General features: G+C 61.6%; 65 protein-coding genes and 1 tRNA gene (1 of these 66 only partly in view). 51 read left to right on the forward strand and 15 right to left on the reverse strand.

All coding sequences use genetic code 11. The annotated features are described in order from the left end of the window. Positions 1-190 precede the first annotated feature (190 nt). The 30 genes from rpsJ (at position 191) to bfr (ending at position 16,119) form a co-directional block, all read left to right on the forward strand. A complete protein-coding gene (gene rpsJ / locus RYH74_RS20865) occupies positions 191-502 on the forward strand; it encodes a 30S ribosomal protein S10 (RefSeq protein ID WP_003186070.1) in 312 nt (103 codons plus the stop codon). A gap of 80 nt (positions 503-582) precedes the next feature. Continuing rightward, positions 583-1,218 (forward strand): 50S ribosomal protein L3, encoded by a 636-nt coding sequence (gene rplC / locus RYH74_RS20870; protein ID WP_003257089.1) that lies wholly within the window; start codon positions 583-585, stop codon positions 1,216-1,218. 12 nt (positions 1,219-1,230) lie between these two features. Further along, positions 1,231-1,833: a 50S ribosomal protein L4 gene (gene rplD / locus RYH74_RS20875; protein ID WP_008089819.1), complete on the forward strand. Its 603-nt coding sequence runs from the start codon at positions 1,231-1,233 to the stop codon at positions 1,831-1,833. After that, the gene (gene rplW, locus RYH74_RS20880; protein WP_003255484.1) at positions 1,830-2,129 is read left to right on the forward strand and encodes a 50S ribosomal protein L23; all 300 of its coding nucleotides are present in this window, start codon (positions 1,830-1,832) and stop codon (positions 2,127-2,129) included. The genes rplD and rplW overlap by 4 nt, the downstream gene beginning before the upstream one ends. Before the next feature lie 14 nt (positions 2,130-2,143). After that, positions 2,144-2,968 (forward strand): 50S ribosomal protein L2, encoded by an 825-nt coding sequence (gene rplB / locus RYH74_RS20885; protein ID WP_015268750.1) that lies wholly within the window; start codon positions 2,144-2,146, stop codon positions 2,966-2,968. 16 nt (positions 2,969-2,984) lie between these two features. Next, positions 2,985-3,260, forward strand: a complete 276-nt coding sequence (gene rpsS / locus RYH74_RS20890) for a 30S ribosomal protein S19 (RefSeq protein ID WP_003255482.1) — start codon at positions 2,985-2,987, stop codon at positions 3,258-3,260. Between the two features lie 11 nt (positions 3,261-3,271). Next, positions 3,272-3,604, forward strand: coding sequence for a 50S ribosomal protein L22 (rplV, locus tag RYH74_RS20895; protein ID WP_003103908.1), 333 nt, complete (start codon positions 3,272-3,274; stop codon positions 3,602-3,604). A gap of 13 nt (positions 3,605-3,617) precedes the next feature. Next, a complete protein-coding gene (gene rpsC, locus RYH74_RS20900) occupies positions 3,618-4,304 on the forward strand; it encodes a 30S ribosomal protein S3 (RefSeq protein WP_003255481.1) in 687 nt (228 codons plus the stop codon). A gap of 12 nt (positions 4,305-4,316) precedes the next feature. Beyond that, the gene (rplP, locus tag RYH74_RS20905; protein ID WP_003255479.1) at positions 4,317-4,730 is read left to right on the forward strand and encodes a 50S ribosomal protein L16; all 414 of its coding nucleotides are present in this window, start codon (positions 4,317-4,319) and stop codon (positions 4,728-4,730) included. After that, entirely contained in the window at positions 4,730-4,921 is a 192-nt protein-coding gene (rpmC, locus tag RYH74_RS20910; RefSeq protein ID WP_002555481.1) for a 50S ribosomal protein L29, read from the forward strand. The genes rplP and rpmC overlap by 1 nt, the downstream gene beginning before the upstream one ends. A gap of 2 nt (positions 4,922-4,923) precedes the next feature. Further along, entirely contained in the window at positions 4,924-5,190 is a 267-nt protein-coding gene (gene rpsQ, locus RYH74_RS20915) for a 30S ribosomal protein S17 (protein ID WP_003255478.1), read from the forward strand. Positions 5,191-5,213: 23 nt separating this feature from the next. Next, the gene (rplN, locus tag RYH74_RS20920) at positions 5,214-5,582 is read left to right on the forward strand and encodes a 50S ribosomal protein L14 (RefSeq protein ID WP_002555479.1); all 369 of its coding nucleotides are present in this window, start codon (positions 5,214-5,216) and stop codon (positions 5,580-5,582) included. Between the two features lie 11 nt (positions 5,583-5,593). Further along, positions 5,594-5,908 carry a 50S ribosomal protein L24 gene (rplX, locus tag RYH74_RS20925; RefSeq protein WP_016715319.1) on the forward strand — a complete coding sequence of 105 codons (315 nt, stop codon included), beginning with the start codon at positions 5,594-5,596 and terminating at the stop codon, positions 5,906-5,908. Between the two features lie 20 nt (positions 5,909-5,928). Further along, positions 5,929-6,468, forward strand: a complete 540-nt coding sequence (gene rplE, locus RYH74_RS20930; protein ID WP_003257095.1) for a 50S ribosomal protein L5 — start codon at positions 5,929-5,931, stop codon at positions 6,466-6,468. A 13-nt stretch (positions 6,469-6,481) separates the two neighbouring features. After that, a complete protein-coding gene (gene rpsN, locus RYH74_RS20935; protein ID WP_013970638.1) occupies positions 6,482-6,787 on the forward strand; it encodes a 30S ribosomal protein S14 in 306 nt (101 codons plus the stop codon). A gap of 209 nt (positions 6,788-6,996) precedes the next feature. Next, positions 6,997-7,389, forward strand: coding sequence for a 30S ribosomal protein S8 (gene rpsH / locus RYH74_RS20940; RefSeq protein WP_009681971.1), 393 nt, complete (start codon positions 6,997-6,999; stop codon positions 7,387-7,389). 12 nt (positions 7,390-7,401) lie between these two features. After that, positions 7,402-7,935 carry a 50S ribosomal protein L6 gene (gene rplF, locus RYH74_RS20945; RefSeq protein WP_009681972.1) on the forward strand — a complete coding sequence of 178 codons (534 nt, stop codon included), beginning with the start codon at positions 7,402-7,404 and terminating at the stop codon, positions 7,933-7,935. A gap of 10 nt (positions 7,936-7,945) precedes the next feature. Further along, positions 7,946-8,296 carry a 50S ribosomal protein L18 gene (gene rplR, locus RYH74_RS20950; RefSeq protein WP_009397496.1) on the forward strand — a complete coding sequence of 117 codons (351 nt, stop codon included), beginning with the start codon at positions 7,946-7,948 and terminating at the stop codon, positions 8,294-8,296. A 3-nt stretch (positions 8,297-8,299) separates the two neighbouring features. Then, positions 8,300-8,800: a 30S ribosomal protein S5 gene (gene rpsE, locus RYH74_RS20955; RefSeq protein WP_003255465.1), complete on the forward strand. Its 501-nt coding sequence runs from the start codon at positions 8,300-8,302 to the stop codon at positions 8,798-8,800. 2 nt (positions 8,801-8,802) lie between these two features. Then, positions 8,803-8,979 carry a 50S ribosomal protein L30 gene (rpmD, locus tag RYH74_RS20960; RefSeq protein WP_003255463.1) on the forward strand — a complete coding sequence of 59 codons (177 nt, stop codon included), beginning with the start codon at positions 8,803-8,805 and terminating at the stop codon, positions 8,977-8,979. A 3-nt stretch (positions 8,980-8,982) separates the two neighbouring features. Then, a complete protein-coding gene (gene rplO, locus RYH74_RS20965) occupies positions 8,983-9,417 on the forward strand; it encodes a 50S ribosomal protein L15 (protein ID WP_003257107.1) in 435 nt (144 codons plus the stop codon). After that, complete coding sequence (secY, locus tag RYH74_RS20970; RefSeq protein WP_003257108.1) at positions 9,418-10,749, forward strand: preprotein translocase subunit SecY; 1,332 nt, start codon at positions 9,418-9,420, stop codon at positions 10,747-10,749. It abuts the gene before it with no gap. Positions 10,750-10,777: 28 nt separating this feature from the next. Beyond that, the gene (gene rpmJ / locus RYH74_RS20975; protein ID WP_002555468.1) at positions 10,778-10,894 is read left to right on the forward strand and encodes a 50S ribosomal protein L36; all 117 of its coding nucleotides are present in this window, start codon (positions 10,778-10,780) and stop codon (positions 10,892-10,894) included. A gap of 131 nt (positions 10,895-11,025) precedes the next feature. Then, positions 11,026-11,382, forward strand: a complete 357-nt coding sequence (rpsM, locus tag RYH74_RS20980) for a 30S ribosomal protein S13 (protein WP_003257112.1) — start codon at positions 11,026-11,028, stop codon at positions 11,380-11,382. Between the two features lie 18 nt (positions 11,383-11,400). Then, a complete protein-coding gene (rpsK, locus tag RYH74_RS20985) occupies positions 11,401-11,790 on the forward strand; it encodes a 30S ribosomal protein S11 (RefSeq protein WP_003255454.1) in 390 nt (129 codons plus the stop codon). A gap of 15 nt (positions 11,791-11,805) precedes the next feature. After that, positions 11,806-12,426: a 30S ribosomal protein S4 gene (gene rpsD, locus RYH74_RS20990; protein ID WP_003257114.1), complete on the forward strand. Its 621-nt coding sequence runs from the start codon at positions 11,806-11,808 to the stop codon at positions 12,424-12,426. Between the two features lie 22 nt (positions 12,427-12,448). Beyond that, positions 12,449-13,450: a DNA-directed RNA polymerase subunit alpha gene (locus RYH74_RS20995; RefSeq protein WP_003255452.1), complete on the forward strand. Its 1,002-nt coding sequence runs from the start codon at positions 12,449-12,451 to the stop codon at positions 13,448-13,450. A gap of 42 nt (positions 13,451-13,492) precedes the next feature. Further along, complete coding sequence (gene rplQ, locus RYH74_RS21000) at positions 13,493-13,879, forward strand: 50S ribosomal protein L17 (protein WP_003255451.1); 387 nt, start codon at positions 13,493-13,495, stop codon at positions 13,877-13,879. Positions 13,880-14,051: 172 nt separating this feature from the next. Continuing rightward, entirely contained in the window at positions 14,052-15,491 is a 1,440-nt protein-coding gene (locus RYH74_RS21005; protein ID WP_286100932.1) for a catalase, read from the forward strand. Between the two features lie 163 nt (positions 15,492-15,654). Then, on the forward strand, positions 15,655-16,119 hold the full coding sequence (bfr, locus tag RYH74_RS21010; protein WP_286100933.1) for a bacterioferritin: 465 nt from the start codon (positions 15,655-15,657) through the stop codon (positions 16,117-16,119). Between the two features lie 117 nt (positions 16,120-16,236). Here bfr and uvrA read toward each other — a convergent pair whose 3' ends face one another. Further along, a complete protein-coding gene (gene uvrA / locus RYH74_RS21015; protein ID WP_075044431.1) occupies positions 16,237-19,071 on the reverse strand; it encodes an excinuclease ABC subunit UvrA in 2,835 nt (944 codons plus the stop codon). Positions 19,072-19,200: 129 nt separating this feature from the next. On the opposite strand from uvrA, the gene RYH74_RS21020 reads away from it, so the two are divergent. From RYH74_RS21020 to RYH74_RS21030, 3 genes are all read left to right on the forward strand, one after another. Next, positions 19,201-20,595, forward strand: coding sequence for an MFS transporter (locus RYH74_RS21020; protein ID WP_317410068.1), 1,395 nt, complete (start codon positions 19,201-19,203; stop codon positions 20,593-20,595). Between the two features lie 9 nt (positions 20,596-20,604). Then, positions 20,605-21,144: a single-stranded DNA-binding protein gene (locus RYH74_RS21025; protein ID WP_087503317.1), complete on the forward strand. Its 540-nt coding sequence runs from the start codon at positions 20,605-20,607 to the stop codon at positions 21,142-21,144. Between the two features lie 310 nt (positions 21,145-21,454). Continuing rightward, entirely contained in the window at positions 21,455-21,913 is a 459-nt protein-coding gene (locus RYH74_RS21030) for a hypothetical protein (RefSeq protein WP_170929319.1), read from the forward strand. A 232-nt stretch (positions 21,914-22,145) separates the two neighbouring features. Here RYH74_RS21030 and RYH74_RS21035 read toward each other — a convergent pair whose 3' ends face one another. Then, positions 22,146-23,528, reverse strand: a complete 1,383-nt coding sequence (locus tag RYH74_RS21035) for a PLP-dependent aminotransferase family protein (RefSeq protein ID WP_317410069.1) — start codon at positions 23,526-23,528, stop codon at positions 22,146-22,148. A gap of 199 nt (positions 23,529-23,727) precedes the next feature. Here RYH74_RS21035 and RYH74_RS21040 point away from each other — a divergent pair, with 199 nt between their 5' ends. The 9 genes from RYH74_RS21040 (at position 23,728) to RYH74_RS21080 (ending at position 34,766) form a co-directional block, all read left to right on the forward strand. Continuing rightward, a complete protein-coding gene (locus tag RYH74_RS21040; RefSeq protein ID WP_025337496.1) occupies positions 23,728-24,513 on the forward strand; it encodes a sulfite exporter TauE/SafE family protein in 786 nt (261 codons plus the stop codon). 21 nt (positions 24,514-24,534) lie between these two features. After that, positions 24,535-25,296 carry an SDR family NAD(P)-dependent oxidoreductase gene (locus tag RYH74_RS21045; RefSeq protein WP_317410070.1) on the forward strand — a complete coding sequence of 254 codons (762 nt, stop codon included), beginning with the start codon at positions 24,535-24,537 and terminating at the stop codon, positions 25,294-25,296. Positions 25,297-25,562: 266 nt separating this feature from the next. Beyond that, on the forward strand, positions 25,563-28,631 hold the full coding sequence (gene fdnG, locus RYH74_RS21050; RefSeq protein ID WP_317410071.1) for a formate dehydrogenase-N subunit alpha: 3,069 nt from the start codon (positions 25,563-25,565) through the stop codon (positions 28,629-28,631). Continuing rightward, complete coding sequence (gene fdxH, locus RYH74_RS21055) at positions 28,631-29,581, forward strand: formate dehydrogenase subunit beta (RefSeq protein WP_025337500.1); 951 nt, start codon at positions 28,631-28,633, stop codon at positions 29,579-29,581. Before fdnG ends, fdxH begins: the two co-directional genes overlap by 1 nt. Continuing rightward, a complete protein-coding gene (locus RYH74_RS21060; RefSeq protein WP_075044437.1) occupies positions 29,578-30,234 on the forward strand; it encodes a formate dehydrogenase subunit gamma in 657 nt (218 codons plus the stop codon). Before fdxH ends, RYH74_RS21060 begins: the two co-directional genes overlap by 4 nt. A gap of 4 nt (positions 30,235-30,238) precedes the next feature. Next, a complete protein-coding gene (fdhE, locus tag RYH74_RS21065) occupies positions 30,239-31,159 on the forward strand; it encodes a formate dehydrogenase accessory protein FdhE (RefSeq protein WP_317410072.1) in 921 nt (306 codons plus the stop codon). A 158-nt stretch (positions 31,160-31,317) separates the two neighbouring features. Then, positions 31,318-32,745 carry an L-seryl-tRNA(Sec) selenium transferase gene (gene selA, locus RYH74_RS21070; RefSeq protein WP_317410073.1) on the forward strand — a complete coding sequence of 476 codons (1,428 nt, stop codon included), beginning with the start codon at positions 31,318-31,320 and terminating at the stop codon, positions 32,743-32,745. Continuing rightward, complete coding sequence (gene selB / locus RYH74_RS21075) at positions 32,742-34,664, forward strand: selenocysteine-specific translation elongation factor (protein WP_317410074.1); 1,923 nt, start codon at positions 32,742-32,744, stop codon at positions 34,662-34,664. Before selA ends, selB begins: the two co-directional genes overlap by 4 nt. A gap of 6 nt (positions 34,665-34,670) precedes the next feature. After that, positions 34,671-34,766: transfer RNA gene (locus RYH74_RS21080), tRNA-Sec, on the forward strand. Positions 34,767-34,892: 126 nt separating this feature from the next. Here the strand turns inward: RYH74_RS21080 and RYH74_RS21085 are convergent. Together RYH74_RS21085 and RYH74_RS21090 are read right to left on the reverse strand one after the other, a co-directional pair. Beyond that, positions 34,893-35,882 carry an asparaginase gene (locus tag RYH74_RS21085; RefSeq protein ID WP_410903142.1) on the reverse strand — a complete coding sequence of 330 codons (990 nt, stop codon included), beginning with the start codon at positions 35,880-35,882 and terminating at the stop codon, positions 34,893-34,895. A gap of 72 nt (positions 35,883-35,954) precedes the next feature. Beyond that, positions 35,955-37,397 (reverse strand): alanine/glycine:cation symporter family protein, encoded by a 1,443-nt coding sequence (locus RYH74_RS21090; RefSeq protein ID WP_025337506.1) that lies wholly within the window; start codon positions 37,395-37,397, stop codon positions 35,955-35,957. Positions 37,398-37,575: 178 nt separating this feature from the next. Here RYH74_RS21090 and RYH74_RS21095 point away from each other — a divergent pair, with 178 nt between their 5' ends. Continuing rightward, entirely contained in the window at positions 37,576-38,385 is an 810-nt protein-coding gene (locus RYH74_RS21095) for a helix-turn-helix domain-containing protein (protein WP_025337507.1), read from the forward strand. An 8-nt stretch (positions 38,386-38,393) separates the two neighbouring features. Here RYH74_RS21095 and RYH74_RS21100 read toward each other — a convergent pair whose 3' ends face one another. Further along, entirely contained in the window at positions 38,394-39,188 is a 795-nt protein-coding gene (locus RYH74_RS21100; protein WP_137162872.1) for a TSUP family transporter, read from the reverse strand. A gap of 17 nt (positions 39,189-39,205) precedes the next feature. Further along, positions 39,206-40,246, reverse strand: coding sequence for a hypothetical protein (locus RYH74_RS21105; RefSeq protein WP_317410076.1), 1,041 nt, complete (start codon positions 40,244-40,246; stop codon positions 39,206-39,208). 264 nt (positions 40,247-40,510) lie between these two features. Between RYH74_RS21105 and RYH74_RS21110 the strand changes: the two genes are divergently transcribed. Together RYH74_RS21110 and RYH74_RS21115 are read left to right on the forward strand one after the other, a co-directional pair. Further along, positions 40,511-41,395 (forward strand): sugar nucleotide-binding protein, encoded by an 885-nt coding sequence (locus tag RYH74_RS21110; protein WP_038407862.1) that lies wholly within the window; start codon positions 40,511-40,513, stop codon positions 41,393-41,395. Next, the gene (locus RYH74_RS21115) at positions 41,388-42,320 is read left to right on the forward strand and encodes an NAD-dependent epimerase/dehydratase family protein (RefSeq protein ID WP_317410077.1); all 933 of its coding nucleotides are present in this window, start codon (positions 41,388-41,390) and stop codon (positions 42,318-42,320) included. The genes RYH74_RS21110 and RYH74_RS21115 overlap by 8 nt, the downstream gene beginning before the upstream one ends. Positions 42,321-42,531: 211 nt before the next feature. Here RYH74_RS21115 and RYH74_RS21120 read toward each other — a convergent pair whose 3' ends face one another. Continuing rightward, positions 42,532-42,975, reverse strand: coding sequence for a helix-turn-helix domain-containing protein (locus RYH74_RS21120; RefSeq protein WP_317410078.1), 444 nt, complete (start codon positions 42,973-42,975; stop codon positions 42,532-42,534). A 102-nt stretch (positions 42,976-43,077) separates the two neighbouring features. Between RYH74_RS21120 and RYH74_RS21125 the strand changes: the two genes are divergently transcribed. Further along, positions 43,078-44,283 carry an MFS transporter gene (locus RYH74_RS21125; RefSeq protein ID WP_317410079.1) on the forward strand — a complete coding sequence of 402 codons (1,206 nt, stop codon included), beginning with the start codon at positions 43,078-43,080 and terminating at the stop codon, positions 44,281-44,283. Here RYH74_RS21125 and RYH74_RS21130 read toward each other — a convergent pair. The 5 genes from RYH74_RS21130 to RYH74_RS21150 all read right to left on the reverse strand — a co-directional run bounded on the left by RYH74_RS21130 (position 44,271) and on the right by RYH74_RS21150 (position 48,268). After that, on the reverse strand, positions 44,271-44,954 hold the full coding sequence (locus tag RYH74_RS21130; protein WP_025337513.1) for an OmpW/AlkL family protein: 684 nt from the start codon (positions 44,952-44,954) through the stop codon (positions 44,271-44,273). The genes RYH74_RS21125 and RYH74_RS21130 overlap by 13 nt on opposite strands. A gap of 108 nt (positions 44,955-45,062) precedes the next feature. Further along, positions 45,063-45,557, reverse strand: coding sequence for a DUF3299 domain-containing protein (locus RYH74_RS21135; RefSeq protein ID WP_075044449.1), 495 nt, complete (start codon positions 45,555-45,557; stop codon positions 45,063-45,065). A gap of 150 nt (positions 45,558-45,707) precedes the next feature. Further along, entirely contained in the window at positions 45,708-46,973 is a 1,266-nt protein-coding gene (locus tag RYH74_RS21140; protein WP_075044450.1) for an ABC transporter permease, read from the reverse strand. Continuing rightward, positions 46,973-47,683, reverse strand: coding sequence for an ABC transporter ATP-binding protein (locus RYH74_RS21145; RefSeq protein WP_317410080.1), 711 nt, complete (start codon positions 47,681-47,683; stop codon positions 46,973-46,975). The genes RYH74_RS21140 and RYH74_RS21145 overlap by 1 nt, the downstream gene beginning before the upstream one ends. Then, positions 47,684-48,268, reverse strand: coding sequence for a DUF2796 domain-containing protein (locus RYH74_RS21150; RefSeq protein WP_075044452.1), 585 nt, complete (start codon positions 48,266-48,268; stop codon positions 47,684-47,686). A 130-nt stretch (positions 48,269-48,398) separates the two neighbouring features. On the opposite strand from RYH74_RS21150, the gene RYH74_RS21155 reads away from it, so the two are divergent. Further along, positions 48,399-48,743, forward strand: coding sequence for a hypothetical protein (locus RYH74_RS21155; RefSeq protein ID WP_075044453.1), 345 nt, complete (start codon positions 48,399-48,401; stop codon positions 48,741-48,743). A 138-nt stretch (positions 48,744-48,881) separates the two neighbouring features. Here RYH74_RS21155 and trxA read toward each other — a convergent pair whose 3' ends face one another. The 3 genes from trxA to RYH74_RS21170 are packed head-to-tail and all read right to left on the reverse strand — an operon-like array spanning position 48,882 to position 50,910. Next, entirely contained in the window at positions 48,882-49,754 is an 873-nt protein-coding gene (gene trxA / locus RYH74_RS21160) for a thioredoxin (protein ID WP_075044454.1), read from the reverse strand. Between the two features lie 31 nt (positions 49,755-49,785). Continuing rightward, positions 49,786-50,457 (reverse strand): class I SAM-dependent methyltransferase, encoded by a 672-nt coding sequence (locus RYH74_RS21165; RefSeq protein WP_025337520.1) that lies wholly within the window; start codon positions 50,455-50,457, stop codon positions 49,786-49,788. Next, a complete protein-coding gene (locus RYH74_RS21170) occupies positions 50,458-50,910 on the reverse strand; it encodes a YbaY family lipoprotein (RefSeq protein ID WP_025337521.1) in 453 nt (150 codons plus the stop codon). Between the two features lie 106 nt (positions 50,911-51,016). On the opposite strand from RYH74_RS21170, the gene nrdR reads away from it, so the two are divergent. The 4 genes in view from nrdR to ribBA are tightly spaced (at most 42 nt apart) and all read left to right on the forward strand, a layout consistent with a single transcriptional unit that may run on beyond the window. Beyond that, a complete protein-coding gene (gene nrdR, locus RYH74_RS21175; RefSeq protein WP_003255402.1) occupies positions 51,017-51,481 on the forward strand; it encodes a transcriptional regulator NrdR in 465 nt (154 codons plus the stop codon). A 2-nt stretch (positions 51,482-51,483) separates the two neighbouring features. Next, positions 51,484-52,614 (forward strand): bifunctional diaminohydroxyphosphoribosylaminopyrimidine deaminase/5-amino-6-(5-phosphoribosylamino)uracil reductase RibD, encoded by a 1,131-nt coding sequence (gene ribD / locus RYH74_RS21180; RefSeq protein ID WP_317410081.1) that lies wholly within the window; start codon positions 51,484-51,486, stop codon positions 52,612-52,614. A 42-nt stretch (positions 52,615-52,656) separates the two neighbouring features. Then, complete coding sequence (locus tag RYH74_RS21185; RefSeq protein WP_003255399.1) at positions 52,657-53,322, forward strand: riboflavin synthase; 666 nt, start codon at positions 52,657-52,659, stop codon at positions 53,320-53,322. Between the two features lie 18 nt (positions 53,323-53,340). Then, positions 53,341-53,661, forward strand: the 5' end (the start) of a protein-coding gene (gene ribBA, locus RYH74_RS21190; RefSeq protein ID WP_016484697.1) for a bifunctional 3,4-dihydroxy-2-butanone-4-phosphate synthase/GTP cyclohydrolase II. The gene runs 771 nt beyond the window's last position; the window shows 321 of its 1,092 coding nt (coding positions 1-321); it begins with the start codon at positions 53,341-53,343; its stop codon lies beyond the right edge, outside the window.

The raw sequence follows: 53,661 nt of genomic DNA on the forward strand, positions 1-53,661 counted from the left end.
AGGCGGTCGTACCGTCGGCGCCGGCGTCGTAGCCAAAATCATCGAGTAATCACTCGACCGATTGAAAAAACCCCCGCTCAGCGGGGGTTTTTTTTATTGGGTTGACACTAAATTGGGGCGTCTATAGAATCACGCCTCCTTTTAGCGGGCGTAGTGCGTCCGTTGGGAACAGCCTGGAGTCTGAAATCCAATGCAAAATCAGCAAATCCGTATCAGGTTGAAGGCTTTCGACCATCGCCTGATCGACCAATCCACCCAGGAAATCGTGGAAACCGCGAAACGTACTGGTGCACAAGTGCGTGGTCCAATTCCACTGCCTACCCGCAAAGAGCGTTTCACCGTTCTGGTCTCCCCGCACGTCAACAAAGACGCGCGTGACCAGTACGAGATTCGCACTCATAAGCGTGTTCTGGACATCGTCCAGCCAACGGATAAAACCGTTGACGCGCTGATGAAGCTTGATCTGGCGGCAGGTGTGGAAGTACAGATCAGCCTCGGCTAAGACTTCGGTCTGGTCGTGTAACGCTCTGAAATGGGCGGCCATAGCGGGTGAAAGCCCCGTACACTCATGAGGTTTACAACATGACTATTGGTGTAATCGGTCGCAAGTGCGGTATGACCCGCATTTTCACCGAAGAAGGTGTCTCCATTCCGGTCACGGTCATCGAGATCGAGCCGAATCGTGTCACCCAGTTCAAAACTGAAGAAACCGATGGCTACCGTGCAGTGCAAGTCACTGTCGGCGAGCGTCGTGCTTCGCGTGTGACTGCCGCTCAGGCAGGTCACTTCGCCAAGGCCAACGTTGCCGCTGGTCGCGGTGTCTGGGAGTTCCGTCTTGAAGAAGGCGATTTCCAGGCTGGCGATCTGATCAAAGCTGAACTCTTCACTGCAGGCCAGCTGGTAGACGTTACTGGTCAGTCCAAAGGTAAAGGCTTCGCCGGTACCATCAAGCGCTGGAACTTCCGTGGCCAGGACAACACCCACGGTAACTCCGTGTCGCACCGTGTCCCAGGTTCCATCGGCCAGTGCCAGACTCCTGGTCGTGTGTTCAAGGGCAAGAAAATGTCCGGTCACATGGGCGCCGAGCGCGTGACTGTTCAGTCCCTGGAAGTAGTTCGCGTAGACGCTGAGCGCAACCTGCTGCTGGTCAAGGGTGCCGTTCCAGGCGCTACTGGCGGCGACGTGGTTGTACGTCCAGCTGTCAAGGCTCGCGGTTAAGGGGAAACTGACATGCAACTCAATGTAAATGACGCTCAGGCGATCGAAGTTTCCGAACTGACTTTCGGTGGCGAATTCAACGAGACGCTGGTACACCAAGCAGTCGTGGCCTACATGGCCGGCGGCCGTCAGGGCACCAAGCAGCAGAAGACCCGTTCCGACGTGGCTGGTGGCGGTAAGCGCCCATGGCGTCAGAAGGGTACTGGCCGTGCTCGTGCTGGTACCACTCGTGGTCCGATCTGGCGTGGCGGTGGTGTAACCTTCGCAGCTCGCCCTCAAGATCACTCGCAGAAGCTCAACAAGAAGATGTATCGCGCAGCCCTGCGCTCCATCCTCGCTGAGCTGGTGCGTAGCGACCGTCTGGTCGTGGTTCAGGACTTCGCTGTTGAAGCACCGAAAACCAAAGATCTGCTGAACAAGCTGAACGGCATGGGTCTGAACGACGTACTGATCGTTTCCGACGCTGTTGATCAGAACCTGTACCTGGCTGCTCGCAACCTGCCGCACGTCGACGTACGTGACGTACAAGGTTCCGACCCGGTCAGTCTGATCGCATACGAGAAAGTGTTGATCACTGTCTCGGCCGTGAAGAAATTCGAGGAGCTGCTGGGATGAACCAGGAACGCGTATTCAAAGTCCTCCTTGGCCCGCACGTTTCCGAGAAGGCTACCGTTCTGGCTGAGAAAAAAGGCCAGTTCGTATTCAAGGTTGCTACCGATGCAACCAAGCTGGAAATCAAGAAAGCTGTCGAAGGCCTGTTCAACGTAAAAGTTGAAAACGTGTCGACTGTTAACGTTCTGGGTAAAACCAAGCGTACCGCACGTGGTCTGGGCAAGCGCAATGACTGGAAGAAGGCGATCGTCTCCCTTCAGCCAGGCCAAGATCTCGATTTCAGCAGCAGTGCTGAGTAAGGAAGGGGTGCATCATGGCAATCGTTAAATGCAAACCGACTTCCCCTGGCCGCCGTTTCGTGGTCAAGGTGGTCAACCAGGAGCTGCACAAAGGCGCTCCTCACGCACCGCTGATCGAGAAGAAATCGAAGTCTGGTGGTCGTAACAACAATGGCCGCATCACCACTCGTCACGTTGGTGGTGGTCATAAGCAGCATTACCGTCTGGTCGACTTCCGTCGCAACGACAAAGATGGCATCCCAGCCACTGTCGAGCGTATCGAATACGACCCGAACCGTACTGCTCACATCGCCCTGCTGTGCTACGCAGACGGTGAGCGTCGCTACATCATCGCCCCTAAAGGCGTGAGCGCTGGCGACCAGCTGATCGCAGGTGCCCTGGCCCCAATCAAGGCCGGTAACTCCCTGCAGCTGCGCAACATCCCAGTAGGTAGCACCATCCACGGCATCGAACTGAAGCCGGGTAAAGGTGCTCAGATCGCTCGTTCCGCTGGTGCTTCGGCTCAGCTGATCGCTCGTGAAGGCGTCTACGTGACTCTGCGTCTGCGTTCCGGTGAGATGCGTAAAGTACTGGCTGAGTGCCGTGCGACCCTGGGCGAAGTCTCGAACTCCGAGCACAGCCTGCGTTCGCTGGGTAAAGCTGGTGCCAAACGCTGGCGCGGCGTTCGCCCAACCGTTCGTGGTGTTGCCATGAACCCGGTTGACCACCCACATGGTGGTGGTGAAGGTCGTACCTCCGGTGGTCGTCATCCGGTATCGCCATGGGGCTTCCCAACCAAGGGTGCGAAGACCCGTGGTAATAAGCGTACCGACAACATGATCGTCCGTCGTCGCAAGTAACTAGAGGGATACGACAGTGCCACGTTCTCTGAAAAAAGGTCCTTTTATCGATCTTCACCTGCTGAAGAAGGTCGAAGTGGCGGTGGAGAAGAACGATCGCAAGCCAGTTAAAACCTGGTCGCGCCGTTCGATGATCCTGCCACAAATGGTCGGTCTGACCATCGCGGTACACAACGGTCGTCAACATGTCCCAGTTCTGGTGAACGAAGACATGGTCGGCCACAAACTGGGCGAGTTCGCCGGTACCCGCACCTATCGCGGGCACGTGGCTGACAAGAAAGCCAAGCGTTAAGGGGTAAGGAAATGGAAGTAGCCGCTAAGTTGTCGGGCGCTCGCATCTCCGCCCAGAAAGCCCGCTTGGTCGCCGACCAGATCCGCGGGAAGAAGGTGGGCGAAGCGCTCAACCTGTTGGCCTTCAGCAGCAAAAAAGCCGCTGAAATCATGAAGAAAGTCCTCGAGTCGGCCGTTGCCAACGCCGAACACAACGAAGGCGCAGACGTTGATGACCTGAAGGTCTCCACCGTTTTCGTCAACGAAGGGCGTTCGCTGAAGCGCATCATGCCACGTGCCAAAGGCCGTGCTGATCGCATCGTCAAGCGGTCTTGCCATATCACTGTCAAGGTTGCGGACAAGTAACGGAGTCGATCAGATGGGTCAGAAAGTACATCCCACTGGCATTCGCCTGGGAATCGTCAAGGAGCACACCTCCGTCTGGTACGCAGACGGTGCTACTTACGCAGATTACCTGTTGAAGGATCTGAAAACGCGTGAGTACCTCCAGGACAAACTAAAAAGCGCGTCCGTAAGCCGTATCGATATTCATCGTCCGGCTCAAACTGCACGCATCACCATCCACACCGCTCGTCCCGGTATCGTTATCGGTAAGAAAGGTGAAGATGTCGAGAAGCTGCGTCAGGACCTGACCAAGCAGATGGGTGTGCCTGTGCACATCAACATCGAAGAGATCCGCAAGCCGGAACTCGACGCTATGCTGGTTGCGCAGAGCGTAGCTCAGCAGCTGGAACGCCGCGTAATGTTCCGTCGCGCCATGAAGCGCGCCGTACAGAACGCCATGCGTATTGGTGCCAAGGGCATCAAGATCCAGGTGAGCGGTCGTCTCGGCGGTGCTGAGATTGCTCGTACCGAGTGGTATCGCGAAGGTCGTGTGCCTCTGCACACCCTGCGTGCCGATATCGACTACAACACCTACGAAGCTCACACCACTTACGGTGTGATCGGTGTGAAGGTTTGGATCTTCAAAGGCGAAGTTATTGGTGGTCGCCAAGAAGAACTGAAACCACAAGCACCAGCGCCTCGTAAAAAAGCTGCTAAGTAAGGGGTACGCCAAATGTTGCAACCAAAGCGTACAAAATTCCGCAAGCAGATGACTGGCCACAACCGTGGTCTGGCACTGCGCGGTAGCAAAGTCAGCTTCGGCGAATTCGCCCTGAAAGCTGTTGCTCGCGGTCGCCTCACCGCTCGCCAGATCGAGTCCGCACGTCGTGCGCTGACCCGTCACGTAAAACGTGGCGGTAAGATCTGGATCCGTGTGTTCCCGGACAAGCCGATCTCCAAGAAGCCTCTCGAGGTTCGTATGGGTAAAGGTAAGGGTTCCGTGGAATACTGGGTTGCCCAGATTCAGCCAGGCAAAGTCCTGTATGAAATCGAGGGTGTTTCTGAAGAGCTGGCGCGCGAAGCTTTCGCCCTGGCTGCTGCAAAGCTGCCTCTCGCCACCTCCTTTGTTAAGCGGACGGTGATGTGATGAAAGCGAATGAACTTCGTGAAAAATCGGCACAGCAACTGAATGAGCAACTGCTCGGCTTGCTGCGCGACCAGTTCAATCTGCGTATGCAGAAAGCAACTGGCCAGTTGGGGCAGTCGCACCTGCTCTCGCAAGTTAAGCGTGACATCGCTCGCGTGAAAACTGTGCTCAACCAGCAGGCAGGTAAGTGATCATGGCTGAAGCTGAAAAAACCGTCCGTACGCTGACTGGCCGTGTCGTCAGCGACAAAATGGACAAGACCATCACCGTTCTGATCGAGCGTCGCGTAAAGCACCCGATCTACGGTAAATACGTTAAGCGTTCGACTAAGCTGCACGCGCACGACGAAGCCAACCAGTGCAAGATCGGCGACAAGGTTTCCATCCGTGAAACCCGTCCGCTGGCCAAGACCAAGTCCTGGGCACTGGTTGAAGTCCTCGAACGCGCTGTTGAAGTCTAAGGGCTAGGGGTCGGAGAAATTTTATGATTCAGACTCAATCCATGCTCGATGTGGCCGATAACAGCGGCGCTCGTCGCGTCATGTGCATCAAGGTGCTCGGCGGTTCGCACCGCCGTTACGCCGGCATCGGTGACATCATCAAGGTAACCGTCAAGGAAGCAATTCCGCGCGGTAAGGTCAAGAAAGGCCAAGTGATGACCGCTGTTGTCGTGCGCACCCGTCACGGTGTTCGTCGCGCTGACGGTTCCATCATTCGTTTCGACGGCAACGCTGCTGTTCTGCTGAACAACAAGCAAGAGCCGATCGGCACTCGCATCTTCGGGCCAGTGACCCGTGAACTTCGTACTGAGAAGTTCATGAAGATCGTCTCGCTCGCCCCTGAAGTGCTGTAAGGAGATCCGACATGCAAAAGATTCGTCGTGACGACGAGATCATCGTGATCGCCGGCAAAGACAAAGGTAAGCGCGGTAAGGTGCTGAAGGTTCTGGCTGATGACCGTCTGGTCGTTGGTGGTGTGAACCTGGTCAAGCGTCATACCAAGCCTAACCCGATGGCGGGCGTACAGGGCGGTATCGTCGAAAAAGAAGCGCCTCTGCACGCTTCCAACGTTGCCATCTTCAACGGCGAAACCAACAAGGCTGACCGCGTTGGTTTCAAAGTAGAAGACGGTAAAAAAATTCGTGTCTTCAAGTCGACCCAAAAAGCGGTTGATGCTTGAACACTGCTAGGTAGAAGACCATGGCACGACTGAAAGAGATTTACCGGAACGAAATCGCTCCTAAGCTTAAGGAAGAACTTAAGCTGTCGAACGTGATGGAAGTTCCGCGCGTTACCAAGATCACCCTGAACATGGGTCTGGGCGAAGCGATCGGCGACAAGAAAGTCATCGAGCACGCTGTTGCCGACCTGGAAAAGATCACCGGTCAAAAGCCGGTCGTGACTTTCGCTCGTAAATCCATCGCGGGCTTCAAAGTCCGTGAAGGCTGGCCGATCGGTGTCAAGGTGACCCTGCGTCGCGACAAGATGTACGAATTCCTGGACCGCCTGCTGGCGATCTCCCTGCCTCGGGTTCGCGACTTCCGCGGCCTGAATGCCAAGTCCTTCGATGGCCGTGGCAACTACAGCATGGGCGTGAAAGAGCAGATCATCTTCCCGGAAATCGACTACGACAAGATCGATGCTCTGCGCGGTTTGGACATCACCCTGACCACCACTGCTCGTTCGGACGACGAAGGCCGCGCTCTGCTGCGTGCTTTCAAGTTCCCGTTCCGCAACTGATTGGAGTAGGAAAATGGCCAAGAAGAGCATGAAAAACCGCGAGCTGAAGCGTCAGCTCACGGTAGCCAAGTACGCCAAAAAGCGTGCCGAGCTGAAAGCGACCATCGTCAACCTGAACGCCTCTCCTGAAGAGCGTTTCGCTGCCGTTGTCGCCCTGCAGAAGCAGCCACGTGATGCCTCCGCTTCGCGTCTGCGCAACCGTTGCCGCCTGACCGGTCGTCCTCACGGTGTATACCGTAAGTTCGGCCTGGGCCGTAACATGCTGCGTCAAGCTGCAATGCGCGGTGACGTACCAGGTCTGGTCAAGGCCTCCTGGTAATCGCTGCAGGCTGGATCCCGGCGGAAGGGGAGCAATCTTCCGACCGCCGGTGACCTCGCCAACAAACAAGCCCCTATATGGGGCTTGTTTCGTTTCTACCTTGTGTCTAGAATGACCGGCTCACCTGAGCCTGGGTTTTTTGCCCTGTCCGCTCGGGTGGTTGTGATAGCCGCAAGGCTAATAATTCTTGTATCAGGAGCATCTAGCCCATGAGTATGCAGGACCCGTTAGCGGACATGCTAACTCGCATCCGTAATGCCCAGATGGCTGAAAAGTCCGTCGTAAGCATGCCTTCCTCCACCCTGAAGGTCGCGGTTGCCAAAGTTCTGAAAGACGAAGGTTACATCGCCGGCTACCAGGTAACTGGTGAGGCCAAGCCTTCCCTGTCGATCGAACTGAAGTACTTCGAAGGCCGTCCGGTCATCGAGGAACTGAAGCGCTCCAGCCGTCCAGGCCTGCGCCAGTACAAGTCCGTCGCAGAACTGCCGAAAGTACGTGGCGGTCTGGGCGTGTCTATCGTCTCCACCAACAAAGGTGTGATGACTGATCGCGCTGCACGCGCTGCCGGTGTCGGCGGCGAAGTTCTGTGCACAGTGTTCTAAGGGGAGATAGGCATGTCTCGCGTCGCTAAGAACCCCGTTAAGCTGCCAGCAGGCGTCGAAGTCAAATTCGCCGGCCAGCAGCTTTCGGTGAAGGGTGCCAAAGGCACTCTCGAACTGAACGTTCACTCGTCTGTTGAAGTTACCGAAGAGTCTGGCGAGCTGCGTTTCGTCGCTCGCAACGGTGACCAGCAAGCTCGCGCCATGGCCGGTACCACCCGCGCTCTGGTGAACAACATGGTCCAGGGCGTAAGCCAAGGCTTCGAGCGCAAGCTCCAGCTGGTCGGTGTTGGTTACAAGGCACAGGCCAAGGGCACCGTCCTGAACCTGGCCCTGGGCTTCTCGCACCCAGTGGACTACGAACTGCCAGCCGGTATCACCGCTGAAACCCCAAGCCAGACCGACATCCTGATCAAGGGTATCGACAAGCAGCTGGTGGGTCAGGTGGCCGCTGAAATCCGCGACTTCCGTCCGCCAGAGCCTTACAAAGGCAAGGGTGTGCGTTACGCGGACGAAGTAGTCCGTCGTAAAGAAGCCAAGAAGAAGTAGGGCCTAGCAAATGACCGACAAAAAAGTTACTCGACTGCGTCGCGCTCGCAAAGCACGTCTCAAGATGCACGAACTCGAAGTCGTGCGCCTGTGCGTGTTCCGCTCCTCGCAGCACATCTACGCCCAGGTCATTTCGGCCGACGGCAGCAAGGTTCTGGCAAGCGCCTCGACCTTGGACAAAGAACTGCGTGATGGCGCCACTGGCAACATCGACGCGGCCACTAAGGTTGGCAAGCTGGTAGCTGAGCGTGCGAAAGCCGCCGGTGTATCTCAAGTTGCCTTTGACCGTTCCGGCTTCAAGTACCATGGCCGCGTCAAAGCGCTGGCTGATGCTGCTCGTGAAGGCGGGCTGGAGTTCTAAGTTATGGCAAATAACGATCAAAAGCGCGACGAAGGCTACATCGAGAAGCTGGTTCAAGTTAACCGCGTTGCCAAAACCGTAAAAGGCGGCCGTATCTTCACCTTCACCGCGCTGACCGTGGTAGGTGATGGTAAAGGTCGTGTTGGCTTCGGCCGTGGCAAGTCGCGCGAAGTACCTGCCGCGATCCAGAAAGCCATGGAAGCTGCTCGCCGCAACATGATCCAGGTTGACCTGAAGGGCACCACCCTGCAGTACGCCACCAAGGCTGCCCACGGCGCCTCGAAGGTTTACATGCAGCCTGCCTCGGAAGGTACCGGTATCATCGCCGGTGGCGCAATGCGTGCTGTCCTGGAAGTTGCTGGTGTTCAGAACGTTCTGGCCAAGTGCTACGGTTCGACCAACCCAGTGAACGTGGTTTACGCCACCTTCAAGGGTCTGAAAGCCATGCAATCTCCTGAATCCATTGCTGCCAAGCGCGGCAAGAGCGTCGAGGAGATCTTCTGATCATGGCAACCGTAAAAGTAACGCTGATCAAGAGCGTCTCGGGCCGTCTGCCTAACCACAAGCTGTGCGTTAAGGGCCTGGGTCTGCGTCGCATCGGTCACACTGTAGAAGTCCAGGATACTCCCGAAAACCGCGGGATGATCAACAAGGCTTACTACATGCTGAAGGTCGAGGGTTAATCGATGAAACTCAATGATCTGAGTCCAGCGCCGGGTTCCCGTCGCGAGAAGCATCGTCCAGGTCGTGGTATCGGTAGCGGTCTGGGTAAGACCGGCGGCCGTGGCCACAAAGGTCAGACTTCCCGTTCGGGTGGTTCGATCGCTCCTGGCTTCGAAGGCGGTCAACAGCCGCTGCACCGTCGTCTGCCGAAGTTCGGCTTCGTTTCCCTGAAAGCCATGGACCGCGCCGAAGTGCGTCTGTCCGAGCTGGCCAAGGTGGAAGGCGACGTGATCTCCGTGCAATCCCTGAAGGATGCCAACGTGATCGGCCAGAACGTACAGCGCGTGAAAATCATGCTGTCTGGCGAAGTCACTCGCGCAGTCACCATCAAGGGTATCGCAGCCACCAAGGGTGCGCGTGCGGCTATCGAAGCAGCTGGCGGCAAGTTCGAGGAATAAATGGCTAAGCAAGGTGCTCTCTCTTCGCTCGGTAAGGGCGGGATGTCGGAACTCTGGGCTCGTCTGCGCTTTCTGTTCATGGCGATCATCGTCTATCGGATAGGTGCGCATATCCCGGTTCCTGGCATCAATCCAGACCGTCTGGCGGATCTGTTTCGGCAGAATGAGGGGACCATTCTTAGCTTGTTCAACATGTTTTCCGGTGGCGCGCTCGAGCGCATGAGCATCTTTGCACTGGGGATCATGCCGTACATCTCGGCATCGATCATCATGCAGTTGATGACGGCGGTCAGCCCGCAACTGGAGCAGTTGAAGAAGGAAGGTGAAGCTGGCCGTCGCAAGATCAGCCAGTACACCCGCTACGGCACCGTTATCCTGGCACTGGTTCAAGCCATTGGCATGTCCATTGGCCTGGCCAACCAGGGCGTGGCGTTTTCTGTAGGCCTGGGCTTCCATGTCGTCGCCGTCTCCACCTTCGTGGCGGGCGCGATGTTCATGATGTGGCTGGGCGAGCAGATCACCGAGCGCGGTGTGGGCAACGGTATCTCGATGTTGATCTTCGCGGGTATCGTTGCCGGTCTTCCGAGAGCAATCGGGCAGTCTTTCGAGTCTGCACGCACAGGCGATATCAACATTTTCGCCCTGGTCGCTATCGGTTTGCTGGCAGTAGCGATTATCGGCTTCGTGGTGTTCATTGAGCGTGGTCAGCGTCGTATCGCCGTTCACTACGCCAAGCGTCAGCAGGGCCGCAAGGTCTTCGCTGCGCAGACCAGCCACTTGCCGCTGAAGGTGAACATGGCGGGGGTTATCCCGGCCATTTTCGCGAGCAGCATTCTGCTGTTCCCGGCTTCGCTGGGTGCCTGGTTCGGTCAGTCCGAAGGTATGGGCTGGCTGCAGGACATCTCGCAGTCGATCGCTCCTGGTCAGCCGTTGAACATTCTGCTGTTTAGTGCAGGGATCATTTTCTTCTGCTTCTTCTACACAGCGCTGATGTTCAACCCGAAAGACGTAGCGGAAAACCTGAAGAAGTCCGGTGCCTTTATTCCGGGTATCCGTCCTGGTGAGCAGTCGGCACGCTACATTGATGGCGTTCTGACCCGTCTGACCATGTTCGGTGCTCTTTACATGATGGCCGTCTGCCTTCTGCCCCAGTTCCTGGTGGTGGCAGCAAATGTGCCGTTCTACCTTGGCGGGACCTCGTTGCTGATTGTGGTAGTGGTTGTGATGGACTTCATGTCCCAAGTACAATCGCACCTCGTTTCGCACCAGTACGAATCCCTGATGAAGAAAGCCAACCTGAAAGGCTACGGTGGCAGCGGTCTGCTGCGCTGATACGCCCCTAAGGTTCGAGGAGTCGGTAATGAAAGTTCGTGCATCGGTGAAAAAGCTGTGCCGTAACTGCAAGATCATCCGTCGCGAAGGCGTCGTACGAGTGATCTGCAGCGCGGAACCGCGTCACAAACAGCGCCAAGGCTGAGTGTGATCTGCGCTTCAAACCCAGCAGCTAGTGTGCTGCTGGGTTGATTATTCGTTTCTACAGCGATATTATCTCGCGCCCTATTTCTTGGCTTCCGGGGCGTAGGTAGCTGTCAATTGGAGTCCCACTGAATGGCCCGTATTGCAGGCGTCAACATTCCAGATAACAAGCATGCTGTTATCTCGCTGACCTACATCTATGGTGTCGGTCGCACTACTGCACAGAAGATCTGTGCAGACGCTGGTGTAAACCCAGCCGCTAAGATCAAGGATCTGAGCGACGAGCAAATCGAAACCCTGCGTGGCGAAGTCGCGAAGTTCACCACCGAAGGTGACCTGCGTCGTGACATCAACATGAAGATCAAGCGCTTGATGGACCTGGGTTGCTACCGCGGCCTGCGTCATCGTAAAGGTCTGCCGGTTCGCGGTCAGCGCACCAAGACCAACGCACGCACCCGTAAGGGCCCGCGTAAGCCGATCCGCAAGTAATCGCCCAGGAATATAGACATGGCAAAACCTGCTGCTCGTCCTCGTAAGAAAGTCAAAAAGACAGTGGTTGATGGCATCGCCCACATCCATGCCTCTTTCAACAACACCATCGTGACCATCACCGACCGTCAGGGCAACGCTTTGTCCTGGGCGACCTCCGGTGGTTCGGGTTTCCGTGGTTCGCGCAAATCCACCCCGTTCGCAGCCCAGATCGCTGCTGAGCGTGCTGGTCAAGCTGCGCTGGAATACGGTCTGAAGAACCTCGACGTAAACGTCAAGGGTCCAGGTCCAGGTCGTGAGTCCGCCGTTCGTGCACTGAACAGCTGCGGCTACAAGATCGCCAGCATCACCGACGTGACGCCAATCCCGCACAACGGGTGCCGTCCGCCGAAGAAGCGTCGCGTGTAATCAGGAGACAGATAAATGGCACGTTACATTGGTCCAAAATGCAAACTGTCTCGTCGTGAAGGCACTGACCTGTTCCTGAAGAGCGGCGTTCGCGCTCTGGAATCGAAGTGCAACATCGAAGCAGCCCCAGGTATCCACGGCCAGCGCCGTGGCCGTCAGTCCGACTACGGTACCCAGCTGCGCGAGAAGCAAAAAGTTCGTCGTATCTACGGTGTTCTGGAGCGTCAGTTCCGCGGTTACTACCAGGCTGCAGCCTCGAAAAAAGGCGCAACCGGTGAAAACCTGCTGCAACTGCTCGAGTGCCGTCTGGATAACGTCGTCTACCGTATGGGCTTCGGCTCGACTCGTTCCGAGTCCCGTCAGCTGGTTTCGCACAAAGCGATCAGCGTCAACGGTAAGACTGTAAACATTCCATCCTACCAAGTTCGTCCGGGTGACGTGGTCGCGGTTCGCGAGAAGTCGCTGAACCAGCTGCGCATTGTTCAAGCCCTTGAACTGTGCGCCCAGCGTGGCCGCGTTGAGTGGGTTGACGTGGATGCTGCTAAAAAGTCGGGCGTTTTCAAGAACGTTCCTGCTCGCAGCGACCTGTCTGCCGACATCAACGAGAACCTGATTGTCGAGCTCTACTCCAAGTAAGGGCTAGAAAATAGGTGCATCCATGCAGATTTCGGTAAATGAGTTCCTGACTCCCCGCCACATTGATGTGCAGGTAGTCAGTCCGACCCGCGCCAAGATTACGCTCGAGCCTCTCGAGCGTGGTTTCGGCCATACCCTGGGCAACGCGCTGCGCCGCATCCTGTTGTCCTCCATGCCTGGCTGTGCAGTAGTCGAGGCCGAGATCGACGGCGTACTCCACGAGTACTCCGCGATCGAAGGTGTTCAGGAAGACGTCATTGAAATCCTGTTGAACCTGAAAGGCCTGGCTATCAAACTGCACGGTCGTGACGAAGTTACGCTGACCTTGTCGAAAAAGGGTTCGGGGGTGGTTACCGCTGCCGATATTCAGCTGGATCACGATGTCGAGATCGTCAACCCCGATCACGTAATCGCGAACCTGGCGTCGAACGGCGCCCTGAACATGAAGCTCACTGTAGCTCGTGGTCGTGGTTACGAGCCGGCCGACTCCCGTCAAACCGACGAAGACGAAAGCCGTAGCATTGGCCGTCTGCAGTTGGACGCTTCGTTCAGCCCGGTGCGTCGTATCGCCTATGTGGTCGAGAACGCCCGTGTTGAACAGCGTACCAACCTGGACAAGCTGGTCATTGATCTGGAAACCAACGGCACCCTGGATCCTGAAGAGGCTATCCGCCGCGCTGCGACCATCCTGCAACAGCAGCTGGCCGCGTTCGTCGACCTCAAAGGTGACAGCGAGCCTGTCGTAGTCGAGCAGGAAGACGAGATCGATCCGATCCTGCTGCGTCCGGTTGACGACCTGGAACTGACTGTACGTTCGGCCAACTGCCTCAAGGCGGAGAACATCTACTACATCGGCGACCTGATTCAGCGTACCGAAGTAGAGCTGTTGAAGACTCCTAACCTGGGCAAGAAGTCCCTGACTGAAATCAAGGACGTCCTGGCCTCTCGTGGTCTGTCTCTCGGCATGCGCCTCGACAACTGGCCGCCTGCAAGTCTTAAGAAAGACGACAAGGCGACCGCCTGATCGTCGTAATCACCGAACGTAGTGTTTGGTAAGGAATGAATCATGCGTCATCGTAAAAGTGGACGTCACCTGAGCCGTACCAGCTCTCACCGCAAGGCTATGTTCCAGAACATGGCAGTGTCGCTGATCGAGCACGAGCTGATCAAAACCACCCTGCCGAAAGCCAAGGAACTGCGCCGCGTTGCCGAGCCGCTGATCACCCTGGCCAAGGAAGACAGCGTAGCTAACCGCCGTCTGGCCTTCGATCGTACCCGTTCGAAGTCCGCTGTTGGCAAGCTGTTCAACGACCTGGGCAAGCGTTACGCCACCCGTCAGGGCGGCTACCTGCGCATCCTGAAGTGCGGTTTCCGCGCTGGCGACAACGCTCCTATGGCGTACGTCGAGCTGGTTGATCGTCCGGTCGGCGGTGCTGTAGAAGCTGCTGAGTAAGACGTTCTGTCTGCTACAAAGAACCGGGCCTAGTGCCCGGTTTTTTGTTTCAGGATGTATTGTTTATTTCTATTGATACAAGTCATGTAATGCATTTGTTCTTGTAACCTTGCTCGTCAATACTCTCTCCAGAGCCGATTAGCCGGCGCTTGAAGACCGATAAGGAGAGCCCATGAGCAAGATTCTCACCACCGCCAGCGGTGCACCTGTAGCAGACAACCAGAATTCCCGTTCCGCCGGCCCGCGCGGCCCGCTGCTGCTCGACGACTTCCACCTGATCGAGAAGCTCGCCCACTTCAACCGCGAGAACATTCCTGAGCGCCGCGTACACGCAAAAGGCTCGGGCGCCTACGGCACCTTTACCGTCACCCGCGATATCACCGATTACACCAGTGCCAAGTTGTTTGAACAGGTTGGCAAGCAGACCGAAACCTTCCTGCGCTTCTCCACCGTTGGTGGTGAACGTGGCTCCGCTGATACCGAGCGCGACCCCCGTGGTTTTGCCGTCAAGTTCTACACCGAGGAAGGCAACTGGGACATCGTCGGCAACAACACGCCGGTGTTCTTCATCCGCGACCCACTGAAGTTTCCGGACTTTATCCACACCCAGAAGCGTCACCCGCAATCCAACCTGAAGAACGCTCAGATGATGTGGGACTTCTGGTCGCACTCTCCCGAGGCGCTGCATCAGGTCACCATTCTGTTCTCCGATCGCGGCATTCCGGACGGCTACCGCCACATGCACGGTTTCGGTAGCCATACCTACAGCCTGATCAATGCCAAGGGTGAACGCACCTGGGTCAAATGGCACTTCAAGACCCAGCAAGGTATCAAGAACCTCGCACCGGCAGATGCCGCGCGCCTGGCAGGTACTGACCCGGACTACGCCCAGCGCGACCTGTTCGAAGCCATCGAGCGGGGCGATTACCCACGCTGGACCGTATGCGTCCAGGTGATGAGCGAAGCCGAGGCTGCCAGCCGCGACGAAAACCCCTTCGACGTGACCAAGACCTGGTCGCAGAAGGACTACCCGCTGATTGAAGTGGGCGTGCTGGAGCTCAACCGTAACCCGCTCAACTACTTTGCCGAGGTCGAGCAGGCTGCGTTTGGCCCGAGCAACATGGTGCCGGGGGTCGGCCTGTCACCGGACCGCATGCTGCAAGGGCGGGTGTTCGCCTACGCCGACGCGCACCGCTACCGGGTGGGTACCAACCACCAGCAGCTGCCGGTGAATGCACCACGCTGCCCGGTCAACAGCTACCAGCGTGATGGTTCCATGGCCGCTGGCAGTTACGGCAGCGCGCCGAACTATGAGCCCAACAGCTACAGCGATGCACCGAAGCAGTCGCCACGCCACGCCGAGCCTGCACTGGCCCTGAATGGTTCCGCAGACCGTTACGACCACCGCGAAGACACCGACTACTACAGCCACGCCGGCGCGCTGTTCCGCCTGATGAACGATGAGCAGAAAGCCCTGCTGATAAACAACATTGCCGGCACCATGGCAGGCGTCAGCGAAGACGTGATCCAGCGTCAGCTGCAATACTTCTTCAAGGCCGATCCTGCCTATGGCGAAGGGGTTGCCAAGGCCTTGGGCATCAATCTCGCCTAAGTCGAAGTGATAAGAAGAACCGCCCTCATTTGGGCGGTTTTTCAATGAATATCACTACTGTTTAACCGATTTTTTGCTTCTAATTGCGCGGTTTTCAGTGACCGCATGCAAAAGCTGGTTCACACTATGTGGCATAGACGTTTTCACATGGAGAAGCAGGGCGATGCAAGGTCACCCGGACGTAATCAACTACCTCGTTACGCTGCTGAAGGGCGAACTGGCGGCGCGTGACCAGTACTTCATTCACTCGCGTATGTACGAAGACTGGGGCCTGTCCAAGCTCTTCGAGCGCATCAACCACGAAATGGAAGAAGAGACGCAGCACGCAGATGCCCTGATGCGTCGCATCCTCATGCTCGAAGGCACCCCTGACATGCGCGCGGACGACCTGGAAGTGGGCAGCACCGTGCCGGAAATGATCGAGGCGGACCTCAAGCTCGAGTACAAGGTACGCGGCGCGCTGTGCAAAGGCATCGAGCTGTGCGAGCTGCACAAGGACTACATCAGCCGCGACATCCTGCGCGCTCAGTTGGCTGATACCGAAGAAGATCACACCTACTGGCTGGAGAAGCAGCAGGGGCTGATCAAGGCCATTGGCCTCGAGAACTACCTGCAGTCGCAGATGTAAAAGCCTGGGGCTGCTTTGCAGCCCTTTCGCGACACAAGGCCGCTCCCACAGGGAAATGCATTACTCCTGTAGGAGCGGCCTTGTGTCGCGAAAGGGGCGCAAAGCGCCCCCAGGGCCTTACGCCCGATCCCGCTCCAGCAACGGTTTCAGGTAGTGCCCGGTATACGACTGTTTCATCGTACTCAGTTCTTCTGGCGTACCGCAGGCAATGATCTGCCCACCTTTCGAGCCACCCTCCGGCCCCAGATCCACCAGCCAGTCCGCGGTCTTGATCACATCCAGGTTGTGCTCGATCACCACTACGGTATTGCCGTGGTCGCGCAAGCGATGCAGCACGTCCAGCAACTGCTGGATATCGGCAAAGTGCAGGCCCGTGGTCGGCTCATCGAGGATGTACAGGGTCTTGCCGGTGTCACGCTTGGACAGTTCGCGCGATAGCTTGACTCGCTGGGCCTCACCACCCGACAGGGTTGTCGCCGACTGCCCCAGCTTGATGTACGACAGCCCCACATCCATCAACGTCTGCAGCTTGCGCGCCAGCGCCGGCACTGCGTCGAAGAACTCGCGGGCATCCTCGATGGTCATCTCCAGCACCTCGTGGATGTTCTTGCCCTTGTACTTGATCTCCAGGGTTTCGCGGTTGTAGCGCTTGCTCTTGCACACGTCGCACGGCACGTAGATGTCCGGCAGGAAGTGCATCTCCACCTTGATCAGGCCATCGCCCTGGCAGGCCTCGCAACGGCCCCCCTTGACGTTGAACGAGAAGCGCCCCGGACCATAGCCGCGCGAACGCGATTCCGGCACACCGGAGAACAGCTCGCGGATCGGCGTGAAGATGCCGGTGTAGGTCGCCGGGTTAGAGCGAGGGGTGCGGCCGATCGGGCTCTGGTCGATATCCACCACCTTGTCCAGGTGCTGCAGGCCATCCATGCTGGCATGCGGCGCCGCTTCCAGGCTGCTTGCGCCATTCAGGGCGGTGGCGGCCAGTGGGAACAGGGTGTTGTTGATCAGCGTCGACTTGCCCGAGCCGGACACCCCGGTCACGCAGGTCAGCAGGCCGATCGGGACTTCCAGGTCGACGTTTTGCAGGTTGTTGCCACGCGCGCCCTTGAGCTTGAGTTGCAGCTTCTTGTTGCGCGGCGTGCGCTTGGCCGGCACGACAATCTTCTTGCGCCCGGACAGGTACTTGCCGGTCAGCGAGTCGGGGTGGGCCATGACCTCCTGCGGCGAGCCCTCGGCGACGATCTGCCCACCGTGCACGCCGGCCCCCGGGCCGATGTCCACCACGTAGTCGGCCAGGCGGATGGCGTCCTCGTCGTGTTCCACCACGATCACCGTGTTGCCCAGGTCGCGCAGGTGGTTGAGGGTGGCCAGCAGGCGGTCATTGTCACGCTGATGAAGGCCGATGGACGGCTCATCGAGGATGTACATCACCCCCACCAGGCCAGCGCCGATCTGGCTGGCCAGGCGGATACGCTGCGCTTCGCCACCGGACAGGGTATCGGCGCTGCGGTCCAGGGTGAGATAGTCGAGACCGACGTTGACCAGGAACTGCAGGCGCTCGCAGATTTCCTTGAGGATCTTCGCCGCAATCTCGCCGCGGCGACCGGTCAGGGTCAGCTCGCCGAAATAGTTGCTGGCTTCACCGATCGGCAGATTGGTCACCGCCGGCAGGGTTTTTTCGCCCACCCACACGTGCCGTGCCTCACGGCGCAGGCGGGTGCCGCGGCAATCCGGGCAGGGCTGGGTGCCGAGGAACTTGGCCAGTTCTTCGCGCACGGTGGCCGACTCGGTCTCGCGGTAGCGGCGCTCCAGGTTCGGCACGATGCCTTCGAACGGGTGCGAGCGCTTGACGATGTCGCCACGGTCGTTGAGGTACTTGAAGTCGACGCTCTGCTTGCCGCTGCCCTGAAGGATCACCTTCTGGTGCTCGGCCGAAAGCTGGCCGAATGGTTCCTCCAGGCTGAAGCCGTAATGCGCGGCCAGCGAGCCGAGCATCTGGAAGTAGTACACGTTGCGCCGGTCCCAGCCGCGGATCGCGCCTTCGGCCAAGGTGAGCTCGGCATTGACCAGGCGCTTGGTGTCGAAGAACTGCTTCACCCCAAGGCCATCGCAGGTCGGGCAGGCGCCGGCGGGGTTGTTGAAGGAGAACAGCTTCGGCTCCAGCTCGCTGATGGCGTGACCACAGACTGGGCAGGCGAAACGCGCGGAGAAGATCGTCTCTTCGCCTTGTTCGTCATCCATCGGTGCCACCAGGGCGATGCCGTCGGCCAGCTTGAGCGCGGTCTCGAACGACTCGGCCAGGCGCTGTTGCAGGTCGGCGCGGACCTTGAAACGGTCCACCACCACATCGATGCTGTGTTTTTTCTGCTTGTCCAGCTTGGGCAGTTCGTCGAGTTCGTAGAGCTTGCCATTGACCCGGGCGCGCACAAAGCCCTGGGCGCGCAGTTCGTCGAACACTGCCAGGTGCTCGCCCTTTCGCTCGCGCACCACCGGCGCCAGCAGCATCAGCTTGCTGCCTTCCGGGCGCTCCAGCACCAGGTCGACCATCTGGCTGATCGTTTGCGCCTCCAGCGGGATATCGTGATCCGGGCAGCGTGGGGTGCCGACGCGGGCGTACAGCAGGCGCAGATAGTCGTAGATTTCGGTGATGGTGCCGACCGTGGAGCGGGGGTTGTGCGAGGTCGACTTCTGCTCGATGGAAATGGCTGGCGACAGGCCTTCGATGGTATCGACGTCGGGCTTTTCCATCATCGACAGGAACTGCCGGGCGTAGGCCGACAGCGATTCCACATAGCGGCGCTGGCCTTCGGCGTACAGGGTGTCGAACGCCAGGGACGACTTGCCGGAACCGGACAGGCCGGTGATCACGATCAGCTTGTCCCGGGGCAGGGTCAGGTCGATGTTCTTCAGGTTGTGGGTACGTGCCCCACGAATCAGGATCTTGTCCACTGCGGCCTCGCTCGGCGGGCATAAACAAGGAAGTATACGGCGCGCTGCCAGTACGCGGCAAAGCGTCGCGTAGATGCCGTCAAGCTGTCGGACTGATAGAATCGCCGCCGGTTCACACGAGATTAATCCATGCACGACACCCACAACGAACGCATGAGTGGCAGCGAAACCCGCGCCGCTGGCGGCCTGGCCCTGGTCTTTGCCTTTCGTATGCTGGGCATGTTCATGGTCTTGCCGGTGCTGGCCACCTACGGGATGGACCTGGCCGGTGCCACGCCTGCGCTGATCGGTCTGGCCATTGGTGCCTATGGCCTGACGCAGGCCGTATTGCAGATCCCGTTCGGGATGATTTCCGATCGTATCGGCCGCCGGCCGGTGATTTACCTGGGGTTGGTCATCTTTGCCCTGGGTAGTGTATTGGCGGCCCAGGCCGACTCCATCTGGGGAGTGATCGCCGGGCGTATCCTGCAGGGCGCCGGGGCGATTTCCGCTGCGGTCATGGCGCTGCTGTCCGACCTCACGCGCGAGCAGCACCGGACCAAGGCCATGGCCATGATCGGCATGAGCATCGGCCTGTCGTTTGCTGTCGCCATGGTCGTTGGCCCATTGCTGACTCGTGCCTTTGGCTTGTCAGGATTGTTCCTCGCCACGTCAGGACTTGCCCTGGTCGGCATCCTGCTGATCGCCTTTGTGGTGCCCAATACTCACAGCATCCTGCAGCACCGTGAGTCGGGTGTGGCGCGCCAGGCCATCGGCCCGACCCTGCGTCATCCGGACCTTCTGCGCCTGGATGTGGGCATCTTCATTCTCCACGCCATCCTCATGGCCAGCTTCGTCGCATTGCCACTGGCCTTTGTCGAGCGCGGCGGCCTGCCGAAGGAGCAGCACTGGTGGGTGTACCTGACCGCGTTGTTCATCTCATTTTTTGCAATGGTCCCGTTCATCATCTATGGCGAAAAAAAGCGCAAGATGAAACGCGTGCTGGCCGGGGCGGTCAGTGTGTTGCTGCTGGTGGAGGTGTTCTTCTGGCAGTGGGCTGACGGTTTGCGCGGACTGGTGATCGGCACCGTGGTATTCTTTACTGCATTCAACTTGCTGGAGGCATCGCTGCCTTCACTGGTGAGCAAGGTGTCGCCTGCAGGTGGCAAGGGGACGGCAATGGGGGTCTACTCCACCAGCCAGTTCCTCGGCGCTGCCCTGGGAGGAATCCTCGGTGGCTGGTTGTTCCAGCACGGCGGGCTGAACATGGTGTTCCTCGGTTGTGCGGTACTGTGTGCCATCTGGTTGGTCGTCGCCTTGCGCATGAACGAGCCGCCCTATGTGACCAGCCTGCGCATGCCGCTGACGCCAGAGGCAGTCCGGGAAGCCGGCCTGACCGAGCGCCTGATGGCTGTGCCAGGTGTGACCGACGCCGTCGTGGTGGCGGAAGAAGCCGCCATCTATATCAAACTGGATACGAAAATTTTGGACCGTACGACCCTCGAGCGCCTGGTGAACCCGGCCTCTTCGGCGTGCGAAGCCTAGGAGAACGTTATGGCCCGTGGGGTTAACAAAGTCATTCTGGTCGGCACCTGTGGCCAGGATCCCGAAGTCCGCTACCTGCCCAACGGTAACGCCGTGACCAACCTGAGCCTGGCTACCAGCGAGCAGTGGACCGACAAGCAGTCGGGCCAGAAGGTCGAGCGTACCGAGTGGCACCGTGTGTCGCTGTTCGGCAAGGTTGCCGAAATCGCCGGCGAATACCTGCGCAAGGGTTCGCAGTGCTACATCGAAGGCAAGCTGCAGACCCGCGAGTGGGAAAAAGACGGCATCAAGCGCTACACCACCGAGATCATCGTCGACATCAACGGCACCATGCAGCTGCTCGGCGGTCGTCCGCAGGGCCAGCAGCAGGGCGGTGACCCGTACAACCAAGGTGGCGGCAACTATGGTGGCGGCCAGCAGCAGTACAACCAGGCCCCACGCCAGCAGGCCCCGCGCCCGCAACAGGCTCCTCAGCGCCCGGCACCGCAGCAGCCAGCCCCGCAGCCGGCGGCTGACTTCGACAGCTTCGATGACGATATTCCGTTCTGATCCAAGCCGTTAAGCCGCTGGCAAAAAACTAAAAACCCAAGGCAGATGTCTTGGGTTTTTTTATGAGCAAACAGTGGTAGTGCTGTGCGGGCTTTCCTCTAAAAAGAAAGCGGCGAGGATAGGGCGCCAGCTTCGCGATATCGCGGGAATCTCGGCAGCCCATTGAGTAGGAAAAATGCCATAAGATATTGCCAATTTTATATGGTTATAGGAAACGCTGATCGTAAATGTCAGAGACTTCTGAAGTTCTAGTGGGGCGCACTTTTTCCTATCCTGATCGCTTAGTATTCACTTTTTAAAGGAGTGGATCATGAAAAGTGCTGAGAAGGAATGCCTGTTAGGTCAAATAAACCTGAAATCAGACGCGCGAAACTACGATGTCTCTGGTTTTTCCGAGATGTATGCAGCTCATCTTGAGGGGCCTGCTGGGGACGCTGCGTTTTACGGTCGAGTACTAATAGGCATTGGTTTCGCAATTTCCGCACTGGGCCTTGGCATCTTCCTGTTTGGTCCTGAGGTTATTTATTATGACCGGTTTTCAGGCCCCACTCTGATTCAACACATACAAGCGAACTCCGGCCTCGTTGCAATGGCCGGCGGGTTGATAATGGCGTGGGGCGGGAAGCGGCGGGATGACGGCATTGTTTATCGGGAGGATTTTCTCCTGTCCCATTACAAGTTTGTAACGGAAGATGGGCAAGATGTTAGCGGTCAGGTTTCTGTCCGATACCTGGAAGGAGATAATTTCAGTGTATTCATCGACTTGTAGTCGAGCGAGTATGTTCGAGCCTTGTTAGAGTCATATTCGTCATTGATTCAAGTTATGCCTCTTACTTGACAGTCTGCCCTCAGATCTTTTGGCTGGTGCAGTTCTACTGTACCGGTTTGGTTGACGGCTACAAATCAAGCCATGTGACACCGAGTGCCGTTTGGAGTGGCCTCGCGTCGCGAAACGGGCGCATAGTGCCCCAATGGCACGACTACACCAATACCAGTCCAGTTCAATAAAACAACCGCGGCTCCGGCGAGTCCAGCAAGCTGACCAGCTTGGTCAGGGCAAAGCCCAGTTCCTGGCGGCTGGGGGCCATCAGGGCGATGCGCACGCCGCAGTTGGCGTGGCTGCGTTCTGGCAGGAACTGGCTGCCACTGACTACCGTGACGCCGTTGTTACGCGCCAGGTTGGCGAATTCGTCGCTGGTCCACGGCTCCGGCAACTCCAGCCAGATGTGGAAGCTGTTGGGCTGGCTGCGGATCTTGTACTTGTCAAGGATCTCCCGGGCCATTTGCTGGCGCGCGGCCGCCTCTTCCTGTTGTTCTCGCACCAACTGGTCGGCCATGCCGCTGTTGATCAGGTTGCTGGCCAGTTGTGCCATCAACGGCGATGGCATCCAGACGCTGCTGCGTACCATCGACGATAGCCGCGAGAGGGTTTGCGGTGGGGCGTAGAGGTAACCGATACGCAGCGCGGGCAGCACACTTTTGGACAGGCTGGTGAGATACACCGAACGTTCTGGCGCATACGCCGCCAGTGGCTGGTAATCCGGTGCGGGTTCAAGGAAGCCGTAGATATCGTCATCGACGATGAACAGGTCGAACTCGCGGGCGATCTCTGCGATGGCCTGGCGCCGTGCGTGGGGCATGATCGAGTTGGTGGGGTTCTGGTGGGTGGTGACACACACCAACAGGGAAGGGCGATGCTCCAGGCAGGCCGCGCGCAATGCCTCGGGAATAAGGCCATGCTCGTCCATGGCCACGCCACGCAGGCGTCGGCCCATGCTGTGGGCCAGGGAGATGATGCCTGGGTAGCAGAACGATTCGCACAGCACCACATCGTCGCTCTTCGACAGGCTGCTGATGGCCACCAATAGTCCATGCTGGGCGCCAGAGGTCAGTACAACCTGTTGCCAGCGGGCATCAGGCAGCCAGCGCCGAATCCAGGCTGCACCTGCTTGTTTGTGGGAGGTGTGACCACCTTCTGTCACATAGTCGAGTACCTGTCCCAGGTCCGCAGAGGTGGCCAGCTCGCTGATCGCCGCACCCAGCCACTCACTCATGTGGGCGTCGTTGGGTTTGATGATCGAGAGATCGATCTGGCTGCTTTCGCCAGTAACTGGTGTGGGCACCGACGGGGCGGATAACCGCTGTCGCAACTGCCTGACAAATGTGCCACGGCCTACCTCTCCAACCACCAGGCCGCGCTTGGCGGCTTCGTCGTAGGCTCTTCCAACGGTGCCGGGGGTTACATTCAGTGCCTCGGCAAGGTCTTTGAGGGTGGGCAAGCGATCGCCTGCTGCAAGCCGACCACTTTCGATGTCCTGTTCAAGGGCATTAGCGATCATTAGGTAAACCGGCTGGGTTTGATCGCCGTATTGAGGGACCCACATGGAAATGGCACCAGATTCTGCAAGTGCGCGCAGCCTAGCATGAAAGCCAAGATACGGGTAATGATGGTAATCCTCGCTATTGAATCGATTTAATTTATGATTGAATCGATTCAATTGTTTTAATTACAATCACCGCGCTGATTGGGGCAAGCGCAATCGCGTTGTGCTTGGCATGACACTCCACTGGATGGACTTTGCTATGGAAATTCTGGGCGCATTCTGGGCGGAACACTGGTTGCTGGCGATCCTCATGCTCGGGGCGATTGCCTTCGTTGCCGGCTTCGTCGATAGCATTGCCGGTGGCGGCGGGCTGTTCCTGGTACCGGGCTTTCTGCTGGTTGGCATGCCACCCCAGGTTGCCCTCGGCCAGGAAAAACTCGTCAGTACCCTCGGCACGCTGGCGGCCATCCGCAACTTCCTGGCCAACAGCAAGATGGTCTGGAAGGTGGCGCTGGTCGGCGTGCCATTCTCGCTGCTCGGTGCCTACCTGGGGGCGCACCTGATCGTGTCGATCTCCCAGGAAACAGTGGGCAAGATCATCCTGGCGCTGATCCCCTTCGGCATCCTCATCTTCCTCACCCCCAAGGACCGCCCGGTCGAGGAGCGCGAACTGTCATCGCGCATGCTGTTCACCGTGGTCCCGCTGACCTGCCTGGCCATCGGTTTCTATGACGGCTTCTTCGGCCCCGGTACCGGCAGCATGTTCATCATCGCTTTCCATTACCTGCTGCGCATGGACCTGGTCTCCAGCTCGGCCAACTCAAAAACCTTCAACTTCGCGTCCAACATCGGCGCCCTGGTGGCCTTCGTCATTGCCGGCAAGGTCGTCTACCTGCTGGCGTTGCCACTGGTGGCCTGCAACATCCTCGGTAACCACCTGGGCAGCGCACTGGCCTTGCGCAAGGGCAACGAAGTGGTGCGCAAGGCGCTGGTGTTCTCGATGCTCTGCCTGTTCACCAGCCTGGGCGTGAAGTACCTGGCCTGACCCTTCCATAGGAGACAACTGATGAAAACCGCATTCGTAACCGGCGCCTCCTCGGGCTTTGGCCGCGCCATTTGCCGTGCCTTGATCGGCAAAGGCTACCGCGTGATCGGTGGCGCCCGGCGCATGGACAAGCTGCAAGCGCTGGAGGCCGAGCTGGGCGTCAATTTCATTCCGCTGGCGCTGGACGTCACCGACCCGGTGTCGCTCGAGGCGGCGGTCGAGCAGATTCGTGATGCTTCGCTGCAGATCGACCTGCTGGTCAACAATGCCGGGCTGGCGCTGGGCGTGGACCGTGCCCAGGCCAGCAGTGCGGAAAACTGGCAGCGGATGATCGACACCAACATCACCGGCCTGGCCATGGTCACCCACAAGATCCTGCCGCAGATGGTGGAAGCCGACAGCGGCATGATCATCAACATCGGCTCGATCGCCGGCACCTACCCCTACCCGGGCGGTAATGTGTATGGCGCCAGCAAGGCCTTTGTCCGCCAGTTCAGCCTCAACCTGCGCGCCGACCTGGCGGGCACCCGCGTGCGAGTGAGCAACATCGAGCCAGGGCTGTGCTCGGGGACCGATTTCTCGGTGGTGCGCCTGAACGGTGACCTGGATGCCGTGCAGGCGCTGTATCGGGATGTGGAGGCCATCCTGCCCGAGGACATCGCGGCCACGGTGGCCTGGATTGCCGAGCAGCCGGCGCATGTGAACATCAATACCATCGAGATCATGCCGGTGGCCCAGAGCAGTGCGGCGCTGAACGTGGTGCGCAACCTGCCGCTTTGCTGATCGGCTGGTGGTGGATGGCACCGGCGTTACCGGTGTTCGCGGGCACGCCCGCTCCCACAGGAATAGCGCCCTGCTTCGGGCATGTGCAGTACCTGTGGGTTTACCCGCGAATCTGGCAACACAGCGCCTTCAGCTGACCCATGTCATCGCACCTTCTCGATTCTTGGCTAGTCTTAACTGTTGGCGGCCATCAATTGGCCGCCACCGTGACTACCAAGAGGCGCCGGCCATGTTCCGTGCGTCCACCACCTGATCAGGAGTGCACGATGGACCTGAACCGTCGGCAGTTCTTCAAGGTCGCCGCCGTCGGCCTTGGAGGCTCGAGCCTTGCGGCGTTGGGCATGGCCCCGACACCAGCATTCGCCGAGCAGGTGCGTCACTTCAAGCTGGCGCATACCAAAGAAACCCGTAACACCTGCCCCTACTGCTCGGTCGGCTGCGGCCTGATCATGTACAGCCAGGGCGATGCGGGCAAGAACGTCAAACAGAACATCATCCATATCGAAGGTGACGCCGACCACCCGGTCAACCGCGGCACCCTCTGCCCGAAAGGCGCTGGCCTGCTGGACTTCATCCACAGCCCGAGCCGCCTGCAGTACCCCGAGGTACGCAAGCCTGGCAGCAAGGAGTGGGTGCGGGTCAGCTGGGACGAGGCGCTCGATCGCGTCGCCGACCTGATGAAGCAGGACCGCGACGCCAACTTCATCGAAAAGAACGCCCAGGGGCAAACGGTCAACCGCTGGCTCACCACCGGTTTTCTCGCTGCTTCCGCCGCCTCCAGCGAGGCTGGCTACCTGACCCACAAGGTCGTCCGCGCAACAGGCATGCTGGGGTTCGATAACCAAGCTCGTGTCTGACATGGCCCGACGGTGGCAAGTCTTGCCCCGACGTACGGCCGTGGCGCCATGACCAACCACTGGTCCGATATCGCCAACGCGAATCTGGTCCTGGTGATGGGTGGCAACGCAGCAGAAGCGCATCCGTGCGGCTTCAAGTGGGTGACCGAGGCCAAGGCGCACAACAAGGCGCGGCTGATCGTGGTCGACCCGCGGTTTACCCGTACCGCTTCGGTGGCGGATTACTACGCACCGATCCGTACCGGTACCGACATCGCCTTCATGGGCGGGCTGATCAATTACCTGCTGAGCAACGACAAGATCCAGCACGAGTACGTGCGCAACTACACCGACGTGTCGTTCATCGTCAAAGAGAACTATGGCTTCGAGGATGGCCTGTTCAGCGGTTACGACGAGGCCAAGCGCGTGTATGCCGACAAGTCCGGCTGGGGTTACGAGCTGGGTGAGGACGGTTTTGCCAAGGTCGACCCGACCCTGCAGCACCCGCGCTGCGTGTTCCAGCTGATGAAGCAGCACTACAGCCGCTATACCCCGGAACTGGCGAGCATGACCTGTGGCATGCCGCAGGACGCCATGTTGAAGATCTGGGAAGAGATCGCTACCTGCTCGGTACCGGGCAAGACCATGACGATCCTCTATGCGCTTGGCTGGACGCAGCACTCGATCGGCGCACAGATCATCCGCAGTGCGGCCATGGTGCAATTGCTGCTGGGTAACGTCGGCATGCCGGGTGGCGGGGTCAACGCCTTGCGCGGGCACTCCAACATCCAGGGCCTGACCGACCTCGGCCTGCTTTCCAACTCGTTGCCGGGCTACCTGACCCTGGCCGGTGATGCCGAGCAGGACTATGCCGCCTATATCGACAAGCGTGCCTCCAAGCCGCTGCGCCCAGGGCAACTGTCGTACTGGCAGAACTACGGCAAGTTCCACGTCAGCCTGATGAAAGCTTGGTACGGCGCCAATGCCACCGCAGAGAACAACTGGGGCTACGACTGGCTGCCCAAGCTCGATGTGCCGGCCTACGACGTGCTGCGCATGTTCGAGATGATGGGCCAGGGCAAGGTCAACGGCTACATGTGCCAGGGCTTCAACCCGATTGCCGCGCTGCCGGACAAGAACCGCGTCACCGCGGCCCTGGGCAAGCTCAAGTGGCTGGTGATCATGGACCCGCTGGCCACCGAGACCTCGGAGTTCTGGCGCAACGCCGGGCCGTTCAATGATGTGGACACGGCCAGCATCCAGACCGAAGTGATCCGCCTGCCCACCACCTGCTTCGCCGAGGAAGACGGCTCGCTGGTCAACAGCAGCCGCTGGCTGCAGTGGCACTGGAAGGGCGCCGACGGCCCGGGCGAGACCCGCACCGACGTTCACATCATGAGCGAGCTGTTCCTGCGCCTGCGCCAACGCTACCAGGCCGAGGGCGGCGCCTACCCTGATGCGCTGATGAACATCAACTGGCCATACAAGGTCCCTGAAGAGCCATCCCCGGAGGAACTGGCCAAGGAAATGAACGGCTGGGCGGTGGCCGACGTCACCGACCCGACTGGCGCAGTGCTCAAGGCCGGCCAGCAACTCGCGGGCTTTGGCCAGCTCAAGGACGACGGCAGCACCGCGTCCGGCTGCTGGATCTTTGCCGGCAGCTGGACCGAGCAGGGTAACCAGATGGCTCGCCGTGACAACAGCGACCCGTACGGCATGCACCAGGTGCAGAACTGGGCCTGGGCCTGGCCGGCCAACCGCCGCATCCTCTACAACCGTGCCTCCAGCGACCCGCAAGGCAAGCCGTGGGACCCGGAGAAAAAGCGCCTGGTGTGGTGGAACGGCAAGGCCTGGACCGGCACCGACGTGCCCGACTTCAAGGTCGACTCGCCGCCCGAGGCGGGGATGAACCCGTTCATCATGAACCCCGAAGGCGTGGCGCGGTTCTTCGCCATCGACAAGATGGCCGAAGGCCCGTTCCCCGAGCACTACGAGCCGTTCGAGACGCCGATTGGCATCAACCCGCTGCACCCGCAGAACAAGAAGGCCACCAGCAACCCGGCCGGGCGGGTCTTCGACTCGGTGTGGGACAGCCTCGGCAAGCACGACGAGTTCCCGTACGCGGCGACCACGTACCGGCTGACCGAGCACTTCCACTTCTGGAGCAAGCATTGCCGGCTTAACGCCATTGCCCAGCCCGAGCAGTTCGTCGAAATCGGCGAGGTGCTGGCCAGCGAGAAAGGTATCAAGGCCGGTGACCGGGTGCGGGTGTCGAGCAAGCGCGGGCACATCGAGGCGGTGGCAGTGGTGACCAAGCGGATTCGCCCGCTCAAGGTCAACAACCAGACCGTGCACCAGATCGGTATCCCGCTGCACTGGGGCTTCACCGGGGCTACGCGGCATGGCTACCTGACCAACACCCTGGTGCCTTTCCTGGGTGACGGCAATACCCAGACGCCAGAGTCCAAGTCGTTCCTCGTCAAAGTGGAGAAACTCTGATGGCCAGCCAAGACATCATCGCCCGCTCGGCCACCACCACCGTACCGCCTTCGGTACGCCAGCAGCAGGAAGTCGCCAAGCTGATCGACACCACCAAGTGCATCGGCTGCAAGGCCTGCCAGGTGGCGTGTTCGGAGTGGAACGAACTGCGTGACGAGGTCGGCCACAACCACGGCACCTACGACAACCCCCAGGACCTCACCGCCGAGACCTGGACCCTGATGCGCTTCACCGAGCACGAGCGCGACGACGGCAACCTGGAGTGGCTGATTCGCAAGGACGGCTGCATGCACTGCGCCGAGCCAGGTTGCCTGAAGGCCTGCCCGAGCCCGGGGGCGATCATCAAGCACGCCAACGGCATCGTCGACTTCAACCAGGACCACTGCATTGGTTGTGGCTACTGCATCACCGGTTGCCCGTTCAACATCCCGCGCATCTCGCAGAAGGACCACAAGGCGTACAAGTGCACCCTGTGTTCCGACCGCGTGACCGTGGGCCTGGAGCCGGCCTGCGTGAAAACCTGCCCGACCGGGGCCATCGTGTTCGGCACCAAGGATGAGATGAAGGTGCATGCCGCCGAGCGCATCGTCGACCTCAAGTCGCGGGGTTACGACAAGGCCGGGCTGTACGACCCGGACGGCGTCGGTGGCACCCATGTGATGTACGTGCTGCACCATGCCGACACGCCGAAGCTGTACGCCGGCCTGCCGGACCAGCCGGTGATCAGCCCGCTGGTGGGGCTGTGGAAGGGCTTCACCAAGCCGCTGGCGCTGCTGGCCATGGGCGCGGCGGTGCTGGCCGGGTTCTTCCACTATGTGCGGGTCGGGCCACAGCGGGTGGAGGAGGACGAACACCCGGCACCTGCGGATGAAAGCGTGCACCAGGTGGACCCGTCGGTCCATGTCTATGATCCGACCAAGCCCGGTGGGCAAGGGGAGCAGCGACCATGAACGACAACAAACCCATCCTGCGCTACAACGCCAACGAGCGCAGCAACCACTGGGTCGTCGCGATCCTGTTCGTCCTGGCTGGTCTGTCGGGGCTGGCGCTGTTCCATCCGGCGCTGTTCTGGCTCAGCAACCTGTTCGGCGGTGGGCCGTGGACACGCATCCTGCACCCCTTCATCGGGGTGGCGATGTTCGTGTTCTTCCTCGGCCTGGTGCTGCGTTTCTGGCGGGCCAACTTCATCACTGCCAACGATCGCCTGTGGCTGCGCCGCGTGGACCGGGTGATGCTCAACAAGGAGGAGGGTGTGCCACCGATCGGCAAGTACAACGCCGGGCAGAAGCTGTTGTTCTGGACCCTGCTGGTGTGCATGCTGGTTCTGCTGGTCAGCGGCGTGGTGATCTGGCGCGCATACTTCAGCCATTTGTTCGGCATCGAGGTCATTCGGCTGTCCGCTCTGCTCCACGCCCTGGCGGCGTTCGTGCTGATCCTCAGCATCATCGTGCACATCTACGCCGGCATCTGGATCAAGGGCTCGATCGGCGCCATGCTGCATGGCTGGGTCAGCCGCGCCTGGGCGCGCAAGCACCATGAGTTGTGGTACCGCGAAGTGACCGGTGACAAGACGCCGGGCAATCACGGACGAAAAGAAGGATGAGCGCTTGAGCACGATACTCGAACCCGGGCAGATCGAAGCGTCGGCAGTGATGCCGCCGTTTCTGCACCTGCCCCCTGCCAACCTGTTCGAACTGCGCGCTGCGCGCCTGGAGCAGCTGGCCGAGGGCAATGCCCTTGGCGAATACCTGAAGCTGGTGGCTCGTTTGTGCCGTATCCAGCAGCAGCTTGTGGATAACCCGCCCGCTGGCATGCCGGTGGCCGAGGAGCGTCAGCGCCTGTGCATAAGTCATGGTTTGCCGCCACTGGCGGCGGACAGCCTGGTGCGTGAAGGGCCGTGGCTGGTCTGGTTGCAGACTTTGCTTGAGCACCTCGACGCGGACACCAGCGGTCCGTTGGGGGAGGCGCTGCAAGCCCTGCGCAGCAGTGACGACCATCAACGCAAGGGTTGGGGCATCGCCTTGCTCGCCGGCCAGTACGATGCCGTGCCCGCGGCGCTGGTGCCGTTCATCGGGGCGGCTTTGCAGGCGGCCTGGTCCAGCTGGTTGCTGGCGCTGCCCGCGCCAGAGCTCAAGCCCGCCGGCAGCCTGGCCCAGTGCCCGGCCTGCGGTTCGCCGGCGATGGCCGGGGTGGTGCGCAACCGCGGCAAGCACAATGGCCTGCGCTACCTGGCTTGTTCGCTGTGTGCCTGCGAATGGCATGTGGTGCGGGTCAAATGCGTGTACTGCGAGTCGAGCAAGGACCTGCGCTATACCAGCCTTGACGATGACCGCCATGCGCCGGGCAAGGCGCCGCTACGGGCGGAGTGCTGCCCGGAGTGCGAGAGCTACCTGAAGCAGAACTACCTGGAAAACGATGCGGCGGCCGAGCCGCTGGCCGATGACCTGGCCAGCCTGGCACTGGACATTCGCCTGGACGAGGAGGGCTTCCATCGGTTGGCACCGAACCTGATGCTCGCACCCGGGTAATGGAGAGTGTCTACACTGTAAGACCGAGTCGCCTTCTTCGCGGGTAAACCCGCTCCCACAGGGCCCGCGCAGCTTTTGAGGCTTGCACGGCCCTTGTAGGAGCGGTTTACCCGCGAAGAGGCCAGTACAGACAACGGATCAGTCCAAGGTAGTACCGCATGTCCTCCAGCCTAGCCAGCGACACCCCACGCCTGCCCTCCATCGACACCCTTTTGCGCCACTCGGCCTGCCTCCCGCTGATCGACCGCCACGGCCGCGACGCGGTCCTGGCCACCCTGCGGCAACTGCTCGACGATTTGCGCGACCCCGCCCGCACCGGCCAACTCAGTGCCGCCGAACTGGCCGCTGAAGTCCTGCTGGGCCGCACTGGCGAACGTTTGGCCACCCAGCAACGCAGCCAGGTCCGCCGTGTTTTCAACCTCACCGGCACCGTGTTGCACACCAACCTCGGCCGCGCCTTGTTGCCAGAGGAGGCCATCGAGGCCATGCAGACCGCCGCCCGCTACCCGCTCAACCTGGAATTCGACCTGGCCACCGGCAAGCGCGGCGACCGTGACGACCTGATCGAAGGCCTGATCCGCGAGCTGACCGGCGCCGAAGCCGTCACGGTGGTCAACAACAACGCCGCCGCCGTGCTGCTGGCGCTCAACAGCCTGGGCGCGCGCAAGGAGGGGATCATCTCCCGCGGTGAACTGATCGAGATCGGCGGTGCCTTCCGCATCCCCGACATCATGGCTCGCGCCGGCGTGAAGCTGCACGAAGTCGGCACCACCAACCGCACCCACGCCCGTGACTACGAGGCCGCCATCAGCCCACGTACCGGCCTGCTGATGCGGGTGCATTGCAGCAACTACAGCATTCAGGGCTTCACTACCCAGGTGCCCACCGCCGAGCTGGCGCGCATCGCCCACCAACATGACTTGCCGTTGCTTGAAGACCTTGGCAGCGGCAGCCTGCTTGACCTTACCCGCTGGGGCCTGCCCGCCGAGCCGACCGTGCGCCAGGCCCTGGCTGACGGCGCCGATATCGTCACCTTCAGCGGCGACAAACTGCTGGGCGGGCCGCAAGCCGGAATCATCGTCGGGCGCAAGGAGCTGATCGCCAGGATCAAGAAGAACCCGCTCAAGCGCGCGCTGCGGGTCGACAAGATCACCCTGGCCGCACTCGAAGCGGTGCTGGCGCTGTACCGCAACCCCGACCGCCTGGCCGAGCGCCTGCCCAGTCTGCGCCTGCTGACCCGCAGCCAGGCCGAAATCCAGACCCAGGCCGAGCGCCTGGCGCCAGAGCTCAAGGCCCGCCTCGGCGAACAATGGGCGGTCAGCGTGGAACCGGCGTTGGGCATGATTGGCAGTGGCAGCCAACCGGTGGCCCGCCTGCCGAGCGCGGCGTTGTGCCTGCGCCCGCAGGTGTCGAAGAAGCTGCGCGGGCGCAGCCTGCATGTGCTGGAGCGGGCCTTGCGTGACTTGCCGGTGCCGGTGCTCGGCCGTATCGCCGATGACGCATTGTGGCTGGACCTGCGCCAGCTGGATGACGAAGCCCAGTGGCTGGCGCAGTTGCCCGTCCTGCAATTGGGGCCGGTACAGTGATCGTTGGTACCGCCGGCCACATCGACCACGGCAAGACCGCATTGCTCCAGGCCCTGACCGGCCAGGCCGGTGACCATCGCCAGGAGGAGCGCGCCCGTGGCATGACCATCGACCTTGGCTACCGCTATGCGGCGTTGACCGAGGGGGCAGCGCTGACCGGCTTCATCGATGTACCGGGCCATGAGCGCTTTATCCACAACATGCTGGCCGGCGCCCACGGCATCGACCTGGTGCTGTTGGTGGTGGCGGCCGACGACGGGGTGATGCCACAAACCCGAGAGCACCTGGCGATCATCGAGCTGCTGGGCATCCCTCAGGCCCTGGTGGCGATCAGCAAATGTGACCGGGTTGAGCCGGCCCGCCTGGTCGAAGTGCAGGCACAGGTCAGCGAGCTTCTGGCGCCGGGCCCGTATGCTGGTGCACGGCAGTTTCCGTTGTCGAGTGTGACCGGCGAAGGTATCGATGCCCTGCGCCAGGCGTTGCTGGCCGCGCAACAGCGCGTGCGCCAGCGCAGCGTGCGTGGCGGTTTCCGTCTGGCCGTCGACCGCGCCTTCGCCGTTACCGGTGCGGGTGTTGTGGTCACGGGCACGGCGCTGGCTGGGCGGGTCAGTGCTGGCGACACCTTGTTGCTGGGCAAGGCCGGCAAACCGGTGCGGGTGCGTGGCCTGCATGCGCAGAACCAGGCCGCGCTGGTGGCCGAGGCGGGCCAGCGGGTGGCACTGAACATCGCTGCCGAACGGCTGGCGGTGGAGCAGGTGCGCCGGGGTGACTGGCTGGTGCCCGAGTGGCTGCATGCGCCCAGCGTGCGTGTGGATATCGAGCTGAACCTGTTGCCGGGCGAGACCCGTACCTTCGAACATTTCAGCGCTGTGCACGTGCACCTCGGTACCCAGGACGTAACCGCCCGGGTGGCCTTGCTCGAAGGTGAAACCCTGGCGGCGGGCCAGCGCATGTTCGCCCAGTTGCTGCTCAACGCGCCGCTGCAGGCGGTACACGGCGACCGTCTGGTACTGCGCGACCAGCGTGCCCAGCGCACCCTGGGGGGCGGCAAGGTGCTCGACCCGTTCGCGCCAAGCCGTCAGCGTCGCAGCGATGAGCGCCTGCGCCAATTGCAGGTGCTGCGTGATGCCGAGGACCTGGAGCAGGCCTTGCCGGCACTGCTCGCCAGCGCACCAGGGGGTATCGACCCACAGCGTCTGGAGCGGCAGTTCAATCGCCTGCGCGAAACCTGGCAGTTGCCGGAAGACGTGCTGGTGGTGGCCACGCGGCAGGGCCAACTGCTGTTTGCCAGTGCCCGGTGGCGGGCGCTCAAGCGCCAGGTGCTGGAGCAGCTGGCGCGGTTCCATGAACAGGAGCCCGACCAGCTCGGCCCGGACCGCGACCGCCTGCGCCGCTTTGCTGCCTTGCCGCTGGAGCGGCCCGCTTTTGTCAGCCTGCTGGATGAGTTGCTCGAGGACGGCGCCATTGCCAGCAGCGGGCCTTGGTTGCATCTGCCCGATCACAAGGTGCAGCTGAGCGAAGCCGACAGTGCGCTATGGGCAAATCTGCAACCGAAGCTGCTGGCGGGGCAATATGATCCGCCTTGGGTCAGGACGCTGGCGAGCGAGGAAAATTGTGCCGAAGCCGATGTGCGCCTGTTGCTGCGCAAGCTGGCCCGGCTGGGCCTGGTGCACCAGGTGGTACGCGACCTGTTCTACCCCGAGGCGACGCTACAGCGCATGGCAGAGCTGCTGCTGGGGCAGGCCAGTGAAACGCCGATAGTGCAGGTTGCCGCGTTTCGCGATATGTTGGGCATCGGTCGCAAGCGCAGTGTGCAGATTCTGGAGTACTTCGACCGCATCGGCCTGACCCGGAGGGTGGCCGATCAGCGTCACATTCGCGCCGACAGCGCCCTGGCCCAGCAGCAGGCCAGGCACTGAGTTCAAGGAAGGCAATCGCGCCCGGTGGCGCGGCCGGGCTTCAAACCCGGTTGGGGACGGCAGCCGTTCCCGGGCAGGTTCGACTCCCGCTGCCTTCCGCCATTTTCTTTTGCCTGTCAGGGCCCTATCGCCGGCAAGCCAGCTCCCACAGGTACTCCACAGGCCTCAGGCCTTGTGTTATCCCTGTGGGAGCTGGCTTGCCGGCGATAGGGCCAGACCAGGCAATACTCAGGCCCGTTCCCCACACAGGTCCAGGGCAAACCACCGCTCCGCCGTGTCGACATCCAGCCCGGCCCCCAGCAACGCAACCATCTTGGCCAGCGCCGCCTCCCGGGTCATGCCACCGCCACTGACCAGCCCGGCCCCGCGCAAGCGGTTACCCGCCGCATAGGTATCGAACACCACCGACCCCTCTGGGCACTGGCTGATAGCCGCCAGCATCACGCCCCGCTGGCGTGCCGCGCTCAGCACATCCAGCAACGCCTGGTCATCCGACGGCCCTGTGCCGCTGCCGTAGCACTCCAGCAGCAACCCCTGCACGCCGCTGCCCAGCAGTGCCTGCAAATGCCCGGTCTGCAGGCCCGGGAACACCGGCACTACCGCCAGGTTGACCGGCTGGCGCGGGTGCTTGTAGCCAAGTTCGGCTGGGATCGCCGTGGCGCGCTCACCGTCACGATGACGCGGCAGCGCGGCAAAGGCATCGAACGCCTCGCTGCGCAGCTTCGACGCCCGGCAGCCATGCAGCAGCTGCCCATGGAAGTACAGCTGCACACCATCTTCCAGCCCCTGTTCGAACTGGCGCAGTGCGCCGCACAGGTTGTCCCAAGCGTCGCTGTCCGCGGTACCCGCCGGCAGCATCGAGCCGGTCAGCAGCACCGGCACCGGCAGGCCCAGCAGCAGGAACGACAATGCCGCGGCGCTGTAGGCCAGGCTGTCGGTGCCATGCAGCACCAGCACGCCATCATGGCCAGCCACCTCTACCGCTGCGACGATGGCATCGCGCATCGCCAGCCAGTTGTGCTGTTGCATGTTGGCGCTGTCGAGCAGCGGGTTCAGTTCCTGCAGGGTCCATTGCACTTGGGGCGCATCGGCCAACTGGGCGAAGTGTTCACGCATCCGCGCTTCGAAACCACCGGCCGGCGCCAGGCCTTCCGGTGTTTCGAGCATGCCGATGGTGCCACCGGTATAGAGAACGAGAAGATTCTTTACTGCACGCATGGAAAGCATCCGTAGCGATGAGCGGAGAAAGAAAAGCCGCCCGCGGACGGGGCGGCTGGGCAGGAGAGGATATCAGCGCTGCGTCTGAGCTTGGCCGACTGCTTTGTCAGTGGCTGTTTCCGCCTGCGGATTGGCAGGCCAGGCATTGCGGTCCAGGTCCAGGTCGGTGAACTTGGCCGAGTCGAACACTGGCTGGTCGACGCCCGCCTTGCGCTGGTCGTCGTAGTCGCGCATCACCCGCAGGCCGACCTTGAACAGCAGGGCCAGGGCCACCAGGTTGACGAAGGCCAGGCAGGTCATGGTGATGTCGGCGAAGGCGAACACGGTCGACAGGTCCTGCATCGAACCCCAGACCACCAGCGCCAGCACCAGGCCACGGAACACCATCAGTACCACGCGGTTGCGGCTGAGGAACTGCAGGCTGTTTTCGCCCAGGTAGTAGTTGTAGAGGATGCAGGTGAAGACGAACAGCGACAGCGCCACGCTGACAAACACGCGGCCCCAGTCACCGACCACGGCGGCCAACGAGTTCTGGGTCAGGACGATGCCGTCACCTTCGAAGCCCGGGGTGTAGAAGCCCGACAACAGGATCAGCAACGCGGTGCAGGTGCAGATCACGAAGGTGTCGAGGAACACGCTGAAGGCCTGGACAACGCCCTGGGCACCAGGGTGTTTCACGGCGGCCACGGCGGCGACGTTCGGCGCACTGCCCAGGCCCGCTTCGTTGGCGAACACACCACGCTTCACGCCCATGACGATGGCGCTGCCGAGCAGGCCGCCGAATGCCGGGTCGAGGCCGAAGGCGCTCTTGAAGATGGTTTCCAGCATGGCTGGCACGTGCTCGATCTGGGTACCGATCACGTACAGGGTCACGCCGATGTAGGCCAGGGTCTTGACCGGTACCAGCAGGTCGGACACCGCGGCGATGCGCTTGATGCCGCCGATGAAGGTGATGGCCAGCAGCACGGCGAGGACGATGCCGGTGTGCTTGGGGTCGAAGGCAAAGGCGTTCTGCAGCGAGTGGGTCACGGTGTACGACTGCAGGCCGATGAAGGCGAAGCCGTAGGTGACCAGCAGCAGGATCGAGAACACGATGGCCATGCTTTTCAGCTTGAGGCCGTGCTGGATGTAGTAGGCCGGGCCACCACGGTACAGGCCGTCGCCATCGGCGCGCTTGTAGACCTGGGCCAGGGTGCATTCGAAGAAGCTGCTGGACATGCCCACCAGTGCGGTGACCCACATCCAGAACACAGCGCCTGGTCCACCCAGGGTCACGGCAATGCCGACACCGGCGATGTTACCGGCGCCCACGCGGCCGGCCAGGCTCAGCATCAGGGCCTGGAAGGAGCTCAGCTGGCCTGCCTGGCCACGCAGCGATTCTTTGAACACACCGAACATGTGGCCAAAATGGCGGAACTGGACGAACCGGGAACGGATGGTGAAGTAGCTACCCAGCCCTACGATCAGCACAATGAGAAGTTTCCCCGAGAGGAAATCGTTGAGTACTTCGAGCATTGGAAAATGACCTCGATTCTTATTGTTCGTGTGGAAAGATCAGCGGACGGCAGGCGCACCGCTATTCGTGGGGCGCATGGTTGGCTATGACAAGAGCGGTTACAATTTCGCGGGTTGCTCTGATTTGGTGCAACTTGATGCTACAATTGCGCCATTCGCGTCACCTGAGTCCCGAGTCATGAGCGATCATTTCGCTACCAACCTCAAACTGGCCTGCAGCCACTACCGCTCTATCTCTGAAGTTTGCCGCCAGCTGTCGATCAATCGCGCGCAGTTCAACAAGTACCTGAGCGGGCAGAGCCGCCCGACGGCCTACAACCTCAAGCGCATCGGCGATTTCTTCGGGGTCGAAGATTACGAATTGCATTTGCCACCCGAGCAGTTCAGCCGCCTGATCGGTGCTCGCGTGTCGACCCCGGCCGAGCAGCCTGGCGACCCGATCAGTGATCTGTTCCGTCCGTTGCACGCCCATGCGGGGAACCTGTCGCGCTATTGCGGTTACTACCTGGAATATTCCAACTGCATGTCGGTTCCGGGCACGGTCCTGGTGTCATTGGTTCACCTGTGGGAGGAGCGCGGGCAGTTCCTTTTCGAACGCCAGGAACGCCAGGAGCGTTCCAGCGCCACCAACCCCCATGCCGAGGTGCGTTGCCGCTATCTGGGAGCGGCGTTCCAGTTGCAGGACCGGATGTTCCTGGTCGATTACGAGTCGCTGACGTTCAACGAAATGAGCCAGACTATCCTCATCCCCAGTTTCAAAAGCCGCATTACCCGCCTCAACGGCCTGAAGGCCGGCGTATCCAGCGGAGACCGGCGCAACCCGGCCTGCACCCGGGTTGTGTGGGACTACCTGGGAGAGGAGATCAATCGCATAAATGTCTACCGGCAGGTAAAACTGTACCAGCCGGATGATCCCCGCATAGATGACGATGTGCGTGAGCGCCTGAGCGTGGGGCCGTTGCGGAACAGCCTGTTCGAGATCGAGTGATGTTTTCTTCAGAGAACAAGTTGATGTAACCATTCGCCAATCGGGTTGCCTGGGTCGAGCAGCAACTTGATTGCCATGATGCAGCAAACACAGACCAGCAATGGCTTGATCAGCCGTGGGCCAAAGTGCACTGCGCAGCGTGCGCCCAATTGAGCCCCCACAAAAGCCGCGAACGCCATCGCCAGCGCCAGTGGCCAGATGATCGCCCCGCTCAGTGAAAAGACTGACAATGCGCCCAGGTTACAGGCTGCGTTCAAAAGCTTGCTGGTGCACACGGCTTGTATCAAGTGCTGGCCCAAGAGGATCACGCAGGCCAGCATGAAGAACGAGCCGACACCAGGGCCGAAGATACCGTCATAAAAGCCAATGATCGGTGCAACCGCCACGCAGAACAGGCTGGTCGATACCTTTGCCTTGCGCGCTTGTTCATTCGGCTTTGGGCTGAAGGCAAAGTAGGCGGCTATCAGAATCAGCAGTGGTGGGACGCACGCCTGCAGAACGCTTTTGGGCACGTAAGTTATCGACAAGGCACCCAACGCCCCTCCGATAAACGACATGACAGCCATTGGACTGCCTCGTCGCCAGTCGATCATGCCTTTGCGGGCAAAGGCGCACGTAGCCGAAACCGTAGCCGAAGCCGCCTGGAACTTGTTGGTAGCAATTGCCGCCAAGGGCTCGATACCGGCAATGAACAACACCGGGAGCGTGATCAGGCCCCCACCACCGGCGATGGCATCGAAAAAGCCGGCCATCAGTGCCACCAGTGCGAGTGTCAGAACAAGCGTTACGTCGAATTCGATCATTGGGTGTTTTCCTGTGATCAGCCACGCACCAGCAGCGGGTCTTCAGCGAGCACCAACGGTACTGCGAAGGGGGAGTATCCGAATTGACGGATGAGCAGCCGCCGGTTGTCCTGGACCATGTCGCGGCCGTGCAAGGCTCGGCTGTTGTTGATCAACAATGCACTGTCAGGCTGCAGGACAAACGCCAGTGGTCGTGCGTTATCCAGTGCTTTCTGAAAGGCGTCGAAAGCGCGCGCCGCTGCGCTGCAGGCGCGTTCATTCAGGCTGAAGCGATAGCTGTTGTAACGAACAGAGAAACCACCATTGGGCTCGAATTGCAGCATTGAAACTGCTTTGCCTGCATTGCCCTGTCCGTGAGCGAAGCAGTCACTACGGGTGAAGTCGAAAGACGTTGAAGTCAGCGCAAGTGTGTCCAGGCTACCCAGGCGCTCGATGATTTCCCGGAGCGGGAAGACATTCGTAGGTTCATTGGCGGGGTTCCAGCGCGCAGTCAGAATCAGTGCAGAGGGGGCAGGGGAGTTGGCATTGGTGGAAATTGTCGAGCAGTTGTAGGGCGCTTCAGTGTGCGGCCCCAAGCGCAAGCCCGCATGCGAGCTGGTTTCAACTTCCAGGCAGGGATCTTCGTCGAGCCGCGGGACGCGGCCACCGCCCTTGAAGTTGCCGACCAGGCGAACCTGTTTGCCATCGTTGTCTATATCGAAGGCGAAACTGCGGTAGCGCACGAGCTCCAGCAGCAGTTGATTGCGGGAGGCAAGGTATTGGCAGCGAGGGTTTTGCGCCAGGGCGGAAATGTCGGGCAGGTACTCTGGTATTGGCTCGTTGGCACAAGGCATCTGCCTGTACATCAAGGCAGATAGCTGGCCTTCACTGAAGCGTTGTAACAGTGCACGCTGTTCCTCACTCAAGGCTTGCTCGAGTTGATCGGCGAATATACGAGCCTGAAGTGCTACTCCTTTGGCCTCCGGGCCACCCAAGTCAGCAATGGTCTGGCTTGCAAAGGTTATGGCCTTGCTTTGCTCCGGGCTGAAATCCAGGTATGCAACTTCCGAACGAGGCATTGAACGTTCCCTGTACTTGTTTTTGTGAAGCTCCCCGGTTGGCAAGTGGGGGAGTCAACTATTCAATGCGGTTGTGCTGCGGCATGGAAGTCAGCTCGTTCCTGGTATGTCGTAGGAGATTTCTGCCTGTGGTGTTATTGAACTGTGGAACTTTGGAATCACTACCGCCTGTGGCATCGAACGGGGCCGGTGTTGGACTTCCCTGGCAGGAAACCGCAAAATGGCCCCTTTCCTTCAATCAACCTCTCCGGATCTGCTGACTCTATGCGTATGCGCCTAATGCTGTTGGGTGGTGGCAATGCCCTCGGGCAAGCGCTGATTCGTCTTGGGGCCGAGGAGGACATCGCATTCCTGGCGCCGCGCCCGCCCGAGAACGGCTGGACGCCGGCCAGCCTCACCCAGCTGCTCGACGATCATCGTCCCGATGCCCTGGTCAACCTGGCCTATTACTTCGACTGGTTCCAGGCCGAGTCGGTCAGTGAGCAGCGCCTGGCCCAGCAGGAGCGGGCTGTGGAGCGGTTGGCGGAGCTGTGCCAGCACCACCAGATCACCTTGGTGCAGCCTTCCAGCTACCGCGTGTTCGATGGTTCGCGGGCCACGGCCTACAGCGAAAAGGACGAGCCGGTACCGCTGGGCCTGCGTGGCCAGGCCCTGTGGCGCATCGAGCAGAGCGTGCGCGCGGCTTGCCCGCAGCACGTGCTGTTGCGCTTTGGTTGGCTGCTCGACGAAAGCATCGACGGGGCGCTGGGCCGCTTCCTGACCCGCGCCGAGCAACCACAGGAACTGCTGCTGGCCGATGACCGGCGTGGCAACCCGACACCGGTCGACGACGCCGCCCGGGTGATCCTGTCGGTGCTCAAGCAACTCGATTGCAGTGCGCCGCTGTGGGGCACCTACCATTACGCCGGCAACGAGGCGACCACGCCGCTGGCGCTGGGCCAGGCGATCCTTACCGAAGCAGGCCAGTACCGCCAGCTGGCCGTGCAGGCGCCGACGCCGCAGGCCCATGCCGCACGGCCGGATGCCAGCGAAGAGCCGCAGCACGCGGTACTGGCCTGCAAGAAAATCCTTCATACCTTCGGCATCAAGCCGCGCGCCTGGCGCGCCGGCCTGCCGCCTCTACTGGACCGGTTCTACCGCCATGGCTGACGCCCCCATCCTGATCACCGGCGGTGCCGGCTTCATTGGCTCCCACCTGTGCGATGCATTGTTGGACAAAGGCTACGCCGTACGCATTCTCGACGATTTCTCCACTGGCCAGCGGGGCAACCTGCAGGTCGACCACCCACGCCTGGAACTGGTTGAAGGCGATGTTGCCGATGCCGGGCTGGTCACGCAGGTTGCGGCTGGTTGCAGTGCCGTGGTGCACCTGGCAGCGGTGGCCTCGGTGCAGGCCTCGGTCGAGGACCCGGTGCGGACCCACCAGAGCAATTTCATCGGCACCCTCAACGTGTGCGAAGCCATGCGCGTGCATGGGCTGCGCCGGGTGCTGTTTGCCTCCAGTGCGGCGGTGTATGGCAACAATGGTGAAGGCGAGTCGATTGCCGAAGACACCCCCAAGGCGCCGCTGACCCCGTATGCCGTGGACAAGCTGGCCAGTGAGCAGTACCTGGACTTCTACCGTCGCCAGCATGGCCTGGAGCCGGTGGTGTTCCGCTTCTTCAATATCTTCGGGCCGCGCCAGGACCCGTCCTCGCCGTATTCCGGGGTGATCAGCATTTTCTCCGAGCGCGCTGTGAAGGGTTTGCCGATTACGGTGTTCGGCGATGGCGAGCAGACCCGGGACTTCCTCTACGTGGGCGACCTGGTGCAGGTGATGGTGCAGGCGCTGGAGCAGCCGCAGGTCGAGGAGGGGGCGGTGAATATCGGCCTCAACCAGGCCACGTCGCTAAACCAGTTGCTGGCAGCGCTTGAGAAGGTGGTGGGTAGCTTGCCGGCGGTCAGCTATGTGGCGGCACGTTCGGGTGACATTCGCCATTCGCGGGCGGATAACCAGCGCTTGTTGGCGCGGTTCGAGTTTGCGCAGGCGACGCCGATGGTCGAGGGCTTGTCGCGGCTTCTGGGCAAGGGCTGAAATTCTTGGGGGCGCTTTGCGCCCCTATCGCCGGCAAGCCAGCTCCCACAAGAGCGAGTACGCGGTCCCTGTGGGAGCAACTGTCTTGTGCTGCCTGTACTGGCCCTATCGCTGGCAAGGCAGCTCCCCAAGTGATAGCCCATGGCTTGAGGTCAATGCGGTCGAGGTGGGAGCTGGCTTGCCGGCGATGGGCTGCGCAGCAGCCCCAGAATCACTCATGCCGCACCACTTTTCGCAGGCAGTCCCCGGCCGCCAGCACCCGCCCGTCCCGGGCCCGCACCTGCAGTGTTTCCAGCGCCTGCCCCGTATCACCATCCACCAACTCCGAACGCACCTCGCCCGCATCGAACAGAAACCGCTCCCCCCACTGCCTCAAGCCAACCACCACCGGGAATACCGATCGCCCTTTCTCGGTCAGCACATACTCCTTGTAGGCACTGCCATCCGACGCCGGCTGCAGCGTCAGGAGCCCGCTCTCCACCAGCCACTTCAGCCGTGAGGCGAGGATGTTCTTCGCCAGCCCCAGGTTCTTCTGGAATTCACTGAAGCGCCGCAGGCCATCGAAGGCGTCGCGCAGGATCATCAGCGCCCAACGGTCTCCCAGCACCTCCAGGGCCCGGGCGACGGGGCATTGCGTATTGTTTTCATCGAGCATGGACGGGGCCTTTCGTGATCATCTGGTTGCAGATTAAAACCACATTTGCTAAATAGCCAGCATGTGGTTTCAATTCGAAACCAGATTGACGAGGCCAGCCCGATGAACCCTGCACTTACACGCTGGATAACCCTGCTGCTGGCCATCACCAGCGCCATGGCTGTGGCGACTGTGTATTTCGCCCAGCCTCTGCTCGAGTCGATGGCCGCTGATCTGGGTGTGGCGCAGCAGCAGATCGGTTGGGTAGTAGGCGCGACCCAGGCGGGCTATGCACTGGGGTTGTTGCTGATCGTGCCGCTGGGTGACCTGATCGACCGCAAGCGCCTGTTGCTCGGGCAGTTGCTGTTCTCGGCCCTGGCGCTGGTTGGGGTAGGCATGGCGCCCAACTGGGCGCTATTGCTGCTGGCCCTGGCCATCACCGGGCTGATGGCGGTCATGGTGCAGGTGATGGTGGCGCATGCAGCGAGCCTTGCCGCCCCCGGCCAGCAAGGGCAGGCCGTGGGCACCGTCACCAGCGGCATAGTGCTGGGCATTCTGCTGGCGCGGCTGATCTCGGGCGGGCTTGCCGACCTGGCTGGCTGGCGCAGCGTGTACCTGATTGCCGCAGGGCTGTTGATGCTGCTGGCCCTGGTGCTGTGGCGCAGACTGCCCGCGGGGCAACCGGTGTTGCTGCGGTCTGGCTACCGGGCGCTGATCGTTGCCCAGTTCAGGCTGTACCGGCACGACCGGCTGCTGCGTCAGCGCGGGCTGTTCGGCGTGTTGATCTTCGCTGCGTTCAGCGTCCTCTGGAGTGCCATGGTCATGCCCCTGAGTGCCGAGCCACTGGCGCTGAGCCATACCGAGGTCGGTCTGTTCGGCCTGGCGGGTGTTGCCGGCACATTGGCGGCAGCGCGCGCCGGTCGCCAGGCCGACCAGGGGCTGGGGGAGCGCACCACCGGTCTGGCGCTGGTTCTGCTGGTGCTGTCATGGCTGCCCACGGCCTTCGTCGGGCATTCACTGATGGTCTTCGGGTTGGGTGTGCTGATGCTGGACTTTGCCGTGCAGGCGGTGCATGTCACCAACCAGAGCCTGCTGCTGGCCGGGCGTGGTGCAATGGCCAGCCGGTTGATCGGCGCCTACATGTGCTGCTATTCACTTGGCAGTGGAGTGGGGGCAGTGCTGGCGAGCTGGGTGTATGCCCATTGGGGTTGGGCAGCGGTGTGTGGGCTTGGGATGGGCATCAGCGCGGTGGCGCTGGGGTACTGGCTATTGCTGCAACGCGCGAGGGCGGCCGAAGCCGCCCTGCAGTGTTCAGGTCAGAACTTGTAGCCAAGGCCGACCATGTACACCCACGGGTCGACATCGACGTCGACCTTGGTCTTGCTGTAGCCCAGTGCGGACGGGCCATCGACGCTAGCCTTGGTGTCGATGTCGATGTACCAGACCGAGGCGTTGACCAGCAGGTTTTCGGTGAGCATGTAGTCCATGCCCAGCTGGCCGGCGAAGCCGACCGAGTCCTGCAGTTTCAGGTTGCTGAAGCCCTGCTGCTTGCGGCTGCCGCTGAGGTCTTCATCGAAGAACAGGGTGTAGTTGATGCCGACGCCGGCATACGGCTGGAACTTTGAAGTCGGTTCCATCGGGTAGTACTGCAGCGACAGGGTCGGTGGCAGCTGCTTGATGTCGGCCAGCTTGCCGTCCAGGCCACCGCCCAGGCCTTTGACCCCGACGGTGTGCTTGAACGGGGTGGCAGCCAGCAGCTCGAGGCCGACATGGTCGGTGAGCATGTAGGCGAAGGTCAGGCCCAGCTGGGTGTCGCTGTCCAAGGTCGCCTTGGTGCCCGATACCTTGCTGCCGTCGAATTTCAGGTCGCCGCTGCTTTCGTTGGGGGCAACGGTGATGGCACCGGCACGGACGATGACATCACCTGCCTGGTGGGCGTGGGCGACAGGGGCGGCGAGTGCCAGGGCCACGAGTGAGGCACCGAGCAAGGTCTTGTTCATGGAAGCTCCCAGAGGACGTGAGTAATCGAGTAGTCCAATGGTACGGATGCGTCTGAACGGAAGTTTGACCCAGCTCAAAGAAGCGTCGTCACGAATTCGAAACAGTTCTCATCTCAGCTCATAAGCGTATATTTTCTCGGCTTCCATCTGGTAGCCGGCATCGGCCAGTTCGCTGCTGGAGGCTCTAACCTGCAGCTTTCCCTCGATCCAATAGGGCTGGTAGAGGTCTTCTACGCGCACGCCCATTTCACTGAAGATGTGCACGATCTGGTTCGAGGGTGGTGGTGGCACGTGGATACACGCGCCGTAGTAGGGGACCAGCAGGAATTCGGTGGTGCGGCCTTCTTCGCTCACCTCCAGCGGCACGATGTAGCCGGGCAGTTTGATCTGCTGGCCGTCGAGGCTTTTTACCACCGGGGCGTCGGGTGCCTGCTGGCGCGCCGGTGGGGCGGACTCGGCGGACAGGGCGTTGCTGAGCTGCGACATGTCGTGCAGCGGCGCGAGTTGGGGCGGGATGACCGGGGCGCCTTCGGGGATGAGGGCGGGCCAGTCAAGTTCGCGGGGTTCCGAGGCCCAGGTGGGCGATGCCAGTGAAAGCAGCATGACCAGGAGTAGTTGTACTGCCTGTACTGGCCTCTTCGCGGGTGAACCCGCTCCCACAGGTCCTGCACAGGCTTTGAAGCTTGTGGTGGACCTTGTGGGAGCGGGTTCACCCGCGAAGAAGGCAGTGAGGTATTGGATCATTGCACGCCCTCAGAGGTGAATGGACAAGCCATCGGCCAACGACTGCCGATAGGCCCGCCACGCCGGCACGCTGCCCATCAACAGCGCAGCTCCCAGGATGATAGCCAGCAACCTCCATTCACGAGCGCTCGGCATGGCCAGCGGCAAATACAAACCATAGTTGGCTTGCACATACCCCTGCGCCAGGGCGATTCCCGCATACAGCAAGCCAAGCCCGGCAGCGATCCCGATCGCCGCCAGCGACAGTGCCTCCAGCACCAGCAGCCCTGCGATATGCCACGGCCTGGCGCCAACCGAGCGCAATATCGCCATCTCCCTGCGGCGTTCATTGAGGCTGGTGAGAATCGCCGTAAGCATGCCGATCAGGCCAGTCAGCACCACGAACAGCGACACCACGAACAACGCCTGCTCCGCGGTGCCCATCAGGCTCCACAGCTCCTGCAGGGCTACCCCGGGCAGGATCGCCAGCAACGGCTCGCTGCGGTATTCATTGATCTCCCGCTGCAGGCTGAATGTCGCGATCTTGCTGTTCAGGCCGAGCATGAACGCAGTGATGGCGGCAGGCTGCAGGTCCATGGTCCGTGCCTGCTCGGCGCTGATACGCCCGGCGCCACGGGCCGGCACACCGTTGTGCCAGTCGATGTGGATGGCTTCCATGCCGCCCAGGCTGATATGCAGCGTGCGGTCGACCGGCGTACCGGTGCGCTTGAGCACACCGACCACGGTGAACGGTTTGTCATCGTGCTTGACCAGGCTGATCGCGGCGACACCATGTGCCAGCACCAGCTTGTCGCCCAGTTTGTAGTGCAATGCCTCGGCTACTTCGGCACCCAGCACCACCTCGAACGGATCATCGGCAAACGCGCGGCCCTGGCTCAATTCCAGGTGCTGGCGGCGGCCGTACTGGTAATGGCTGAAGTAGTCGCCGGTAGTGCCCATCACCCGATAACCGCGGTGCGAGTCGCCCAGCGAGATGGGAATGGCCCATTTCACCCGCGGGTCCTTGGCGTAGTGCTCATAGCTGTCCCAACGGATGTTGTTGGTGGCGTTGCCGATGCGGAACACCGAGTACAGCAGCAGGTTCACCGAGCCGGAGCGGGCGCCGACGATCAGGTCGGTACCGCTGATGGTGCTGGCGAAGCTGGCCCGGGCTTCGGTACGGACCCGTTCAACGGCCAGCAGCAGGCACACCGACAGGGCGATGGCGAAGGCGGTGAGGAATGCGGTGAAGCGGCGGTTGGCCAGGCTGGCCAGGGCAAGGCGGAGCAGGTACATCAGGCCTCCCGGGGCTTGGCGGCACGGTTGAGTTCGGCCAGCGACAGGTGGCGGTCGAACAGCGGCGCCAGGCTCTGGTCGTGGCTGACGAACAGCAGGCTGGCACCGGCGGCGCGGCATTCATCGAACAGCAGGCGGATGAACGCTTCACGGGTGTCGGCATCCAGCGCCGAGGTCGGTTCGTCGGCGATCACCAGTTCGGGTTGGCCGATCAGTGCGCGGGCGGCAGCGACCCGTTGCTGCTGGCCGATCGACAGGCTGTCGGCGCGGCGGGCGAGCAGGGCGGGGTCGTCCAGGCCCAGGTGGGCCAGCAAGGTGCTGGCTGCCTGGTCGACACTGCCATGGCGCTGCTCGGCGCGGGCCTTGCGGCTGCGCGAGAAGCGGCAGGGCAGCTCGACGTTTTCGCGTACCGAGAGGAACGGCAGCAGGTTGAACTGCTGGAAGATATAACCGGTGTGGTCGACCCGGAAGCGGTCACGGGCGCCTTGGCCCAGGCGGCCGAGGTCCTGGCCGAGCAACTGGATGCGGCCCTGGCCCGGTACGTTCACCCCGCCCAGCAGGCCCAGCAATGTGGTCTTGCCACTGCCGCTGGGGCCCTTGAGAAACAGGGCTTCGCCAGCTTCCAGGCGGAATGCCGGAATATCCAGCAGCGCCGGCTGGCCGGGCCAGGCGAACACCAGGTTATGCAGTTCGATCAACGGCTGGCGCATTCAGAACGCGACCGCGGCCTTGGCCGGTGTGGTTTCCACGCCTTTCTGGCCATTGGGTCCGATCAGTTGAACGTTGATCTTCTGGGTGGCCGGGAAGGCCTTGAACAGCGGAGCGAGGTCCAACTGCGTCAGTTTGTCGGGGTTGGCGCAGGTCAGTTGGTAATGGGCGCCGATGTCGCTGTGCTGGTGCTGGTGCTGGTGCTCGCGCTCGTCCCCATCGTCGTCTGCTTTCGGGGCATCACCGAACAGCGGGCTTTCGAGTTCCTGCTGGTCTTCCTTGCAGCCTGCGGCAGCGGGCAGGCCGAACAGCTTCAGTGGCTGCTCCAGCTGCTGGCGCACCGCCGCGACCTTGGCCTTGTCGGCGTCGCTGTTGGCGGCGTGTTCGAAGCCGACCAGGTTCATTGCCGGGCTGTCCAGCTCCAGCTCCAGGGTGTTGCCATCGAGCACGGCGTTGAGCTTGGCCACGCCATGCTCGTGGGCGCCGAGGGTGCCGTGGGCGTGGTCGTGATCATGGTCATCATCGTGGGCTTGGGCCACGGCCAGGGGCAGCAGGGCGAAGGGCAGGGCGAGCAACAGGCGACGCATGGACGACTCCGGAGCGGGCGGGAAGATTGGGTTATGTTATAACAACTTTTCCGTGTGCTGCCAGCCTGCGTGGCGCAGGTTTCATGTTGGGGTAGGATGTTGGCATTGACTTGGGTTCAGGGAATGCAGCATGAGAATTCGTGGACAGATTGGTGACTGGCCTGTGGATCTGACCATCGAGCTGGCGCCTGAAGAGTGGGCGCAACTGGGGCGGCAGATCGAATTGCCCGCGGTGGCACAGACCGCAACAACGGAAACCGTGGCGACAACTCGTCAGGATGACGGGCAATGGACTGCGGCACGTGAGGTGTTGCGCTTGGCGGGGCAGATGAGCGGGCCGGAATTGCTGGATCGGCTGGAAGGGCTGGCCGGGAGTACGGCGGCGGGTAAACGGCTGCTGGTGCGCTTGCGGCATAGCAGCGAAGTTAAGGTGGAAAGTGGCGTGGACGCGCCGGTGTATCACTGGGTAGGATAAATCTGTATTGCCTGTGCTGGCCTCGTTCGCGGGCTTGCCCGCTCCCACAGGTATACCACCGGTATTGAGTTCAGTGCGTACCCTGTGGGAGCGGGCGTGCCCGCGAACGAGGGCAAAGCCCTCGCAATAGGCCTCAGGTCAGAACATCGCCGCCGACAACTTGCGACGATACACGCCGACCAGCGGGTGATCACCGCCCAGCAGCTCGAACACCTGCAGCAACGCCTTCTGCGGCAGCCCGTTCTCATAACCACGGTTACGCTGGAACAGCTTCAGCAACCCTTCCAGCGCCGCTTCATACTGCTGGCGCGCCAGCTGCTGGATGCTCAGCTGATAGGTCGCCTCGTCATCCTGCGGGTTCTGTGCCAGGCGGCTTTTCAGGTCGGCCACTTCCGGCAGGCTGGCTGCCTGGCGCAGGAAGGTCAGCTGGGCCTTGGCGCCGGCCAGCGCGGCCTTGTGCTCGTCGGTCTTGACCGCATCCAGCACCACCTGGGCTTCACCCAGCTCCCCGCGCTCGGCCAGGCAACGGGCATACAGGATCAGCGCCTCGGCATTGCTGTTGTCCTCACCCAGCAGTGCCTGCAACAGTGCTTCGGCCTCGGCAAAACGGCTTTCGGCAAACAGCCCCTTGGCCTGCTCCAGTGGCGATGCGCTGGGTGCGGCGGGCAGTTGCACGTGTGGCTCGAGCATGGCGCGGATCGCCGATTCCGGCTGCGCACCGGCAAAGCCGTCCACCGGCTGGCCGTCCTTGAACAGCACCACGGTCGGCAGGCTGCGGATGCCGAACTGGGCAACCACCTGTTGCTCCACGTCACAGTTGATCTTGGCCAGCAGCAGCTCGCCCTGGTAACCCTCGGCGATCTTCGCCAGCAGTGGCATCAGTGCCTTGCACGGTGCGCACCACTCGGCCCAGAAGTCCACCAGCACCGGTTTGTGGAAGGAGTTCTCGATAACCAGTTGCTGGAAGGTGGCATCGGTAGCGTCGAAAATGTAAGGCGTGTCTTGGGTCATCGCGACTCTCGCAAACTCGTGGATAACACCACTATAAGGTGTCGCGGCTGGCGTGGTACAGGCTGACCCGGCGGAATTCGTGCGGCTCGGCCAGGTCCGGCAGGGTCAGCGCTTCCAGCACGCCCAGTTGCTGGTACAGCGGGTGGCTGAAGTCGCGTACCCGCGAGTCGGCCACCAGCGCCTGGCGGCCGCGGCCGAGGAAGGCATCCAGCAGCGGCAGGTTGGCGCGGTCGTACAGCACATCGGCAACCAGGATCAGATCGAAGCGGTCGTCTTCGGCGAAGAAATCGCTGCTGTAACCCAGTTCCACCCCGTTCAGCGCGGCATTTGCGCGGCAGGCATCCAGTGCCAGCGGGTCCAGGTCGCAGGCCACCACTTCCAGCGCACCGGCGCGGGCGGCGGCAATACCGGCGATACCGGAGCCGGCGCCAAAGTCCAGCACGCGCTTGCCGGCTACCCATTCCGGGTGCTCGGCCAGGTAACGGGCCATGGCCAGGCCGCTGGCCCAGCAGAAGCTCCAGTAGGGCGGTTCTTCAAGAATGCGCCGGGTCTCTTCGCTGCTGAAGGCGCGGTCCATGTTCTGGTCGTCGATCAGCCACAGCTTGAGGTCGCAGCCGGGCAGCTCGCTGACGACAAGACGCGCTTCGCCGATCAGGCCGCTGAGGGCCTGTTGCAGGGGCTGTTGTAGCGAAACTGGCGCCACTTACGGCGCCTTCTCGAAACGCAGCGGGCCGATGGCCTGGGTCTGGGCCTGGGTAATGCGCACCGGCGGCAGGTGCATGATCAGCTGGCCAGAGCTGCTGGCGCGGCCGCGCAGCTCGACCCGGGCACCGGCGGGGAAGGCCTCGGGGTTGAAGCGCAGTTGGTAGGGCAGGGCCTGGCCGGTGCCGGTCAGGTTGCTGCTGGCCAGCAGGCGTTGTGGGCGGTCGCGTTCGTCGATGACCAGCAAGGCCAGCTCCACGTCGGCACCGGCCGGGATTGCCAGCAAGGTGCCGCTCAGCTCGCGCTGGTAGGCCGGCAGCGGGCCCAGCACTGCGGCAGGCTTGGCCGTGCGGGCTGGCGTAGGTGCCGGAGGGGTGTCGGGCTTCGGCCTGTCGCTGCCGCAGGCGGCGAGCAGGGCGGCGCAGCACAGCACGACGAGCGCTCGGTAGTGCATGGGGTAGTCCTTCACGGGCAGATTTCCCATGGATGTTAACCCCTTTGGCTTGTCTTGCCAGTGGGATGCGCTACCATGGCCCTCCCTTTTTTTGTTGCCTGCCACCATGCACTGTCCCTTTTGCGGTGCCAACGACACCAAGGTCATCGACTCTCGCCTCGTCGCCGAGGGCGAGCAGGTGCGCCGCCGCCGCGAATGCGTCGCCTGCGGCGAGCGCTTCACCACCTTCGAAACCGCCGAGCTGGTGCTGCCCCGGCTGATCAAGCAGGACGGCACGCGCCAACCCTTCGACGAAGAAAAACTGCGCGCCGGCATGCAGCGGGCACTGGAAAAACGCCCGGTCAGCGTCGAGCGCCTGGAAGCTGCGCTGGCGCATATCAAGAGCCGCCTGCGTGCCACCGGCGAGCGTGAAGTCAAATCACTGGTGGTGGGTGAGATGGTCATGGCCGAGCTGCGCAAGCTCGACGAAGTGGCCTATATCCGTTTTGCCTCGGTTTACCGCCGCTTCCAGGACCTCGACGAGTTCCGCGAAGAAATCGACCGCCTGGCTCGCGAGCCGGCTAAAGAGTGACCATGCCCAGCCAAGCTGCCATCCTCGACGCCCACTACATGGCCCGCGCGCTGGAGCTGGCGCGCAAGGGCCTGTACACCACTCACCCGAACCCGCGCGTGGGCTGCGTGATCGTGCGCGATGGCGAGGTGGTCGGCGAAGGCTGGCATGTGCGCGCCGGCGAGCCGCATGCCGAAGTGCATGCCCTGCGACAGGCCGGTGAGCGTGCCCGTGGCGCCTGTGCCTATGTCACCCTCGAGCCGTGCAGCCACCATGGCCGCACGCCGCCGTGCGCCGAAGCGCTGGTCAAGGCCGGGGTAGCACGGGTGGTAGCCGCCATGCAGGACCCCAACCCGCAAGTGGCGGGGCAGGGCCTGCGGCGCCTGGCCGAGGCCGGTATCGAAGTGGCCAGCGGCGTGCTCGAGGCCGAGGCCCGCGCACTCAACCCCGGTTTCCTCAAACGCATGGAGCACGGCCTGCCGTTCGTTCGCGCCAAGCTGGCCATGAGCCTGGATGGCCGCACCGCCATGGCCAGTGGCGAAAGCCAGTGGATCACCGGCCCGGCCGCCCGCTCGGCGGTGCAGCGCCTGCGCGCCCGCTCCAGCGTGGTGCTGACCAGCGCCGCCAGCGTGTTGGCCGATAACGCGCGGATGACCGTGCGCGGCACCGAGCTGGGCCTGGATGCCGAAACCACCGCCCTGGCACTCAGCCGCACACCGCTGCGCGTGCTGGTCGATGGCCGCCTGCGTCTGCCGCTGGATGCACCGTTCTTCCAGGCTGGCCCGGTGCTGGTGGTGAGCGCTGTCGCAGATGACCCGCGCTATGCCGCTGCCGGCCACGAACTGCTCAGCCTGCCGGGTGACAATGGCCAGGTAGACCTGCCGGCGCTGCTGCAGGCCCTGGCAACCCGTGGCGTCAACGAAATCCTGCTGGAAGCCGGTGCCGGCCTGGTCGGCGCCTTCGCCCGGCAAGGCCTGATCGACGAGTATCAGTTGTTCGTCGCCGGCACTTTCCTCGGTTCCCAGGCCCGCCCGCTGCTGGACTGGCCACTGGACAAGATGAGCGAAGCACCGCGGCTGAAAATTACCGAAATGCGCGCAGTGGGCGATGACTGGCGGGTCACGGCCATCCCCCTGCCGGCGCCCGGCGTATAATGCCAGGCTTGCCCCGCGCAAACCGTTTTTGAGGAAGACCCCATGTTCACCGGCATCATCGAATCCATCGGCACCATCCGCAGCCTGACCCCCAAGGGTGGCGACGTGCGCGTCTACGTCGAAACCGGCAAGCTCGACCTGGGTGACGTCAAGCTCGGCGACAGCATCGCCGTCAACGGCGTGTGCCTGACCGCCGTCGAACTGCCGGGTGACGGCTTCTGGGCCGACGTCAGCGTCGAAACCCTCAAGCGCACCGCCTTCATCGACCTCAAGAGCGGCAGCAAGGTCAACCTGGAAAAAGCCCTGACCCCCACCACCCGGCTGGGCGGGCACCTGGTCAGCGGCCACGTCGACGGGGTCGGCGAAATCATCTCGCGCAGCGATAACGCCCGCGCCATCCAGTTCCGCGTGCGTGCACCGAAGGAACTGGCCAAGTACATCGCCCACAAGGGTTCGATCACCGTCGACGGCACCAGCCTGACGGTCAACGAGGTCAATGGCGCCGAGTTCGAGCTGACCATTGTCCCGCACACCCTGTCCGAAACCATCATGGCCGACTACCGTGCAGGGCGTCGGGTAAACCTTGAGGTCGACCTGCTGGCCCGTTACCTGGAGCGTCTGCTGCTGGGTGACAAGGCCGCCGAACCGAGCAAGGGCAGTGGCATTACCGAAAGCTTCCTGGCCGCCAACGGCTTCTTGAAATCCTGATTGAGAAGGGGGTGCCGCGTGGCGCTCAACAGCATCGAAGAACTGGTCGAAGACATCCGCCAGGGCAAAATGGTCATCCTCATGGATGACGAAGACCGCGAAAACGAGGGCGACATCATCATGGCAGCCGAGTGCTGCCTGCCCGAGCACATCAACTTCATGGCCAAGCACGCCCGTGGCCTGATCTGCATGCCGATGACCCGCGAGCGTTGCGAAACGCTGAAGCTGCCGTTGATGGCGCCGCGCAACGGCTCGGGCTTCGGCACCAAGTTCACCGTGTCGATCGAAGCCGCCGAAGGTGTCACCACCGGCATCTCCGCCGCTGACCGTGCCCGCACC

The sequence above is a fragment of the Pseudomonas sp. LSJ-87 genome, from assembly GCF_032971465.1.
In the GTDB taxonomy this organism is placed as follows: Bacteria; Pseudomonadota; Gammaproteobacteria; order Pseudomonadales; family Pseudomonadaceae; genus Aquipseudomonas; species Aquipseudomonas putida_Z.

Bases quoted from the DNA above. Each gene is read 5' to 3' on its own strand.
- rpsJ (WP_003186070.1), top strand. From the start codon at position 191: ATGCAAAATCAGCAAATCCGTATCAGGTTGAAGGCTTTCGACCATCGC.
- rplC (WP_003257089.1), top strand. From the start codon at position 583: ATGACTATTGGTGTAATCGGTCGCAAGTGCGGTATGACCCGCATTTTC.
- rplD (WP_008089819.1), top strand. From the start codon at position 1,231: ATGCAACTCAATGTAAATGACGCTCAGGCGATCGAAGTTTCCGAACTG.
- rplW (WP_003255484.1), top strand. From the start codon at position 1,830: ATGAACCAGGAACGCGTATTCAAAGTCCTCCTTGGCCCGCACGTTTCC.
- rplB (WP_015268750.1), top strand. From the start codon at position 2,144: ATGGCAATCGTTAAATGCAAACCGACTTCCCCTGGCCGCCGTTTCGTG.
- rplV (WP_003103908.1), top strand. From the start codon at position 3,272: ATGGAAGTAGCCGCTAAGTTGTCGGGCGCTCGCATCTCCGCCCAGAAA.
- rpsC (WP_003255481.1), top strand. From the start codon at position 3,618: ATGGGTCAGAAAGTACATCCCACTGGCATTCGCCTGGGAATCGTCAAG.
- rplP (WP_003255479.1), top strand. From the start codon at position 4,317: ATGTTGCAACCAAAGCGTACAAAATTCCGCAAGCAGATGACTGGCCAC.
- rpmC (WP_002555481.1), top strand. From the start codon at position 4,730: ATGAAAGCGAATGAACTTCGTGAAAAATCGGCACAGCAACTGAATGAG.
- rpsQ (WP_003255478.1), top strand. From the start codon at position 4,924: ATGGCTGAAGCTGAAAAAACCGTCCGTACGCTGACTGGCCGTGTCGTC.
- rplN (WP_002555479.1), top strand. From the start codon at position 5,214: ATGATTCAGACTCAATCCATGCTCGATGTGGCCGATAACAGCGGCGCT.
- rplX (WP_016715319.1), top strand. From the start codon at position 5,594: ATGCAAAAGATTCGTCGTGACGACGAGATCATCGTGATCGCCGGCAAA.
- rplE (WP_003257095.1), top strand. From the start codon at position 5,929: ATGGCACGACTGAAAGAGATTTACCGGAACGAAATCGCTCCTAAGCTT.
- rpsN (WP_013970638.1), top strand. From the start codon at position 6,482: ATGGCCAAGAAGAGCATGAAAAACCGCGAGCTGAAGCGTCAGCTCACG.
- rpsH (WP_009681971.1), top strand. From the start codon at position 6,997: ATGAGTATGCAGGACCCGTTAGCGGACATGCTAACTCGCATCCGTAAT.
- rplF (WP_009681972.1), top strand. From the start codon at position 7,402: ATGTCTCGCGTCGCTAAGAACCCCGTTAAGCTGCCAGCAGGCGTCGAA.
- rplR (WP_009397496.1), top strand. From the start codon at position 7,946: ATGACCGACAAAAAAGTTACTCGACTGCGTCGCGCTCGCAAAGCACGT.
- rpsE (WP_003255465.1), top strand. From the start codon at position 8,300: ATGGCAAATAACGATCAAAAGCGCGACGAAGGCTACATCGAGAAGCTG.
- rpmD (WP_003255463.1), top strand. From the start codon at position 8,803: ATGGCAACCGTAAAAGTAACGCTGATCAAGAGCGTCTCGGGCCGTCTG.
- rplO (WP_003257107.1), top strand. From the start codon at position 8,983: ATGAAACTCAATGATCTGAGTCCAGCGCCGGGTTCCCGTCGCGAGAAG.
- secY (WP_003257108.1), top strand. From the start codon at position 9,418: ATGGCTAAGCAAGGTGCTCTCTCTTCGCTCGGTAAGGGCGGGATGTCG.
- rpmJ (WP_002555468.1), top strand. From the start codon at position 10,778: ATGAAAGTTCGTGCATCGGTGAAAAAGCTGTGCCGTAACTGCAAGATC.
- rpsM (WP_003257112.1), top strand. From the start codon at position 11,026: ATGGCCCGTATTGCAGGCGTCAACATTCCAGATAACAAGCATGCTGTT.
- rpsK (WP_003255454.1), top strand. From the start codon at position 11,401: ATGGCAAAACCTGCTGCTCGTCCTCGTAAGAAAGTCAAAAAGACAGTG.
- rpsD (WP_003257114.1), top strand. From the start codon at position 11,806: ATGGCACGTTACATTGGTCCAAAATGCAAACTGTCTCGTCGTGAAGGC.
- RYH74_RS20995 (WP_003255452.1), top strand. From the start codon at position 12,449: ATGCAGATTTCGGTAAATGAGTTCCTGACTCCCCGCCACATTGATGTG.
- rplQ (WP_003255451.1), top strand. From the start codon at position 13,493: ATGCGTCATCGTAAAAGTGGACGTCACCTGAGCCGTACCAGCTCTCAC.
- RYH74_RS21005 (WP_286100932.1), top strand. From the start codon at position 14,052: ATGAGCAAGATTCTCACCACCGCCAGCGGTGCACCTGTAGCAGACAAC.
- bfr (WP_286100933.1), top strand. From the start codon at position 15,655: ATGCAAGGTCACCCGGACGTAATCAACTACCTCGTTACGCTGCTGAAG.
- RYH74_RS21020 (WP_317410068.1), top strand. From the start codon at position 19,201: ATGCACGACACCCACAACGAACGCATGAGTGGCAGCGAAACCCGCGCC.
- RYH74_RS21025 (WP_087503317.1), top strand. From the start codon at position 20,605: ATGGCCCGTGGGGTTAACAAAGTCATTCTGGTCGGCACCTGTGGCCAG.
- RYH74_RS21030 (WP_170929319.1), top strand. From the start codon at position 21,455: ATGAAAAGTGCTGAGAAGGAATGCCTGTTAGGTCAAATAAACCTGAAA.
- RYH74_RS21035 (WP_317410069.1), bottom strand. From the start codon at position 23,528: ATGTGGGTCCCTCAATACGGCGATCAAACCCAGCCGGTTTACCTAATG.
- RYH74_RS21040 (WP_025337496.1), top strand. From the start codon at position 23,728: ATGGAAATTCTGGGCGCATTCTGGGCGGAACACTGGTTGCTGGCGATC.
- RYH74_RS21045 (WP_317410070.1), top strand. From the start codon at position 24,535: ATGAAAACCGCATTCGTAACCGGCGCCTCCTCGGGCTTTGGCCGCGCC.
- fdxH (WP_025337500.1), top strand. From the start codon at position 28,631: ATGGCCAGCCAAGACATCATCGCCCGCTCGGCCACCACCACCGTACCG.
- RYH74_RS21060 (WP_075044437.1), top strand. From the start codon at position 29,578: ATGAACGACAACAAACCCATCCTGCGCTACAACGCCAACGAGCGCAGC.
- selA (WP_317410073.1), top strand. From the start codon at position 31,318: ATGTCCTCCAGCCTAGCCAGCGACACCCCACGCCTGCCCTCCATCGAC.
- RYH74_RS21085 (WP_410903142.1), bottom strand. From the start codon at position 35,882: ATGCGTGCAGTAAAGAATCTTCTCGTTCTCTATACCGGTGGCACCATC.
- RYH74_RS21090 (WP_025337506.1), bottom strand. From the start codon at position 37,397: ATGCTCGAAGTACTCAACGATTTCCTCTCGGGGAAACTTCTCATTGTG.
- RYH74_RS21095 (WP_025337507.1), top strand. From the start codon at position 37,576: ATGAGCGATCATTTCGCTACCAACCTCAAACTGGCCTGCAGCCACTAC.
- RYH74_RS21100 (WP_137162872.1), bottom strand. From the start codon at position 39,188: ATGATCGAATTCGACGTAACGCTTGTTCTGACACTCGCACTGGTGGCA.
- RYH74_RS21105 (WP_317410076.1), bottom strand. From the start codon at position 40,246: ATGCCTCGTTCGGAAGTTGCATACCTGGATTTCAGCCCGGAGCAAAGC.
- RYH74_RS21110 (WP_038407862.1), top strand. From the start codon at position 40,511: ATGCGTATGCGCCTAATGCTGTTGGGTGGTGGCAATGCCCTCGGGCAA.
- RYH74_RS21115 (WP_317410077.1), top strand. From the start codon at position 41,388: ATGGCTGACGCCCCCATCCTGATCACCGGCGGTGCCGGCTTCATTGGC.
- RYH74_RS21120 (WP_317410078.1), bottom strand. From the start codon at position 42,975: ATGCTCGATGAAAACAATACGCAATGCCCCGTCGCCCGGGCCCTGGAG.
- RYH74_RS21125 (WP_317410079.1), top strand. From the start codon at position 43,078: ATGAACCCTGCACTTACACGCTGGATAACCCTGCTGCTGGCCATCACC.
- RYH74_RS21130 (WP_025337513.1), bottom strand. From the start codon at position 44,954: ATGAACAAGACCTTGCTCGGTGCCTCACTCGTGGCCCTGGCACTCGCC.
- RYH74_RS21135 (WP_075044449.1), bottom strand. From the start codon at position 45,557: ATGCTGCTTTCACTGGCATCGCCCACCTGGGCCTCGGAACCCCGCGAA.
- RYH74_RS21140 (WP_075044450.1), bottom strand. From the start codon at position 46,973: ATGTACCTGCTCCGCCTTGCCCTGGCCAGCCTGGCCAACCGCCGCTTC.
- RYH74_RS21145 (WP_317410080.1), bottom strand. From the start codon at position 47,683: ATGCGCCAGCCGTTGATCGAACTGCATAACCTGGTGTTCGCCTGGCCC.
- RYH74_RS21150 (WP_075044452.1), bottom strand. From the start codon at position 48,268: ATGCGTCGCCTGTTGCTCGCCCTGCCCTTCGCCCTGCTGCCCCTGGCC.
- RYH74_RS21155 (WP_075044453.1), top strand. From the start codon at position 48,399: ATGAGAATTCGTGGACAGATTGGTGACTGGCCTGTGGATCTGACCATC.
- trxA (WP_075044454.1), bottom strand. From the start codon at position 49,754: ATGACCCAAGACACGCCTTACATTTTCGACGCTACCGATGCCACCTTC.
- RYH74_RS21170 (WP_025337521.1), bottom strand. From the start codon at position 50,910: ATGCACTACCGAGCGCTCGTCGTGCTGTGCTGCGCCGCCCTGCTCGCC.
- nrdR (WP_003255402.1), top strand. From the start codon at position 51,017: ATGCACTGTCCCTTTTGCGGTGCCAACGACACCAAGGTCATCGACTCT.
- ribD (WP_317410081.1), top strand. From the start codon at position 51,484: ATGCCCAGCCAAGCTGCCATCCTCGACGCCCACTACATGGCCCGCGCG.
- RYH74_RS21185 (WP_003255399.1), top strand. From the start codon at position 52,657: ATGTTCACCGGCATCATCGAATCCATCGGCACCATCCGCAGCCTGACC.